At 27.7% G+C, this 57,671-nt stretch carries 53 protein-coding genes, 3 pseudogenes and 1 other annotated feature (1 of these 57 running past the window's edge); of the genes and pseudogenes, 3 read left to right on the top strand and 53 right to left on the bottom strand.

The genetic code is table 11. The annotated features are described in order from the left end of the window. From KYD98_RS16200 to KYD98_RS16125, 16 genes are all read right to left on the bottom strand, one after another. A protein-coding gene (locus KYD98_RS16200) for an FprA family A-type flavoprotein (RefSeq protein ID WP_219781088.1) crosses the window boundary here: on the bottom strand, positions 1–251 show its 5' portion. Its footprint begins 949 nt before the window's first position; only the first 251 of its 1,200 coding nucleotides appear in the window; it begins with the start codon at positions 249–251; its stop codon lies off the left edge, out of view. A 236-nt stretch (positions 252–487) separates the two neighbouring features. Further along, positions 488–868: an SMU1112c/YaeR family gloxylase I-like metalloprotein gene (gene gloA2 / locus KYD98_RS16195; protein ID WP_219781087.1), complete on the bottom strand. Its 381-nt coding sequence runs from the start codon at positions 866–868 to the stop codon at positions 488–490. A gap of 39 nt (positions 869–907) precedes the next feature. Continuing rightward, the gene (locus KYD98_RS16190; RefSeq protein WP_219781086.1) at positions 908–1,405 is read right to left on the bottom strand and encodes a cupin domain-containing protein; all 498 of its coding nucleotides are present in this window, start codon (positions 1,403–1,405) and stop codon (positions 908–910) included. A gap of 211 nt (positions 1,406–1,616) precedes the next feature. Beyond that, entirely contained in the window at positions 1,617–2,579 is a 963-nt protein-coding gene (locus tag KYD98_RS16185; protein WP_219781085.1) for a phage replisome organizer N-terminal domain-containing protein, read from the bottom strand. A 162-nt stretch (positions 2,580–2,741) separates the two neighbouring features. Continuing rightward, the gene (gene mutT / locus KYD98_RS16180) at positions 2,742–3,125 is read right to left on the bottom strand and encodes an 8-oxo-dGTP diphosphatase MutT (protein ID WP_219781084.1); all 384 of its coding nucleotides are present in this window, start codon (positions 3,123–3,125) and stop codon (positions 2,742–2,744) included. Positions 3,126–3,352: 227 nt separating this feature from the next. Continuing rightward, a complete protein-coding gene (aspD, locus tag KYD98_RS16175) occupies positions 3,353–4,999 on the bottom strand; it encodes an aspartate 4-decarboxylase (RefSeq protein ID WP_219781083.1) in 1,647 nt (548 codons plus the stop codon). Between the two features lie 110 nt (positions 5,000–5,109). Then, entirely contained in the window at positions 5,110–5,553 is a 444-nt protein-coding gene (locus tag KYD98_RS16170; protein WP_219781082.1) for an Lrp/AsnC family transcriptional regulator, read from the bottom strand. A 291-nt stretch (positions 5,554–5,844) separates the two neighbouring features. Beyond that, positions 5,845–7,200 carry a hypothetical protein gene (locus KYD98_RS16165; RefSeq protein WP_258049886.1) on the bottom strand — a complete coding sequence of 452 codons (1,356 nt, stop codon included), beginning with the start codon at positions 7,198–7,200 and terminating at the stop codon, positions 5,845–5,847. A gap of 86 nt (positions 7,201–7,286) precedes the next feature. Then, a complete protein-coding gene (locus KYD98_RS16160) occupies positions 7,287–7,535 on the bottom strand; it encodes a CPF_0552 family protein (protein WP_219781081.1) in 249 nt (82 codons plus the stop codon). Between the two features lie 371 nt (positions 7,536–7,906). Continuing rightward, positions 7,907–8,230 (bottom strand): GNAT family N-acetyltransferase, encoded by a 324-nt coding sequence (locus KYD98_RS16155; RefSeq protein ID WP_219781080.1) that lies wholly within the window; start codon positions 8,228–8,230, stop codon positions 7,907–7,909. Between the two features lie 488 nt (positions 8,231–8,718). After that, the gene (locus KYD98_RS16150) at positions 8,719–9,024 is read right to left on the bottom strand and encodes a LiaF transmembrane domain-containing protein (protein WP_219781079.1); all 306 of its coding nucleotides are present in this window, start codon (positions 9,022–9,024) and stop codon (positions 8,719–8,721) included. After that, the gene (locus KYD98_RS16145; protein WP_219781078.1) at positions 9,017–9,541 is read right to left on the bottom strand and encodes a hypothetical protein; all 525 of its coding nucleotides are present in this window, start codon (positions 9,539–9,541) and stop codon (positions 9,017–9,019) included. The genes KYD98_RS16150 and KYD98_RS16145 overlap by 8 nt, the downstream gene beginning before the upstream one ends. Continuing rightward, complete coding sequence (locus KYD98_RS16140; protein ID WP_219781077.1) at positions 9,522–9,980, bottom strand: hypothetical protein; 459 nt, start codon at positions 9,978–9,980, stop codon at positions 9,522–9,524. Before KYD98_RS16140 ends, KYD98_RS16145 begins: the two co-directional genes overlap by 20 nt. After that, positions 9,977–10,489: an RNA polymerase sigma factor gene (locus KYD98_RS16135; protein WP_219781100.1), complete on the bottom strand. Its 513-nt coding sequence runs from the start codon at positions 10,487–10,489 to the stop codon at positions 9,977–9,979. Before KYD98_RS16135 ends, KYD98_RS16140 begins: the two co-directional genes overlap by 4 nt. Positions 10,490–10,873: 384 nt before the next feature. Then, complete coding sequence (locus KYD98_RS16130) at positions 10,874–12,532, bottom strand: hypothetical protein (protein WP_219781076.1); 1,659 nt, start codon at positions 12,530–12,532, stop codon at positions 10,874–10,876. Between the two features lie 2 nt (positions 12,533–12,534). Further along, entirely contained in the window at positions 12,535–13,320 is a 786-nt protein-coding gene (locus KYD98_RS16125) for an ABC transporter ATP-binding protein (protein ID WP_219781075.1), read from the bottom strand. A 260-nt stretch (positions 13,321–13,580) separates the two neighbouring features. Then, positions 13,581–13,852, top strand: a binding site (T-box leader). A gap of 47 nt (positions 13,853–13,899) precedes the next feature. Here KYD98_RS16125 and asnB point away from each other — a divergent pair. Beyond that, entirely contained in the window at positions 13,900–15,489 is a 1,590-nt protein-coding gene (asnB, locus tag KYD98_RS16120; protein ID WP_219781074.1) for an asparagine synthase B, read from the top strand. Between the two features lie 179 nt (positions 15,490–15,668). Here asnB and KYD98_RS16115 read toward each other — a convergent pair whose 3' ends face one another. From KYD98_RS16115 to licT, 3 genes are all read right to left on the bottom strand, one after another. Then, a complete protein-coding gene (locus tag KYD98_RS16115) occupies positions 15,669–17,105 on the bottom strand; it encodes a 6-phospho-beta-glucosidase (protein WP_219781073.1) in 1,437 nt (478 codons plus the stop codon). Between the two features lie 15 nt (positions 17,106–17,120). Further along, the gene (locus KYD98_RS16110) at positions 17,121–19,037 is read right to left on the bottom strand and encodes a beta-glucoside-specific PTS transporter subunit IIABC (protein WP_219781072.1); all 1,917 of its coding nucleotides are present in this window, start codon (positions 19,035–19,037) and stop codon (positions 17,121–17,123) included. Positions 19,038–19,164: 127 nt separating this feature from the next. Then, complete coding sequence (gene licT, locus KYD98_RS16105; protein WP_219781071.1) at positions 19,165–20,007, bottom strand: BglG family transcription antiterminator LicT; 843 nt, start codon at positions 20,005–20,007, stop codon at positions 19,165–19,167. 150 nt (positions 20,008–20,157) lie between these two features. On the opposite strand from licT, the gene KYD98_RS18525 reads away from it, so the two are divergent. Next, positions 20,158–20,394, top strand: coding sequence for an asparagine synthase-related protein (locus KYD98_RS18525; RefSeq protein WP_219781099.1), 237 nt, complete (start codon positions 20,158–20,160; stop codon positions 20,392–20,394). Here KYD98_RS18525 and KYD98_RS16095 read toward each other — a convergent pair. From KYD98_RS16095 to KYD98_RS16045, 11 genes and pseudogenes are all read right to left on the bottom strand, one after another. After that, the gene (locus KYD98_RS16095) at positions 20,313–21,818 is read right to left on the bottom strand and encodes a leucine-rich repeat protein (RefSeq protein ID WP_219781070.1); all 1,506 of its coding nucleotides are present in this window, start codon (positions 21,816–21,818) and stop codon (positions 20,313–20,315) included. The genes KYD98_RS18525 and KYD98_RS16095 overlap by 82 nt on opposite strands. Positions 21,819–21,884: 66 nt before the next feature. Then, positions 21,885–22,637 (bottom strand): EFR1 family ferrodoxin, encoded by a 753-nt coding sequence (locus KYD98_RS16090; RefSeq protein ID WP_219781069.1) that lies wholly within the window; start codon positions 22,635–22,637, stop codon positions 21,885–21,887. Between the two features lie 96 nt (positions 22,638–22,733). Continuing rightward, positions 22,734–23,687, bottom strand: a complete 954-nt coding sequence (locus KYD98_RS16085; protein ID WP_219781068.1) for an L-lactate dehydrogenase — start codon at positions 23,685–23,687, stop codon at positions 22,734–22,736. Positions 23,688–23,963: 276 nt separating this feature from the next. After that, complete coding sequence (locus tag KYD98_RS16080) at positions 23,964–25,145, bottom strand: NupC/NupG family nucleoside CNT transporter (RefSeq protein ID WP_219781067.1); 1,182 nt, start codon at positions 25,143–25,145, stop codon at positions 23,964–23,966. Positions 25,146–25,555: 410 nt separating this feature from the next. Continuing rightward, a complete protein-coding gene (gene deoR, locus KYD98_RS16075) occupies positions 25,556–26,491 on the bottom strand; it encodes a DNA-binding transcriptional repressor DeoR (RefSeq protein WP_219781066.1) in 936 nt (311 codons plus the stop codon). A 112-nt stretch (positions 26,492–26,603) separates the two neighbouring features. Continuing rightward, positions 26,604–26,864, bottom strand: a complete 261-nt coding sequence (locus KYD98_RS16070; RefSeq protein WP_219781065.1) for a hypothetical protein — start codon at positions 26,862–26,864, stop codon at positions 26,604–26,606. A 221-nt stretch (positions 26,865–27,085) separates the two neighbouring features. Further along, positions 27,086–27,934, bottom strand: a pseudogene (locus tag KYD98_RS16065) (AlbA family DNA-binding domain-containing protein); the annotation flags it as partial. 241 nt (positions 27,935–28,175) lie between these two features. Beyond that, positions 28,176–29,738 carry a group II intron reverse transcriptase/maturase gene (gene ltrA, locus KYD98_RS16060; RefSeq protein WP_308462467.1) on the bottom strand — a complete coding sequence of 521 codons (1,563 nt, stop codon included), beginning with the start codon at positions 29,736–29,738 and terminating at the stop codon, positions 28,176–28,178. A gap of 852 nt (positions 29,739–30,590) precedes the next feature. Beyond that, positions 30,591–30,890, bottom strand: a pseudogene (locus KYD98_RS16055) (AlbA family DNA-binding domain-containing protein); the annotation flags it as partial. A gap of 50 nt (positions 30,891–30,940) precedes the next feature. Then, complete coding sequence (locus tag KYD98_RS16050; protein ID WP_219781064.1) at positions 30,941–31,336, bottom strand: HI0074 family nucleotidyltransferase substrate-binding subunit; 396 nt, start codon at positions 31,334–31,336, stop codon at positions 30,941–30,943. Beyond that, positions 31,317–31,622 carry a nucleotidyltransferase domain-containing protein gene (locus tag KYD98_RS16045; RefSeq protein ID WP_308462468.1) on the bottom strand — a complete coding sequence of 102 codons (306 nt, stop codon included), beginning with the start codon at positions 31,620–31,622 and terminating at the stop codon, positions 31,317–31,319. The genes KYD98_RS16050 and KYD98_RS16045 overlap by 20 nt, the downstream gene beginning before the upstream one ends. Before the next feature lie 544 nt (positions 31,623–32,166). Between KYD98_RS16045 and KYD98_RS16040 the strand changes: the two genes are divergently transcribed. Next, positions 32,167–35,052: a transglutaminase domain-containing protein gene (locus tag KYD98_RS16040; RefSeq protein ID WP_219781062.1), complete on the top strand. Its 2,886-nt coding sequence runs from the start codon at positions 32,167–32,169 to the stop codon at positions 35,050–35,052. A 315-nt stretch (positions 35,053–35,367) separates the two neighbouring features. Here the strand turns inward: KYD98_RS16040 and KYD98_RS16035 are convergent, their stop codons facing one another. The 23 genes and pseudogenes from KYD98_RS16035 to KYD98_RS15925 all read right to left on the bottom strand — a co-directional run. Further along, positions 35,368–36,594 (bottom strand): sensor histidine kinase, encoded by a 1,227-nt coding sequence (locus tag KYD98_RS16035; RefSeq protein WP_258049880.1) that lies wholly within the window; start codon positions 36,592–36,594, stop codon positions 35,368–35,370. A 21-nt stretch (positions 36,595–36,615) separates the two neighbouring features. After that, positions 36,616–37,305: a response regulator transcription factor gene (locus KYD98_RS16030; protein WP_219781061.1), complete on the bottom strand. Its 690-nt coding sequence runs from the start codon at positions 37,303–37,305 to the stop codon at positions 36,616–36,618. Between the two features lie 22 nt (positions 37,306–37,327). Continuing rightward, a complete protein-coding gene (locus KYD98_RS16025) occupies positions 37,328–39,769 on the bottom strand; it encodes an ABC transporter permease (RefSeq protein ID WP_219781060.1) in 2,442 nt (813 codons plus the stop codon). Between the two features lie 14 nt (positions 39,770–39,783). After that, positions 39,784–40,476 carry an ABC transporter ATP-binding protein gene (locus tag KYD98_RS16020; protein ID WP_219781059.1) on the bottom strand — a complete coding sequence of 231 codons (693 nt, stop codon included), beginning with the start codon at positions 40,474–40,476 and terminating at the stop codon, positions 39,784–39,786. A 12-nt stretch (positions 40,477–40,488) separates the two neighbouring features. Then, the gene (locus KYD98_RS16015; RefSeq protein WP_219781058.1) at positions 40,489–41,187 is read right to left on the bottom strand and encodes a lipoprotein BA_5634 family protein; all 699 of its coding nucleotides are present in this window, start codon (positions 41,185–41,187) and stop codon (positions 40,489–40,491) included. A 350-nt stretch (positions 41,188–41,537) separates the two neighbouring features. Further along, on the bottom strand, positions 41,538–42,602 hold the full coding sequence (locus KYD98_RS16010; protein WP_219781057.1) for a hypothetical protein: 1,065 nt from the start codon (positions 42,600–42,602) through the stop codon (positions 41,538–41,540). A gap of 318 nt (positions 42,603–42,920) precedes the next feature. Then, on the bottom strand, positions 42,921–43,574 hold the full coding sequence (locus tag KYD98_RS16005) for a 3-oxoacid CoA-transferase subunit B (protein WP_219781056.1): 654 nt from the start codon (positions 43,572–43,574) through the stop codon (positions 42,921–42,923). Between the two features lie 12 nt (positions 43,575–43,586). Further along, a complete protein-coding gene (locus KYD98_RS16000) occupies positions 43,587–44,303 on the bottom strand; it encodes a CoA transferase subunit A (protein WP_219781055.1) in 717 nt (238 codons plus the stop codon). A 493-nt stretch (positions 44,304–44,796) separates the two neighbouring features. Further along, a complete protein-coding gene (locus KYD98_RS15995; protein WP_219781054.1) occupies positions 44,797–45,258 on the bottom strand; it encodes a hypothetical protein in 462 nt (153 codons plus the stop codon). Further along, the gene (locus KYD98_RS15990; protein ID WP_219781053.1) at positions 45,234–45,995 is read right to left on the bottom strand and encodes a HipA family kinase; all 762 of its coding nucleotides are present in this window, start codon (positions 45,993–45,995) and stop codon (positions 45,234–45,236) included. Before KYD98_RS15990 ends, KYD98_RS15995 begins: the two co-directional genes overlap by 25 nt. 202 nt (positions 45,996–46,197) lie before the next feature. Next, positions 46,198–46,314 (bottom strand): annotated as a pseudogene (locus tag KYD98_RS18520) (HRDC domain-containing protein); the annotation flags it as partial. A 49-nt stretch (positions 46,315–46,363) separates the two neighbouring features. Next, the gene (locus KYD98_RS15980) at positions 46,364–47,074 is read right to left on the bottom strand and encodes an MIP/aquaporin family protein (RefSeq protein WP_219781052.1); all 711 of its coding nucleotides are present in this window, start codon (positions 47,072–47,074) and stop codon (positions 46,364–46,366) included. A 133-nt stretch (positions 47,075–47,207) separates the two neighbouring features. Further along, entirely contained in the window at positions 47,208–48,365 is a 1,158-nt protein-coding gene (locus KYD98_RS15975; protein WP_219781051.1) for an iron-containing alcohol dehydrogenase, read from the bottom strand. 131 nt (positions 48,366–48,496) lie between these two features. Beyond that, positions 48,497–48,922 (bottom strand): GlcG/HbpS family heme-binding protein, encoded by a 426-nt coding sequence (locus KYD98_RS15970; RefSeq protein WP_219781050.1) that lies wholly within the window; start codon positions 48,920–48,922, stop codon positions 48,497–48,499. Positions 48,923–48,939: 17 nt separating this feature from the next. Beyond that, positions 48,940–49,452, bottom strand: a complete 513-nt coding sequence (locus KYD98_RS15965) for a cob(I)yrinic acid a,c-diamide adenosyltransferase (RefSeq protein WP_219781049.1) — start codon at positions 49,450–49,452, stop codon at positions 48,940–48,942. A 21-nt stretch (positions 49,453–49,473) separates the two neighbouring features. After that, a complete protein-coding gene (locus KYD98_RS15960) occupies positions 49,474–49,833 on the bottom strand; it encodes a glycerol dehydratase reactivase beta/small subunit family protein (RefSeq protein WP_219781048.1) in 360 nt (119 codons plus the stop codon). Then, positions 49,833–51,671, bottom strand: coding sequence for a diol dehydratase reactivase subunit alpha (locus KYD98_RS15955; protein ID WP_219781047.1), 1,839 nt, complete (start codon positions 51,669–51,671; stop codon positions 49,833–49,835). Before KYD98_RS15955 ends, KYD98_RS15960 begins: the two co-directional genes overlap by 1 nt. 30 nt (positions 51,672–51,701) lie before the next feature. Next, a complete protein-coding gene (locus tag KYD98_RS15950) occupies positions 51,702–52,124 on the bottom strand; it encodes a diol dehydratase small subunit (protein ID WP_219781046.1) in 423 nt (140 codons plus the stop codon). A gap of 21 nt (positions 52,125–52,145) precedes the next feature. After that, positions 52,146–52,721: a propanediol/glycerol family dehydratase medium subunit gene (locus tag KYD98_RS15945; protein ID WP_219781045.1), complete on the bottom strand. Its 576-nt coding sequence runs from the start codon at positions 52,719–52,721 to the stop codon at positions 52,146–52,148. 17 nt (positions 52,722–52,738) lie between these two features. Next, positions 52,739–54,403: a propanediol/glycerol family dehydratase large subunit gene (locus tag KYD98_RS15940; RefSeq protein ID WP_219781044.1), complete on the bottom strand. Its 1,665-nt coding sequence runs from the start codon at positions 54,401–54,403 to the stop codon at positions 52,739–52,741. Between the two features lie 325 nt (positions 54,404–54,728). After that, a complete protein-coding gene (locus tag KYD98_RS15935; protein ID WP_219781043.1) occupies positions 54,729–55,466 on the bottom strand; it encodes a response regulator transcription factor in 738 nt (245 codons plus the stop codon). Between the two features lie 15 nt (positions 55,467–55,481). Next, positions 55,482–56,723 (bottom strand): sensor histidine kinase, encoded by a 1,242-nt coding sequence (locus tag KYD98_RS15930; RefSeq protein WP_219781042.1) that lies wholly within the window; start codon positions 56,721–56,723, stop codon positions 55,482–55,484. A gap of 369 nt (positions 56,724–57,092) precedes the next feature. Beyond that, positions 57,093–57,671, bottom strand: a 579-nt coding sequence (locus KYD98_RS15925) for a PD-(D/E)XK nuclease domain-containing protein (protein ID WP_219781041.1), incomplete at its 5' end; no start/stop codon positions are given.

Here is a 57,671-nt window from a genome sequence, read left to right as displayed (position 1 = left end):
TCTGGCTCAACATGATTTACTATCATATAGTCTAATTCTTTATCTTTTAAAACCTCTTCAATATTTTGAATAAACTGAGAGGCAATTGACCAATCAACAGTATCTAAAAGTATATTTTTTTCATCTAAAAGTATATAAGAATTATAAGAAATTCCCCTTGGAACAGGATGAATATTTTCAAAAAGAGTTATATGACGATCATTTCCACCAACCCAATAAAGATCATCCTTTACTTTTCTAACACAATACATAAATAATCCTCCTTTTAGTAAATACATATTATTATGTTTTCCTAATTAAAGTTATATAAACATTTTTTTATATTGTTCTTAAATAAAAACTTCTACACTGGTAGTGACTTTAACTTGATTTAAGTTTAAAGAATTTTCTCTTAATAAATCAGTACACTTATTAAAGCATAAGAAAAACATCAATACTCTAATTTAAGTATTGATGCTTTATTTATTAAACTTCTATTATCCAATTTTTATTCATGTAACTCTAATGGCAAATCATCAGGATCAAAGAAAAATGTCATTTTCTTATTACTAAATTCATCTATTCTTATAGGTTCAGTTTTTATACCTTTTTCATTTAATTCACTAATAATATCTTCTATACATTCAACTTTAAATGCCAAATGTCTTAATCCACATGCTTCTGGTCTTGATACTCTTTTAGGACTGTTTTTTATTCCGAATATCTCCAATTCACAATCGCCTAATTTTAAATCTAATTTATAATCACCTCTAGATTCTCTATAATTTTCTCTAATTATATTAAAACCTAATTTGTTTACATAAAAATCTTTAGATTTCTCATAATCTGATACTATTATTGCTACATGATGAATTATCTCCAACTTCATATATTAGCCCTTTCGTATTTTAAAACACTTCAATGATATCTATCTTGTTAACTTAAGAATAACTTCTTTATGATTTGGATACTTATCTAATAAATAGTTTCTTTCAAACAATTCAAAATCTTTAAATTCAAATCCTGGCGATACCATACAACCAACTAAAGCATATCCTTCATTGTTCATTGCAGAACCAAATATGTATCCCTTAGGAACCAGTATTTGAGGCTTTTCTCCCTTTTCAATATTAAGTCCAAGTTCTTCTGTTATAAGTTTCCCTTCAGGGGTAATCATATAAATAGTTAATGAAGAACCTGAATGATAATACCACATTTCATCTGATTTTAATCTATGAAAATTTGAAACTTCACCATCTTTAAGTAAAAAATATATGCTAGTCCAAAGGTTTTTTGATTCTTCACTTTCAACATTTAACCCTCTAGCTAAGATATTATCCTCTGAAATAAAACTTTGTTTATAAAATCCACCTTCCGGATGAGATATCATATTTAGTTTTTCTATAAAATAATCTGACGTATACATTTAATTACTCCTCTCAAATTGTTCTTAATGTATATTTTCTAATTGATTTAATATATTTATAATTTTTTATTTCATTTTCATTACAATAATCAATTATATTACCTCTATTATATCCAAAAATATCTTATTAATAAACCAACACTACTATAAGGAGCAATAATATCTTTATAAATATTTTGATTTATAGTTAATAAACAAACTTTATTTGAACTTATATACTATTTGAAAGCTTAAATATCTTAACTATATCACCCTCAATATTATTACCATCATTCCATTCACAACCCTCCCCCATGTCTTCTTCCATACATATATCATCAATATTATTTTTATTTCCATCTTCTCTAAACTCAAAATCAATATCAGTATTTATTTTATTGCAATGTTTTTTCTTTTTATATAACATCTTATTATTTTTTTCTTTTTTCTTAGAATCCTCATTTTTAAATTCTAATACATTTACACTCTCAATTTTATTTTCTTTACATTTATTCTTAACTTTATTGTCACTTGAATTATTCGATTTTCCATTTAATAAAGTCATATTACTGTTTTGATGTTCTTTTGTAAATCCTTCTAGAGTTTCTTTACTTAAACCTTTCTTATTTTTACTACTATTTTTAGTTTCTTGTATATTAAAATTTTTGAATTCTTTTTCTATATAATCTTGATTTTTAAACTTCTCATTTAGTGATTTTTTTTCATTCTCAATCTTATCTGTTTTATCTATATTTTCATTAATGTCTTTTCTTTCTTTTATAAACTCTTTATCTTTTGATTTTTTATGTGATAAATCTTCTTTTTCTTTATATTTTGCATTTTCATCTTTATGTTCTATTGATTCCTTAACTTTAATATTTTGATGCTTTGCAAAATTTCTTACTTTATAAACATTATCATCAGTTAATTCAACCATCTCTAAATCTTTAAATACATTTAATGCTAATGTAACTTTTTCAATACTTCTATTAAATTCTATTGATAATGTTTCTACTGTATAAGGAATATTTTTTGACATATATAACTTTCCTTCTAAATTAACCTTTCCTGCTAAAGCTAATAATCTAGTCCAAATATAATGAATTACATCTCTTTCTTCCATTCTATCTATTATCTTAAACTTAGTATCCTCATACATATCTACTCTTAATTTAACAAACTTCCTTTCTCTCATATAAAAAAACCTCCCCTAAAATTCATATATACTTATTAAAAATTATGTATTTTTAATATTCTTATTAATATATATGCATTTTAAGGAAAGTTTGTATAAAAATTTATAAATTTTTTTAATTTTTTTAATATATAACTCTTAAAATTTTATATGTCTAATTTATTATTTGCTTTTAAGTTTATCAACCACTAAAATATCTGCTGGAACCCACTTTTGATTATCTAACTCATCTAAAGTAATCCACTTAGCATCATTATGAACATTTAAATTTAATTTACCACCTGCTATTTGGCAAATAAAGCAATGCATTGTCAAATGAAAATTTGGATAATCATAATCTATTGTAGTTAAATATTCTAATTCATTTATATCTAACTCTAATTCCTCTTTAATCTCACGCTTAAGTGCTTCTTCTCTTGATTCTCCAGCTTCAATTTTGCCACCTGGGAATTCCCACATATCGATAAATTCGCCATACCCCCTACGTGTAATAAATATTTTATCTTCTTTCTTAATTATTGCTGCAACTACTTCTATAGTTTTCATATGTATCTCCTCACTTTTTAAAATCATATATAAGTTCCAATAAAGTTTGTTCATTAATATAAAACTTACAATATTTATAAATCATATACATCAACTATTATGGTAAAGAACTTATATACTTCCACATTTTATCATTATAACCTTAAGTAAATATATTTTAAAGTTTAACTAAATACATCATATATTTTTTAAGCCTAAAGCATACTTATAATGCTTTAGGCTATTTTTTACTGTAATACCTTTTTCCCTCTATATCCTTTCCATTCTTTTACATATTCTCCTAATACTTTACGAAGAACTTGGCCAACTTTAGAATATGATTCATTATTAAGATTTGCAAGTGATATTCTAATAGACCACTCTGGACCATCAAACCCACTACCACCTAATAATACTATAGAAGATTGTTCTGCTAAACGTATAAGAATATCTACTGGTTTATAATTTTCTTGTAAGTATTCTACAAACTCCTCATTATAATTTTGATTTGCCCACTCTAGTAAATCAAATTGTGCATAATACGCAGCATCGAAAGGATCTTTCTGTAACGATAATCCTAATCCATCAAACAAAAGTTTTTTACGTTGACGGCAAATACTCTTTGTTAATTCTTTATACCTATTTTCTTTATCAATTATAGCGAATAAAGAAAAAAATGCCATTTGTACTTGCTGTGGTGTTGATAATCCCGCTGTGTGATTAAGAGCTACTTGACGACTGTCAGCTACTATTCTATCAATAAAAGTAATGTTATCCGGATCAGTAGAAATTCCACTATAACGTCTTCTAGCTCTTTCCTTTTTATCATCATCTTGTTCTCTTAATAATTTATCAAATACATTATCTTCATAAATTGCAATAGTTCCAAGACGCCATCCTGTTACTCCAAAATACTTTGAAAATGAATAAACTCCTATTGTATTGTATGGTAAATCGGCCATTAACGAACGAAAATCATCTACAAAAGTACTATACACATCATCTGAAATAATCATTAAATTTGGATTATTATTTTCAACAATATTTTTTAACTGTTTAACAGTTTCTGGCTTCATCGCAACAGATGCTGGATTACTTGGATTAACTATAAATAATGCCTTTATAGATGGATCACTTATTTTCTCAATTTCTTTAAAAGAATATTGCCATGTATGTCTACCATCTTCAGTTGTTTCATCCGCCATAATCTTTATGACTTCAAAATTATAACGTGGCAAATGAGGTATCTCAAGATAAGGAGTAAAAATAGGCGCCATAAGTGCTATCTTATCTCCTTTTGATAATATATTATTTGCAATTAACGAATCAAAAATATAGCACATTGCTGCAGTAGCTCCTTCAACAGCAAAAGTTTTAAACTTTCCTTCAAGAGGCTCATTATAACATAACTCTTGAATAAGATAGTCATTAACTACATTTTCAACATGACGTAGCATTCTATCTGGATGAGGATAGTTGTCACCAATAATTCCATCCACCAACTCATAAATCCATTTATCTGGATCAAATCTCTTCACTGTCACACCATAATTAATCATCTTACTAAGAAGTTCAATTCCTGGAGCATCTTTATGTTTTTTCGTGAAATCTATAAAACGCTTTGCAATCCCTTCTTTATTTGGCATTCCAGCTAAATCACAATCATTCCATACCCTGCGACTTTCTGAAACAGCAAATTGACCAAAAGTAAAAAAAGCTTCTCTTGGTGTCGCTGCAATCCAATTAGGATTTCCTCTTCCTGCATCTAATAATGAGTGTGTGCCTCTTTTCTTTGATTCCTCAGCGAGATTAATTAATTTATCTTTAAGTTCAAATGGACTTATTTTACCATAAACCTCTTCTATTTCTTTACGTTGAATACTAAAATTATCCATATTATTTCCTCCTTAGTAATAACCAACTTATTATTGTAATAATTTTTATCTTTTAATATATAATTCTATTAATTAAACTATTATTATATAATTTAAATATTCTAGTTTAATTAAATATTTTTTTCTTTATTTAATATATCTTCTTTTTCTAGAGAAGACAGTATTATAAATGTTTCAGTATTTCCAAACATTTGTATCTTTCCAATAAGTCTCTCTAAGCTTGGAATATCCTCGAGTCTAGCTTTTAAAATCTTACAATATGGTCCAGTAACATGATGACATTCAATTATAGATTCCTCACTCTTAATAAATTCCATAAACTTTTCTGATCTTTGACCACTTATATCTATATTTATAAGTACATTGATTTTTTTCCCAAGTTTATTATAGTTTATTTTTGCTTTATAACCTGTTATGATATTTTCTTCCTCAAGTCTCTTTACTCTCTCTGCCACTGCGGGTGCACTAAGTGATACTCTTTTAGCAAGTTCCTTCATAGGTATCCTTCCATCTTCTAAAAGTATCTCAATAATTTTGTAATCAGTAAAATCCATAAATATATCTCCTATAAAAATGCTTACTTTATTCTTAAAGATAATATCTAAATAACCTAATACATATTTACTTAAAAATATATATTAATTATCTAAATCAGCTTTATTTTACCATAATAAATTTATAGTTTGAATGCATTAAATAAAGTAATTTAACTTATTAGCCTTATTTAATTATCTATTTTTTATAAATTCCTAATTTTAGAATATATTAATCAATTTATGCTTTAATAAATATATTTAAATAAAATAAAACCATATCAGATTTCTCCAATACGGTTTTATTAATTACTAGTTAGTTATATTGCCAGTTGTTTCTGTTGATGGTGTATTTGTATTTGTATTTTTAGTTTCATCTGTTGACGATTTTGAGGGTATATTTTTAGCTTGATTATCTGTTTGTGGTTTTGTATCTACATTTTTAGTAGTTTCATTTGATGATTTCCCATCTGTACTTCCAGTTGCACTTCCATTTGTTTTATTAGTTGATGCTTTTATATCTGCATTTTCAGTTGGCTTACTTAATTCTGGCTTTGTATTTTGAGTTTCTTTATCTGTTTGTGGTTTTTCATCTGAATTTTTGTTTGTCACATCTGGTGCTATTTCTGTATTCTTATTTTCTTCATTTATTGAAGTCTTTGAATTTGAATTTTTAGTTGTATCATGTGTTGATGCTTTTTTATCTTTATTTTTATATTCCACCTCTGCTGGTTTTGTTACATCAGTTGATTGTTCCTTAACATCAACCTTTGTATCAAAATTCGGAGTATGGGCAGACACCTTTTGAAAATAAAATCTTCCTAAAATTCCAATGCTTATAATTAAAGCAATAGATATAACACCTAAAACAATCTTTTTATTTTTATTCTTATTTCTATTTAAGATTTTTCTTTGAGATTTATCTATAATTTTTGTGTAATCTGATGAAGTATTTATAACATTTGTAAAACCTTCTTTTTTATTATCCATTATTCTCTTTTTCTCGTTTTTATCATTTGAAAATAAATTAGTTATATTTTTAGGAATATTCATTAATAAGGCTAAAGCTCCAGTTACTTCTGAAGAATCTACCTCTTTAAAATTTTCAGGTGATCTAATTATAACAGTAGGTTTATTATACTCTCCATCTTCATAATCTACATATAATGTAACTTTAAATTCATCATCTTTACTTAAAAAAGGTATGTACACATCTAAAATATTATCTTTTATAGATGAATCAAATTTTAAACCTTTTGTTATTTCAGCATCTACAAAATTTAAATCTTTTTGAGAATCATGGATATTTAATGTTATATCATGAATAGTTTTATTAGATAAATTTCTAACAGTAAGAATATATGCATAAACATTCTTATTCTTTATTAGTAAAGGTATGCTTTTTCCTATATCACACAATATCTTAGGTGCTAAATTCTTATAATATTCTAATAGTAATCCAGATATAAATGATATTATTATAGTTATAATTGCAGTTTTAATAATGCTTATCATGTCAATTTCGCTTCCTTGTGTTTTCAAATTTGTAATTAAATTATAAGGTAGAAGGATATTGATGTCAAACTTAACATTTATTATAACAAAATTAAGTTTAAATATAATAAAAAAATCGCTAAGCGACTGTGGAGCGTCGATTTTTTTAGCCATGCACCCTTTCCAAACGTAGTGCAGGAATACTGGTGCTTCATATAAATTCCTAAACAATAAAAAGCCACATTAAATGTGACTTTCAATTATAGAGTCATATATTTTACTTTAACACCATCAATATCAAGTAACTCATTTTCAAATATTTTTACTTTATCTATGCTAGAATTAATATGCAAAATTATTAATCCTTGTTCAGAACAAGAATCTTGACTAACTTCATGAAGACCAATTCTAGTTTTTATAATACATCCATGTTTAGTTAAAGTAGTTTGAACCTCTTTAGCATGAACACTTCTAGGATCAATAGTTACTGCCATAATTATAGTTTCCATAAATTACATCTCCTTATTTTTATGTTTTAAATTATTATTTCCAAATAAATCAAATTAATACTTCCATTTTTATAATTATTTTTAAAATACTATGCTTAAATTAATCTGCATATAATTAATTATTCATAATAATATTAACTTCACTTTATATTTAAAACTTCTACTAAACCTGACGTAATGGTCATTGATAAATACCTTAATTCAGTTGATTACTCTAAGTTTCACGACTATGTAAATAGCATAAAAAAAACTTACTTCTGATCAACTGTTTAAGATAAAAAATAAAAAAGAGCTATCGCAGAATTAATGATATAAATTTATTCTGAACAGCTCCTACTAATTTTATAAAAAATATTTTCCAGTATCTATATTTAATGCTTTCCATTTATTTTACAAGCAACAACTTGATTTGCTATATCCTTTGAAATCACATCTGAGTACAAATCTCCATGATTTTTAAACCATGTGCCAGCATATGAACATGTCGCTGTTGCTTTAAGACCTTCCTTCCGTAAATAATCTACAACAACCAACATTGCCTCCCCAGCCACACCCTTTCCTCGTAAAATTGAATTAACATAAACATGATCTATATTTATCTCACTATTATTGTTATGAGTAAAAGTAACTTCTGCCATCAATTCACCTTTTTCATCTATACTGTATATACGCTCATTTTCATATTTCCAATTCATATTTTTCTTCCTTTCTTTATCTATTATATTAAGCTTAATTATTAATTAGTTTAACATTATATATAACAATTTATCCTCTTAATTAAAACTATATTCTTCTAATCCATTTAATACATTTTAGTCTAAAAAAATCCTCACAAACTCAATTATCATGGATTTCATGGTAGAGACAAATTTCAACGCTCATAACCTCCACTATTATTTTAATTTAAATATATAAGTTCTATTAAAGATACTTCATATATTTCTTGAGTCCTTCTGAGTTTAGAAATATACTAACTAGATAAAATCTATATTATCATAAATAATTATCATCTAAAATCTCATCATTAGAAAGTAATTCTAGATATTCATAGTACCATTAATAGAAAAAGGAATACTCAAAGCTATTCTTGCTCTAGGTATTCCATTAATTAAATTAGATAAATATTTGTGTCAAACTCAGAATTTATTATAATAAACTAAAATAACATATACCATTTCTTTAATTAAATTATTACTTTAAACTCTTCTAAATGAGTAATTATAAATTCTGTTATCCCCATACCCATAGCAAAGAAGGCTAAAATAATAATTAATATTATTGCACCAAAATCATATTTCATCTTTTCTTCTTTATTTGTTATGTAGGATAGAATAATTTCTATTCCTAAAAGTATCAAGATAATAGGCCAAAGAGATGCTATTAACGAAATATTAATAGTAGTATTAACTAATCTAAGTAAAAACATTACTCCAAACGTAATTAAAACAATTCCTGCAGTTAATGTCCCTACTCTACGTCCCTTAAGCATCAATTTCACGCTCCTTTTTCTTACCCATAATAAGTTTCACCCCAAGAGTAACTATTGCTACTCCTATAATTATTTGAGGTGCTTTTCTCATAAAGTTACGAATAACAGAACCAAATTCTGTTGAAATATATGGATGTAAAATATTCAATATATTATCTGATACTAAATAAATACCTAAAAATAATAATACTATACCTATAACAAGTCTACGTTTTTCAAATATATTTTTATCTAATGTTACTAATTTATCAATAGAAAATAGATACTTATCCTCTAAAAGCAAAAGTTCATTATCATTTAAACTTGCTTTATTTGCACAATCAAAAACTGAATAGAACCAAATAAGTGGTAATATAAATAATAATTCTCCTATACCAATCCAAGAAGAAAGAAATATTAAAAAGAAAAACATGGACATAAAAGATAGACCTATCTTCATAAATCCCATATACATATGCCCTGCACCAGGCAACATTGAAAAAATAAAAGTTAAAAATTTACCTTTTTTCTTTACCATTATTAAAAACCTCCAAATTAATTATTTTTTCTGAAAAGCTACTAAGTGTTGAATTAACTGAATTTAAAATACTTAAATCCAGTGGCTTAATAGAAGTTGATTTTTCAAATGAACTAGCCATAATATTTAATCCATTTGAGAAAAGTATCATTAATGCTATGCTAGCAGCAACTACAACTTTAGTACAATAAAAACCAAACTGAACACCACTTTGTTTTTTAGCTTTTATTTTTATCTCTACTTTCTCTTGAAAACCTAAAGGAGCTTCTGCAAGTTCATCATCTTTAAAATTGTCTGCAAAGCTACCCGCACACTTTTGACAATCACTAATATGATCTAATACAGAGACCATTTCTTCATCCATTAAAGTGCCAAATTTAAGTTCATTCAATATTTCTTCAGTTAAATGTCCTTCTTTATTAAATAATACACTCTTCACATAAACTCCTCCTTCCATAAATCCTTTAATAATTTTTTTGACCTATAAAGTTGTGTTTCTAAGGTTTTTATGTTTTTACCAGTTTTCTTTGCTAAATGTGAAAGTTTAATATCTTTACAAAAATAGCTTATAGCTACAGTCCTGTAAGGTTCTTTCAGCTTATTACATACACTCTGAATTCTTTCCATAGTGTTCTTTTTTACTACCGTTTCTTCTGGTGAATCTCCCTTATCTACCAAACCTTCGTATTCTTCTTCTGATAAACTAATTGTTGTTCTTGCTTTACTCTTAATATAATCTTTGCACTTATTTGCAGCAATTGTAGTAAGCCAAGCCTTAAGATTACTACCATCAAAGTTTTCATAATTTTGATATGCAGATAAAAAAGTTTGCTGTGCCAAATCTTCAGCATCAAAATAATTTTTAGTAAAAGATAGACAAATAGTGATAATTAAACGTTCATATTGTTTTATACAATTTGTAAAATCTTCTTTTTCAATAAATATCACCACCTTATTTTATCCTTACATTTAATATAACGATTGAAAAATTAAAAACACTTCAATATTTTTTATAATTATAATAAAAATTTTAAAATTACTAGAAAATAAAGTTATTAGTAGTTAGATTATCAATCTATTTAATTTAAAATTAAACTATAGATATCCATATCTTTTTTTAATTTATTGCATCCAGAAATAAGACATTTCAATTAACATTCTTCATGATTAATATAAAACTTTATCATAGAAAAAAGCCACATTAAATGTGACTTTCTTAAATATCATATTAATCTATTAAATAATATATATTTAATAAATCAAACAACTACATACTCTTTGGTTGAAAATTTAAATTTGCAACATATATATTATAGTTAGCTATATTTACTCTTACATTTCTACATCTTTCCAAGTTATCTTAAAGCTTATTTTCCAAAGAATTATATTAACTATAAAAAGCACCAACGCAAATATTCCAACAAATAAAATATTATTTCTAATTACTACATGTATTAAAGCAAACATCCCAATAAGCATAAACGTCAACACCCCTGGAGCTATAAGCTTGCCACTATCAACTGTAGCAAATTTCACACTAAAAGGCATTCTCTTATTTGATAGTTTAAAATACTCTAAGGCTGATACTAAAAGAACTAAAAACATTACAATTAAGTCCATAATTATTGATGGTCCTTTTAATATTAAAAATACTGCCGCCACTAATAAATAAATTGGAATAACTAATTTAAATAAAGTTCCTTTTATTGCACCTTTCATTATTACACCTGGATCTTTTATTGGTAATACCTTATATATAAATGCACCTTTATAACTATCACTATTGTTTATATAAGCAGTACATAAACATAACATTAATACAGTTATATACATTAATAAATGTACTTTCCCATCATAGCTTGTTTGAATAGTTTCAATAAATGATTTTCTTCTATCACTAAAAACAAATATAACTGGCATAAATACAGCCATTGCAAGTGATGGATATACCTTAAGCTTAAAATTTCTCTCTGTTGCTATCATATTTTTAGTAAATATAAACATGCTCTTTTCAATTTTATCTCTGCAAATCAATCCTGCTATAAACTCTGTTCTTTTTTCATTTCTACGACTTACAACTCCACCATTATCATTTAACTTTTGAAGATTCTTTTCAAAATAAGGTACTACTTTTGTAGTATAAAAGATAATCAATATAACTGGACCTAATATAGCCATTATAGATAAAAATATTAGAAAAGAATTTTTGTCTCCATCTATTAATATTCCAAATGGTGCTGCAAACCACATAGATGGAAGTAACCCATGCCAAAATTTAGGTATATAGCAAGTTTTAATACTTTCAATAGTAAAAATTTTATTAAATAACTGATAACCAAAAGTAAATACAAATGCTAAAAATATTTGAAAATAATTTATTATATCCTTTAATTTCTCTCCATCAAAAAACTTTAAAACTAAAGTATATAGAAATGCCGTTATTACTATAACTATTAACGCTAATAATATATTTTCTATAATAAAAATCGGAGGAAATATCACTCCATATTTTACTGTTCCAATAATTAACGGAATTAAATTTAAAGATAAAGAGATCCCTATTATATAAATACATATATGAGTAAGCTTTGCTGCATTGAAAGTTTTGTTATCTATAGGCTTTGGTAATAATATATTTTTTTCCTTTACATCTAATAAAACTGATGAAAAATCTGATATCATAAGTGATACCATCATAAATAGATTTACCCCTACAATAATATTTATATTTTGCAACGCTGATCTATCATTTATCATTATTACTCCAAGAAAAAAACTTAAAATTCCATTAAACATAAGCAAACGTACATAATTATTCTTATCCTCATCTTCAACAGATTTTTTATTATTTGTGAAAACGGTACTTACTCTACGTTTATCCATAGTTAATTTTATTTGTAAAATCATTCTCATAATCTCATAATTAATACCAAACTTCTTATATAATATTTGAAATTTATCTAATAATTTTAATATTTTAAATTCTTTCATAGCTATACCTCTTCAACTAAAGAAACAAATTTCTTAGCAATATGTCCATGTTCATTAAACCCTGTTAACTGATTAAATATTTCTTCTAAAGAAGTTTCTTTTTTGCTATTTTTAAGTTCCTCAAAACTTCCATCTGCTGCTATTTCTCCATTATTAATCAGTACAATTCTGTCACTTATTTTTTCAACAACATCCATTATATGTGAAGAATAAAATATGGTTTTTCCTTCCGTAGCAAGATTACTCATGATTTCCTTAAATATCATTACACTATTAGCATCTAGTCCACTTAAAGGCTCATCAAAAAATAGTATATCTGGATTATGAATTAAACTACATATTATAAGAAATTTTTGCTTCATTCCTTTGGAATATGAAGATATCCTAGAATACATAGCTTCTTGAATTTCAAATAATTTCATAAGTTTCTCTGCTCTTTCAATAAATTTTTCTTGATTTAACTCATATATTCCACCCAAAAAGTTTATATACTCAAAAGCAGTTAAATTTTCATATATATCTGCAAGTTCTGGAACATACCCTATTTTTTTCTTATATTCCACATTTCCATCGCTTATATCTTGTCCTAATATTTCTATAGTTCCTTCATAATCTTCTATTATGCCAAGCATTATCTTTATAGTTGTACTTTTACCAGCACCATTAGTTCCTATATATCCTATTATTTGTCCTCTTGGAATCTCTAAATTTATCCCATTAAGTACACGCTTGTCTCCATAGCTCTTTCTCAGATTCTTAATTGATATTATACTTTCTAAATTATCCATAACGTCTGTCCCCTTAAAAGCACAAAATGTGCTCACTTAATATGTTTTATTTATAAAATAAAGCTTAGTATTAAGATACCAAATAAATCTTTTAATGTAAATAAATAGTTTTATGAAAACGTTGATATTAAAATCTAATTTTTAAATTTTCAGATAAATTTTTACATATTATGACTTAATACTCTAAATTTCCTTATATTTAAAACTAAAAAAGTGTTGACAAAGATATATGCACAGTTTAAAATTAAACTCATCAAAAAGAAAAAGCTATGATGGAGAGAAGTAAAAAAAATATTCACCAACAGTGAGCTGGGGATAGTGTAAACCTAGCGGCAGAGTTTTTTTGAATAACACTCCGGAGTTGCAAACTGAAATATTTATAGACTGTACTTTAAACTTAAGTTTGACGCAGAAAAAATAGATTAGGTGCGCCGTATTCCATACGTTATTTGGATACCAGTATTAGCTGGAAAAAAGAGACCTATATGGTAATTTAGGTGGCACCGCGGATAAGCGTCAATTCGTCCTATGATTAAGATGAATTGACGCTATTTTTATATCTAAGGGGGTTATACCAATATGTGTACAATTATGTGTTATACAGGAACAGACATGAAACATGAAAAATTTGCAGAAGCATTACAAAGAACTGAGTCAAGAGGACCAGATATGACTGAGATTCTTACTCTACCATCTGGTATTTTAGGATTCCAAAGACTTGCTATTATGGACTTAAGTTATAGTGGAATGCAACCATTCACAAGGAAAATGGATGCGTCTATATGTAACGGTGAAATTTACGGCTTTCGTGAACTAAAAAAGGAATTAATAGAAAAAGGACATAAATTTATATCAGATAGTGATTGTGAAGTAATAATTCCTATGTATTATGAATATGGATTAGATATGTTTGCAAAATTAGATGCAGAGTTTGCAACTGTTATATATGATGGGGAAAAAGATAGTTTCATTGCAGCAAGAGATCCATTTGGAATTCGTCCTTTATTCTATGGCTATTCTGAATCAGGACAAATAATGTTTGCAAGTGAAGCAAAAAATTTAGTTGGTCTTACAGATAAAATAATGCCATTTCCACCAGGACATTATTATGCTGATGGTAAATTCACATGCTATTGTGATATAGCAGCAGTAAAAGGCGAATATTGCAAAGACGATTTAGAAGTTATTTGTAAAAATATTCATGATAAATTAGTAGCTGCTATAGAAAAACGTATGGATGCTGATGCTCCAGTAGGTTTCTTATTAAGTGGTGGATTAGATAGTTCGTTAGTATGTTCAGTTGCTCAAAAATTACATCCTGAAAAGAAAATTAAAACATTCTGCATAGGTATGACTGAAGATGCAATTGACTTAAAATATGCAAAAGAAGTTGCGGATTACATTGGTAGTGAACATACTGCTGTTTATATGACAAAAGAAGAAGTTCTTGAATCACTTGATGAAGTTATTAAACTTCTTGGAACTTTTGATATTACAACAATAAGAGCAAGTATGGGAATGTACTTACTTTGCAAGAAAATACACGAGATTTCTGATGTCAAAGTTCTTCTAACAGGTGAAATTTCAGATGAATTATTTGGCTATAAATATACTGATTTTGCTCCAAGTGCAGATGAATTCCAAAAAGAATCACAAAAAAGAGTAAGAGAACTTTATATGTATGATGTACTTCGTGCTGACCGTTGTATCAGCTCAAATTCTTTAGAAGCAAGAGTACCATTTGGAGATTTAGATTTTGTAAAATATGTTATGGCAATAGATCCTGAAAAGAAATTAAATAAATATAACATGGGTAAATACCTTTTAAGACATGCATTTGAAGGCGATTATCTTCCAAATAGTATTTTATATCGTGATAAAGCAGCATTCAGTGATGCTGTAGGACATTCTATGGTAGATCATTTAAAAGAATATGCAGAAAAATGCTATTCTGATGAAGAGTTTGAAAAACTATGTGAAAAATATGCATACCATGCTAAACCATTTACAAAAGAATCTCTATTATATAGAGAAATATTTGAAAAACACTATCCAAACCAAGCAAAAATGATACTAGATTATTGGATGCCAAACAAAGAATGGGAAGGCTGTAATGTAAATGATCCTAGTGCTAGAGTATTATCAAATTACGGTAACAGTGGTAAATAATAAGAAAATCTAATTTTAATTAAAAAGAGAGCTGTGCACTAATTATTTGTGCCACAGCTTCTTTTATATTTTTAGTTATTTATATTTATTTTTCAATTGCAAATTAAGAACATTAATGAAAATATTATATTAAAGATGCTCGTCTATTGTTTTTTGAATGTGATTAAATATATGCTTTTTTATTTTAAATTTTCCCCATTAGTTTTTATAACATCTTTATACCAATAAAAAGATTTTTTCTTATATCTTTTTAGAGTTCCATTTCCTTCATTATCTTTGTCTACATAGATAAATCCATAGCGTTTTTTCATTTCTCCAGTAGATGCACTAACTAAGTCAATACATCCCCAAGTTGTGTATCCAATAACTTCTACTCCATCTATATTAATGGCATCTCTCATAGCTTTTATGTGTTCGTCTAAATAGCTTATACGATAATCATCATTTATATTTCCATTTTCATCTATAACATCTTGCGCACCCAATCCATTTTCTGCAACAAATAATGGCTTTTGATAGCGATCATATAAATTATTTAATGTAATTCTAAAGCCTAATGGGTCTATCTGCCATCCCCATTCACTTGCTTCTAAATACGGATTTCTTAATGTAGGGAATACATTTCCTTCTGTTTGTTTACTTATTTCAGAATCTGCGCTTGTTAATTGGCTATTGTAGTAAGATAAAGATATAAAATCAACAGTATGTTTTTTAAGTAATCCTTTATCTCCCTCTTCCATCTTAGGCGTTATTCCTTTGCGTTCCATTTCCTTTAAAGCATAATTAGGATAGTAACCTCTTGCTTGTACATCTATGAAGAAGTATCCTTCTCTATCATTTTTATAAGCTTTCCAAAAATCATTTGGATTGCATGTGTTTGGATACGTAGTTCCAGCTGCTATCATACATCCAACTTTGTTATTTGGATCAATTTCATGAGCAAGCTTAGTTGCTATAGCACTAGCCACAAGTTCATGATGTATAGCTTGGTATTGAGCTTTTTCAAAGTTTTCTCCTTCATCTACTAATAAACCTGCTCCCATGAATGGTAAATGTAAAATCATATTAATTTCATTAAAGGTTATCCAATGCTTTACTAGTCCTTTATAACGAGTAAATAATACCTTACATAAATTTTCATAAAAACCTATAAGCTTTCTATTTTTCCATCCACCATATTGTTTTATTAAATGTATCGGACAATCAAAATGAGTAATAGTTACTAAAGGCTCTATACCATATTTCTTACACTCTTTAAATATATTTTCATAAAATTTTAGCCCTTCTTCATTTGCCTTATCTTCATCACCTTTTGGGAAAATACGACTCCATCCTATGCTCATACGATAAACCTTAAAACCCATTTCAGCAAATAAAGCAATATCTTCTTTAAATCTATGAAACATATCAATTCCTTCTTTAGCTGGATAATAATATTTATCATCAAAATCCAACATTCTCATTGTTCCATTCATTACAGAAAAACGGTCTTCTCCATAAGGAATTACATCAACATTTGCAAGTCCTCTACCATATTCATTATATCCACCTTCACATTGATTAGCAGCAGTAGCTCCGCCCCATAAAAAATCTTTTGGAAATTTATTATTTTTCATTTAAATCCACACCTTCTAAAATATAATTGTAAGTAAATCTTTACTATTTTTAATTAATCCACTTTCTATAACATCAAAATATTTATCATAGTTAGTAACTACTATAGGCGTAATAGTTGAATAACCTGCTTCTTCTATTGCTTTAATATCAAACTCAACCAAAGTATCACCTATCTCAACAATATCTCCTTGTTTTATTTTAGGATTAAAATATTGACCTTGTAAATTAACAGTATCCATACCAACATGAATCAAAATTTCTACTCCGCTTTCACTAGTTAATCCAATAGCATGATATGTTGGAAATAAAGTTGTAACTGTTCCTTTTACAGGTGATTTAACTATACCTTTAGATGGTATAATAGCCACCCCTTTGCCTATTATACCTTGTGCAAAAGCATCGTCTGGCACTTCACTTAATTTAACAACTGTTCCTTCAATAGGAACTATTAATACCTCTTTTTCTTTATTAAAAGTTTTTATTGCCTCTTTTTTAGTCTCAGCTACTTTTGATTCTTCTATCTTTTTATCTTTAAAGAATATTAATGTTAATATAAACGCTATTATCATGGCAATAACTGCACCAATTGCTCCAACAATAACATTATCTACATTTTTAGTTGCTGGATCTATCATTGCTGGAAACTCAAATATTCCTAATCCACCAATTATAAATTCCTTTAAATCAGCATAGCCATAGTATGCACCTGCTACACCTGAAGCAATACAACTTATAATGAACGGTTTTTTAAGTGGTAATAGTATTCCATAGATAGCTGGTTCTGTAACACCAAAAACTCCTGAAATAGCAGATGGGATACATAATCTTTTTAATTTTTTATCCTTTGTTTTAATCATTATTGCTATAACAACAGCAGTTGTTGCAAAAGTTGTTCCAAAGAACGGCATCATAACATTGTCATATCCTAAAGTTGATATATTATTTATATAAACCGGAAGGAATCCCCAATGGATACCAAAGATAACTAGTATTTGCCATGTAAGGCCTACTATAGCTCCTGCTATTAATGGTGAGAAACTACGTACAGCTATTATACCGTCAGTTATCATAGTAGACGCATAAGTAGCTACTGGACCTATAACAATAAAACCTAGTACTAATGAGAATAATAATGTTAACATTGGAACAAAGAAAAACTTAACTAATTCTGGTACAATATTATCAAATAATTTTTCAAATTTAGCTGCAACAAAACATATTAAAATTACAGGTATTACTGTTGATGTATAATTCATAGAAATAATAGGTAAAGCTAAAAACTCTAAATATACTGGTGAAGCAAAGCTTGTTCCTTCAAATAATATATATAAAGGATTAAGAGTTGTAGATAATGTACTTTCCTGAATAGCTGGATAACACAATGTTATTCCAATTAATAATCCAACAAATGGCTTTAAGCCAAATTTCTTTGCAGATGTATAACCTAAGATAACAGGTAAATACATGAAAATTCCATCACCAATGGCATTTAAAATCATATAAGTTCCGCTCTCTGCACTGACCCAGCCTAATGCACTAAATAGAGCTAAAAATCCTTTTATCATTCCTGCTGCAGTTAAAACTCCAAGGATTGGTTGAAAAATTCCTGAAATAACATCAATAACTTTATCAAATAGTTTATTACTCTTATTATCTATTTGTTTATTTGCACTTTCAGAAGAAATACCAGCGATCTCACAAACGTCTTCATATACCTTTGATACATGATTTCCAATAACAACCTGATATTGTCCAGCTGATTTTAAAACAGTAACAACACCATCCATATTTTTTATAACATCATCTTTTGCCTTTGTCTCATCTTCAAGATTAAAACGCAATCTAGTAACACAATGAGTTAAACTCTGAATATTTTCCTTTCCCCCAACATTTTTAATAATCTCTTTTGCTAATTGTTCATATTTTCCCATTATTAATACCTCCATCAAATCATTTTTAGTAAATATGAAATATGAAGGTTTGGCCAACTTAATGTCACCATCCAAAATAAATAGTTATCTTTAATATACCTCCTTCTTACATTTTTATTAGTTTATATTAATTAATTTTTTTATTAAAAATTCTAGCAATATGAATAGTTAAGTATAATTTTTCTTCATTAGAAATTATATAGTTATATTTTTTATAAATAAACTCAGTAATTTTATTTACACATTTATATGATTCTTTATATTTTTCTTTAATAATACTAAGCAAACTATCATCATTTTCATCATCAAATGTCTTTTTAGTTATAAGTCTTTGTGCAAAAAACTTTATATGAGTTATAAACCTATAAAAATAAACAGATTCTTCGTCAAAAGTAATGTTTAAACAATACTTAACTATATTTAATATCTCTTGCATTACCTTTGTTATGTCATATACATTATCAATAGTTTCATCCATTAAACTATTGACAATATGTAGAGCTATAAATCCAGCCTCATCTTCAATCAATTCCACATTCAGATTGTCTGAAATCATTTTCAAAGCTTCTAAACCAACTGCAAATTCATCTTTATAAAACCTTTTTATATCCCACAGCAAAACATTCTTCATATCTATACCTTCTAAATGTCTCTCTACTGCTGTTCGTATATGATCACTTAAGGAAAGAATTAAATTATCATTTAATCTTTTTCCTAATCGCAGCTTAGCATATTTGATAATTTCATCACTAAGTTCAACGTACTCTAAAGGAAAATCTTTTAACAATTCTTGTAACTTATTAGTCATATTTTTATCTGATAAAGAAAATACCTTATCAACTATATTTTCATCGACATTATCTCCTACACGTTTTTTGAATGCAATACCTCTTCCCATGACAACTTGTTCTTCTTCATTTTCATTTAATATTACAATAACATTGTTATTTAATATTTTGTGAATAATCATAAAACACCTCCTTAGTAAAAAAACCTACACAATAATAATTATAATATAATTTATACTTATACTATAATTGATATTGTGTAGGTTTAGCTTGCTCAAACAATAACTATCCTCTTACTATTTATATTCTTATAATACCATATGCAAAACTAAATTGCAAAGGGTTTCTTATTAAGTGGTGGATTAGATAGTTCGCTAGTATGTTCAGTTGCTCAAAAATTATACCCTAAAAAGAAATTAAATAAATATAACATGGAAAAATGCCTTTTAAGACATGCATTTCTAAAGTGCCTTTTATTTTTTATCTATTACTTAATCCATGCACCAGAAGAATTAAGATACCATCCATTTATCCATGTATCATGTGCCATTGTACCATCTTCACTATAGAAGTAATACCAAATTCCATCAATGTTTTGCCAACCTTTTTTCATCATTCCTACTATACCTTCACTTGAACTTGTATTAAAGTAATACCAAGAACCATTATTTTTTTGCCAGCCTGTTTTCATAATACCAATACTACTGCTACTACTTTCATCTAAATAATAATAAGCATCTCCACCAAGATTTATAAAACCAGTTGCCATTTGACCATTTCCATAGAAGTAATACCAACTTCCATTATTATAAAACCATCCGATTTGCATATATCCTTCTTCTTTTCCTGTCTTACCATTTAAATTAAAATAGTACCAAGATCCATCCACTTTATACCAGCCTGTAACTAGATTACCCATGTTATTTCCAACTGTAGGATCTAAATAATAAAATGAGTTATTACCTAAGTTTATAAATCCAATTGCCATTTGGCCATTTCCATAAAAATAATATCTCTTTCCATCCAAATCCATCCAACCAGTTTGTAAGTTTCCACTTGAATTTACATAATACCTATCATTTCCTCTATAATTCCATCCTGAAGTAAAATCTGAGGTATCACTAGATATTTCATTTCCATTATTTGAAGCTCCTAAAATAACTTTTGTATTTGGATTAAATGCTTTGTCTCCTATTTTTACTCCACTGTTTGGAATATAAATAGTATCGTTACTTGGTTTACAACCTCCAAATGCACTGATTCCTATTTCTTTCACTGTAGATGGAATAGTAATCTTACTTAAATTATAACATCCTAAAAAAGCACCACTCCCTATCTTTTTTACACCCTCTGGAATCACAACGCTTGTTATATTTTCATAATTACCATATCGATATCGCCTAGAACCACCTATATCAATTACAGTAAAAGCACTATCTGCTATAGTTGTTACATTAGATGGAATCACAATATCACCAACTGCATCTTTACCATCTATTAAAATACCATTTACAATTACAAGTGGATTTGAATTTCTTTTATTAGTAAGCCATGAAGTATTTTCAAAAGCACCTACATCTATTTCAGTTATACTTGATGGAATTTTAATATTTCTCAAGCTTGTACATCCAAAAAAAGCCAAATCCCCAATATGTTTTACTGAGTCTGGAATTTTTACACTAGTAATCTCTGTAGATTCTCTTAATCCATTTTCTTCTATTCCTGATACAGTATGTCCTTCAATTTCTTTCGGAATCTCTACTTCTCCACTTAAGTTATCATTTTGCCAAATAGATATTGTTCCATCAGAACATTCTTTATAGGACCATTTAATATCATTTTCATCTACACCTGTTTTTCCTGTACCATTTTTTTGTTCTGCTACTATATCTGTGGTAGAATTACTTCTAGCCCATACCACACTAGAGTCTACAAAACTCATACTAAGGGCCACAATCAATAAACTTACCAAATATTTTTTACGTTTTAACATTGTTGTTCCTCCCAAATTTTATTAGTATTATACAAAACATTATAATTCTATTAATTTTCTTATTAACTACAATTCTACATTAGGATTTAAATATTGTTTTCTTTCTTTTGTCTTGCCTTTATAGTCAATCGCCTTCTTTGGACAACTTTGAATGCATGCTACACATAATTCACAATGATGATTCCAACTTGGTTTACCATCAATCATTGTAATATTATTTACTGGACATCTTCTTGCACATAGACCACATCCAATGCAATTATCATCTACCGTATAATATTTATCTGCTTCATGAAATTCATTAATATATTTATAAAAGTAATTACAACATAAACGATCTATAATCGCATGACTTTTTTCAATTTTGTATTCTTTTTTACCATTTACATATTCAGAAATATAAATAATTTTATTTGCTTCTTTTGCAAATAGCTTTTCTTGAACTTTTTCACTTTTTGCACCATAACCCAAAATATAGTTACCAGGCATATTAATTAAGAACCCTGCTGACAATTTCAATCCATTATCTTTTAAGATATCTTGACACTGATCAAGTGCTTTACCGGGAAGTCCTCCATAATTTGCAATAGCATAAATATATGTTTCATTTGAGACATATAATTTTTTTAAAAAATCACAAATAATTAGTGGTAATCCCCAATTATACACTGGAAAAACAATTCCAAGTGTACTTCCATCTATTTTTTCTCCAGTATATTCTGAAATCTTATGAATTTTACATTCACTAATCTTTGCACTCAAATCATTAGCAATCTGTAAGCTATTACCAGTTCCTGTGAAATAATATATCTTATTCATATTATACCTCCAAATAATTCTCTATTACTTTTTACTAATCTGAATAGAATCAACGCCTGCTAATATGTAAATATCTTCGTATATGAAATTATACTTTTAAAAAGTATCAGCTTTATCTATATATTCTTTTAAAATTCCACATGTATGATTAAATTGTGATTCTTCTTTTTCAGTTAAGTTTATTTCAACAATTTCTTCTACTCCATTTTTACCTAATATAACAGGTACACTTGCAAAAACATTTTCTTGACCATATTCTCCTTCTAATAATGTAGATGCAGGAAGTATTCTCTTTTCATCATGAAATATTGCTTTAACTATTTCGCTTAAACCTACACCTATTCCAAACTCTGTACATCCCTTTCCTGCTATTATCTCATATGCTGCATTTGCAGTTCTATGTGTTAACTCATCTAAATCAAGTTTTCCATAAGTTTCTGGTTTTTCTTTCATTAAATCAAATAATGATTTTCCGCCAAAATATACATGTGACCATGGAACCATTTGTGAATCTCCATGTTCCCCCATACAATATGCTTGTATAGATTTTTGATCTATTCCTGTTTCATCTGATAGTATTCTTCTAAGTCTTGATGAATCTAGAGTTGTCCCAGTTCCAAACACTTTATTTTTAGAGAAGCCTGTTTTCTTCCATATATAATGAGTTATTACATCTACTGGATTTGATATAACTATAAATATACCATCAAATCCTGATTCTAATATTGGATCTATTATAGTATCAACTTCTTTTATTGTTCCTTCTAAATAATCTAAACGTGATTTATTATCATGTGGTGGAATTCCAAGGCTTACTACTATAATATCTGCATCTTTACAATCTTTAAAAGTTCCTTTTTTACTTTTTACATAATGAGGTAAATATGAAACTGTATCACTTAAATCAACTGCTTCTGCATTTGCCTTTTTGTCTACTTTATCAATCATTATAATTTCATCACATATACCTTGTATTGCTAATGAAAAAGCACAATGTGAACCTACATTTCCGCTCCCTACTATTACTATTTTTCTAGTTTTTATACTCATTTTTAATTCCTCCCTATAAATGTACACATATAAATCTTTAATTCTCACCATTAATATTATGTAATATATTTGTACCATTATTAGATATAATATATCATACATAATATAGATTTCCAATTTTTTATAAATTTCTAGAAATTAAAACACCCTGCAACAACACTTATATTAGTATTGTTGCAGGGTTTATGATTAAAGGCGAATTGTCACCTTTAAAATTCACTATTCATTAATGTTTTACTACTATACTCTAGTATCAAAAGATATCTTCTAATTATTTTATACAATTAATCCAACAATAGTTGCTGTTAATACACTTACTAATGTTGCACCATATAATAATTTTAGACCAAAACGTGCAACCACATTTGCTTGTTCTTCATGAAGTCCTCTTACTGCTCCTGAAAGAATTCCAATTGAAGAGAAATTAGCAAAAGAAACTAAGAATGTAGATACAATAGCCGTTGATCTTGGTGATAAATGTATAGTTCCACTTGCTAATAAATTCATTGCAACAAATTCATTAGATACTAATTTAGTTGCCATTACACTTGCAGCATGTATTGATTCATTTAATGGTACACCCATTAAAAACGCAAATGGAGAGAATACATATCCAAGTGCATCTTGGAAACTGATCCCAAAAATCATTTTAGATAATGTATTAATCATAGTAATTATTGCTACGAATCCAACTAACATAGCACCAACTATAACAGCTACTTTAAATCCATCCATAATATATTCACCAAGAAGTTCAAAAAATGCTTGTTTCTTTTCTTCTTGAACTATTAAAATATCTTCTTCTTCTGTTACAGTATATGGATTTATAACTGATGCTATAATCAATCCACCAAATAAATTTAAGACAATTGCTGTTACAACATATTTAGGTTCTAAAAGAACCATATAAGAACCAACTATAGACATAGATACTGTTGACATAGCTGATGCACAAAGAGTATATAATCTATGTTTTGGTAATAAACCAAGTTGTTTTTTTACTGAAATAAATACTTCAGATTGACCTAAAATAGCTGACGCTACTGAATTATAAGATTCTAATTTTCCCATACCACTGATTTTACTTAAAACTAATCCTATATATTTCACTATAACAGGAAGTATTTTTAAATACTGTAAAATACCAATTAAAGCTGAAATAAAAACTATTGGTAAAAGAACACTGATAAAAAATGAAAATTGATTATCATTAACTAATCCACCAAATGCAAAATTTACTCCTTCTCCAGCAAATTTAAGTAGCACTTCAAATACATGTGCTATACCACCTACTAAATAACTTCCTACTTCAGTATTTAGTAATATAAAACCAAGTATAAATTGTAAGATAAGCATTGTAATGATAGGTTTATATTTTACATTTTTCTTATCACTACTTCCAATCCACGCAAGTCCAAAAACAACAATTAATCCGATAATTCCAATAATATATTTCATTTTTACTCTCCTTTTTTAGTACAATAAGGTAACTAATTTCACAATTTTTTATTATATATTCCCATTGAACATTTGTAAAGAATTAATTGAAATTTTGTTCATATAGAATTTTAATATTAATTTTGAATATAAAAAAGCATTCTTTTGTAATTGCTTATATTAAAACAATTACAAAAGAATGCTTTTATGTTAAAACTCTATTTAAAAAAATATTTATTTTTACTTTTCTCTATGTTTTAAAATAATTTAACTAAAGTTTATTTTAGAGCTTTTAAGTGAGAGTCAAAAATTTTATATTTTGTCCCTTGAACTTACTGGACAAATATACATAAGTCAAGTTTCCTATTTCATCTATTGTCCATGAGCTTTATACTACAATATCAATATTTACTTAAAACATAGTCTTACTGTTATTCTAAAAGTTGTTTAGCAGTATATTGATCAGTGATCAAAACATTAGCAATTTTTCCTTTTAATGCTCCTTTGATTGCTTCTACTTTATGTTCACCACCTGCAACCAAAATAGACTTTTCTTTTTCTTTAAGAGTATCCAATGATATAGCTATAGTACGCTCATCAATTTCTTTATCACAAATCTCACCATTTTCATCAAAAAAGTGTGAACAAATATCTCCAACACTTTTTTGTTTTAGAATCGTTTTTTCTTTTTCATTTAAATAACCTAACTGAAAAAGTAATGATTTATCTTCAACAATTCCAACCGTAAAAATAGCTATATTGGCTTGTATACCTATTTCCAGAGTACTTTTAATGTGGCTATCTTTTTCTACCATTTGTTTTATATTAGAATTATCAAAAATCACTGGTAATGGTAAATATCTTGGAACTGTTTGAAAATTTTTAGCAAGAATAGAAACTGTTTCAGTTGTGTATATACTTGCTTCTGAATGAATAATAGATCCTTGCAATTGAACTACTTCTATCCCTTTAACATTTTGAGGAGTAACTTTCTTTGCAACTTCATGAATTGTTCTTCCTGCACTTATTCCAATAACATCTCCACTTTTCACAGTTTCTTCTAAATATTTTGCTGCTTGTTGACTAACATATTCTATTATAGAAGCGTAATCATTCTTTGGTGAAAAAACAACTCTCACATCATTTAATTCATATTTTTCTTTTAATCTATATGCTAGCTTATCTAAATCAGCAAACGGATCAACTATGTTAATAGTAACATAACCTTTTTCTTTAGCATATTTAAGAAGCCTTGATATAGTTGATCTTGATATTCCAAGCTGTGATGCAATCTGCTGTTGGCTATAATCTGATTGATAATAAAGTCTTGCCACTTCTACACTCAATTCTTGTTTTGTATTATCCATAAAACTTTCACTTTCTCTCCTTATTACCATATATAAATACTATCTATAATTTAAAATACTTTTTAAATATCATTTTTAATTTTCAATAATAAATTATTACGTTCTTCTTTTTTTATTTCTTCTCTTTATAATACTGATTATATTCTGATCTAAAATTACAATGAGGACATTTAGCTGTAACGTTTAAATTAAATTGTTTTTCTTCTTTATTATAATAACCAATTACAGATATCGATTTCACAACCGCTAAAGAATTTACTCCATCAGTCCACCTAAATCCCTTATTACAAATATCACATACAACTTCATTTGTTAAATTTCCATCATTATCTTTTGCAGCAAATAATTCTTTAGTTATTTCTTTATTCTTCATATACAAACCCCTCTCATATAAATTCCCCTAAAAACTGTAAATCATATAGCTTTAAGAGCAAAGCATAACTTTTAAACTCCACCCCTATCAACATTATAATAAATATAGTTAATATATAAAAATCTTATTAGCATTTAAAACCTTGATTTGATATTTTAAATTTTTCTGCTAATTTAATAATATTAATTATATTATTAAACTTAATTGTATTCAATACAATTTTAATTCTCCTTAGCTCCAGGAAGAATTACTTTAAAGCTATGCTCACTTATTGAATTTATAAACTCAACTTTTCTTCTATTTTTAAACGCATTTACTATTCGTTTAAATCCTTGTCCATTATTTAAAAATCTTTTTTTATCATCTAAAGTTGTAAGCTTTTCATACAGCCATATATTTCTTTTATTATAATGAGTTCTTTCACTATTAATATTTTCATCTATAAGTTCTCCTGGGCTTGAAACTATAATATTGTCCTCTTCTATAAAAACTTCAATAATTCTATTTAAATCAAAATATTCTCTATAAAGAACAGCATTCTTTATAGCTTCTGTTATAGCTGTACATGGATAATCATTTTTAATTATTTCTGATATTTTCTTTTCTGCCTTATCTACCATATTTAAAAGATTACCTTGAATAATATAAACATCACCATAAACATTATTCAAGTTGTCTACAATTTTTATCATATTATTAGGAATGCAAAGATAATTATGATCTGAAAAAACAAGAAGTCCTCCATATGTGCATCTAAGTTCGCTTCCATCTCTTTCTTGTGATGCGATTCCTGATGAAATAAGTAAAAATTCTTTATTTTCATCATTAAGCTCAATTCCTTTATGACTAAAATATTTTTTTACAAGATTCATATTAAGCATTTCTATTCTACTATTAATAAGAGGACAGGTTTCAATTGTCAAACTCAAATTTTGTTCTAAAAGTGTTATAATTTCTTGTTTTCTCATAACATCAGTTGTTGAACCTCTTCTTATATAAAAAGCCCCATTTTCTCTAATCTGATAAGGCTTCTGTCCAACATCATAAATTGTTATTACTCCAATTCTTTTATATAGGAATAGGTAAGGCTTTGAAGTTATCTCTACCTTTTCCCCTCCTTCACACCGTACGTGAGAGTTTCCAACTCATACGGCGTTCCAACAATTTGAACTTTTCGTTTAATTAAATAACTGAATTTCCTACTAACTTTCTTAAAGAATTAACTTTTTTCAAACCTTTATTATCCAAATTTAAAACATTTAGATACTTAGCTATTGTATCCAAGTTTGCACTGTGTATGAGTTTGTGAATTTATGTTGTTAACCACACAAGATTCTTATATTTATCAGTACCACCTAGACTTTTGGGGATTTTGTGATGACACTCCATATTTCCAATTTGTAAGGCTTCGCCTGTAACGGCACATCTACCTCTTTGACCAGCTATTAATGAAATTTTATTATCATTAAATTCAACTGATTTTGCATCATATTGACTGTTCAACAGATATTGAATAACGTGAGTGTAGCCAAACAAATTATTATGAATAAATCTTCTACCTTTTCTTGTATAGTTGCATATATCTTGGCTAAAGCATAAAGCTACTTTAGTTTTGCAACCATAGATAGGAAACATTGTTATATCCCTAATAGTTATTTGTTTTCCATTATACCGTCCATAAAGTCTTTTATGTGTTTCGGATAACCGCGGTTTGCTACTAATTAAACTCCTTAATCTAATTTCCAAGGTTTTTCTTACTAAGAAATCTATCTCCGAAAACTCTATACTCACATGAGTGGCATATTTATAGTAATTATGAACACCTAATATCATTGAGTTGAGTTTTGATACTTCTTTAATCTTTTGTTTTCTCTGTATTATCTTAACTTGCTCTTTTAGTTTTGCAATAATATTTTGTTTTGCTTTTTTAGTAATTTTACTATTGCAAACATATTTCTTTCCTTTTAATTTTACCTTTAATCTGAATCCTAAAAATTCTGTGTAATTTCTCCTTAAATTTGTTATTTTAGATTTTTCATTACTAATATCTAAGCCTAAACGTTCCTTTAACCACTGTTTTACTGCATTGAATATCTTTATTGCTGATTTATAATCTCTACAAAATATTTTAAAGTCATCTGCATACCTTACAAGACACATTTCCTTTAGATTTGTAGTTTTTTGTGCTCTGTATCTATTATGCTCCTTATTATACATATATTTAGTTTCAAAGGTTTCCCATTGTGAACTAATCCACCAGTCAAGTTCATTTAAAACTACATTTGATAACAATGGACTTATTCTTCCGCCTTGAGGTGTTCCCTTTTCAGGTACACCGATTCCATCTATCTCCGATTTAAGTATTTTCTTTAATATGCTTAACAGATTCTTATCTCTAATTCCAATTTCCCATAGTTGTTTTTTTAGTTTACTATGATTTACATTATCAAAAAATCCTTTTATGTCAATGTCTACAACATAGTGAAGTTTTGCTCTATTCATCAAAAACATACATCGTGCAATTGCGTGAGATGTATTTCTATTTGGTCTAAAGCCATAACTATGTTTGTGGAATGTCGCTTCGCATATCGGTTCTAACACTTGCTTAATACATTGTTGTATTATTCTATCATCAATACAAGGAATTCCTAAAGGTCTTAATCTACCATCTTGCTTAGGTATTTCTTCTCTTCTAACACTTTTAGGTGTATAGTTAGAAAATTTATTTTGTATTAATTCTATAAATTCATCTTTTCTTAGACTTTTAAGATGTTCAATGTTTTTATTATCAGTTCCTACAGTTTTTGAGCCTTTATTATTTTTAATATTTCTATAAGCTAATAAAATATTACTTTCACTAGTTATATAATCCATTAAATTAACAAATTTATAATTATCACATGATTTTTGATATATTCAATCAAAGGTTTCTTGCATATCATAATACTCATTATTTCTTAGTAATTGTCTTTTCTCTAAGGTTAAGCTTTCCTCCAAGTCTACTAAATCCTCCTAGTACTAAGTACCTTCGGTTTCGTATCTCTTAGTCTTACTCGAACCTTGGATTATTCAGTATTTAATTATCAATGAACAAATTGTCTAGTGGCTATTGCTAGAACATCATTACAATATTCATCATAGCTTCATGCCACCACTCTCACTTGGATTAAGATAAGTTATACTTAAAAGTTTTCCTTATCACTACGTCTCCGACGGTAAAGTCTCAGTATTCCAAGCTTTCCTTGTTCCGATATTACTATCTATACATATACCCTTAGGTCGTTGGTATGAGCCTGTAAGCTTGATAGTGCCTGTAACACTATATGGATTTTCATATAGACAAATCTTACTAATCCACACTTACTACACTTATTTGTGTTATATTCATTTCTAAATATTTTATATTTAGACCCGTACATTCCCAACTTCGTCAGTTATTTTTAACATCCTAACCGTAGATATTTTAAGACTCTAGACCTATCACCACTCGACTGCCTCCAGTTCGCATTTCCTCAGCATTAACTGTTAGGATGGCTCTCAGTCGTTTTAACGAGCTTCTAACCTCTCAGTATTTACCTACCGAGACGCTAGTCGTACCTTTGAGAAGGCATTTCAAGGCGTTACCCTATCATTCTACCTTTCGTAATATCAGTTCTAATAACTTTGTAGGTTATTAGGCTAGTTTTGTAGTAAACCCTCGCTTACCTTTGTCTAGCAACAAGTCGCACTATCTATATAAACAAAATCAACCTTTAAAGGTATAGGTGGCTCACATCTTGAAGTTATAATCTGCTGAATCTGTTCTTCTTTAAACAAATCATCCTTTTTAATACCTATTATCTTCTTTGTCTTATCCTGTATTCCAACTATAATATATCCACGCCCATATCCAGTATTAGCAATTGCACATATATCCTTTGATAATTCTTTCTTTCCACTGTCAGTAACAAAATCAAGTTTTAATTTATAATCTAATTTTATTCCTTCTTCTTTCTTTAACAATGACATAAGTTTTCTTTTATCCATAAAATCCTCCACATAAATATTAGAATCCTAATAAGGCACCTTTATCAAAGTTATATCATTTTTCCTAAATTGCTTACTAATTCACCAATAGCTTCAACATATCTACTAACTATTCTATTCGCTATATCACTTACTAATTCTTCATTATAAATATGAGATGTTTTATTTCTATCTTCTAATAAATTAATCCATACTTGATCATCTGAAATTAAATTATTAACATATGCTTTTTTATAAATAGTTCTTGGAAATGAATTTTCTAATGTAACTCCTGAATATATTAAAAATTCTTTTAATGCTTTATGTGTTAACTCATAAGTAAATTCAAATCTTTGTATTAAACTGTCCCTTATGATTTCATTTTCACCATCATATAATTTACATACTTCTATTAATCTATCATAAGCTTTTTTTAAATTCATATATTTAAAATCTATGTTTCTCATATATAATCACACCATCCTTATTAATCTGTTCTTTGAAAAATTCATCCTTTATATTTTTCATATCAGAAAAATCAAATTCTAATAAAGTTCTAGTATTTAATTCAATATCCTCTATATACTCTCCTAAATCATTATCTGAATATATAGCTAAATCTATATCACTTTTTAATTTATTATCTCCTCTAGCTCTTGAGCCAAAAAGAACTACCTTTTCTATATAATCATATTTTTTACTTATATTTATTATTTCTTCTAATATATTTTTATCTAAATTCAAATTAATCACCTTTAATTTTAGTCTATGTTTTAAAACAGTGTTGATATTTTTAGTATAAACAAACTTTCTTAGTTTCAATGAAACTTGCTTTCAACTAATGGTTAGAAATTATTATCCAGGAGCGTGCTGCTATTATGAAATTACAGATACTAACTCTAGGATAAAACTTATTAAGTTAAAACATAGCGTAATTTTTTTACTATAATTATAACATAAGTAAATTATAAATCTATCTATGTATAAGTTTAAATAAATAAACCTATTCTTAATTCTATAAATATCAAAAATAATAAATCTAGACCTATTATTGTTCCCCTACATAAAAATACATTCTATTTTACTTTCACATGTATTATCATAATCAAAATTCACAGTTTTTTTATTCTCAACATTATAAATCTCTTTGTCAGAGGAATTTGCTTCAATAATGGCTTTTTATACTACATAATATAGATTTATTTATAAAGAATTACTTAACTTTTCCGATAAATATATTGAAAACCAAAAATGTATTATTATAGAAAAACTCAAATATAAAGGGGAAATATATTAAATGAAGAAAAGAAATCAACTTATTTCAAGCTTAATAGCAATAACAATTACTACAAGCATTACTACTACATGTGCTTATGCTAAAGATGAAAAAACTAATAATACAATTAATAATAATAATTGTATTGATTCGTCAAAGGAAAATTCTCTAGAATTAAATCAAGTTAAAGTTACCACTGGTGCGGCAGTTTTTATTGACGAAACAGAGAATAATAAAATAGATGAAACAGATGAAAAAAATGAAGAAGACGTTATAACAATTAAACATAGTGAACGAACTTTAGATGAATATTTAAAATCTAAAATACCTCAAAATAGCAGACGTGTAAAGAGATATTCTAGCTTTAGTCTTTTTGAAACTAATAAAGAAGAAATTAAAGAAAGAATTAAAAATGGACTTGAAAATTATGAAACGAATATTGACATAAAAACGCTTGTTGATCTAGATGATATACAAAACAATTCAAATAAAATTTTGGATTTATACTTTGATGTAATGTATGAAAATCCACAATTTTTCTATTCTAGTCCAACCTTTGTAAAGTTTGATAACTGTACATATAATCCATCTTCTAGAAAATTAAATTCATGTGATATAAAAATCACTTATGAATATAGTAATGATGTTATAGATCAAATGAGAGATCAACTAAATAATAGAATAAATACTATTAAACAAAAATATTTAAATAGTTGCTCAACAGACTTAGAAATAGAATACGCTATTCATGACTATATTACACAAAATTGTACTTATGATAAAGATAATTATGATAGAGGAACAATCCCAAATATTTCACATACATCATATGGAGCACTTGTTAATCAAGTGGCTGTTTGTGATGGATATTCAAAAGCTAATATGCTTTTATTAAATGAGTATGGTATTGAAGCAGGAATAGTCACAAATGATAGTCATGCTTGGAATTATGTAAATATAGATGGAAATTACTATCAAACTGATTTAACATGGGATGATCCTACTCCAGAAACTAATAAAATTATGTATAAAAATTTTAATTGTTCCGATAGTGTAATGCATAAAATACATCCATGGACATCTATAATCCCTGGAAATTGCACTGATACAATCTTCGATAATTTATTTAGAACAGTAAATGGAAGTAGCGTTAGTGAAAAAAGTTCTGTAAGAATTAAAGATAAATTATACTATTTATCTGGAACTGACTTATGGAAATGTGATTTAAATGGTGATCATAAAACTTTAGTTAAACAGAATATAACTGAAAATACTAATATGTTAAATTTAAATGCTCACAATAAAGATATATATTATTTATCTGGACTTGAGATTAAAAAAATTAATATAAATAATGGTCAAATAGAAACTTTTAAAAATTTACGTGATGAGTTTAATTTTACAAGCGGATCATATTCAGTACAATTTTACATAAAAGATAATAAACTAAATCTTACATTTGGCCAAAGCCAATCTGGTTATAATCTTAGATATTCAACTAAAAAGTATGAATTAAGTAGCATTGAAGAGGATGATATAGATCTAGAAACAAATAATTCAGATGAAAAACCTGAAGATACAATAAAACTTAATAAATCTAATTTACAAACACTATATAATAACAATAAATATAAGTTAAAAGGCAATTATACTGATGAAACTTGGTATGTATTTATAAATTCATTAAATCAAGCTAAAAACATATTAAATAGAGATAATATAACTCAAGATGAGGTTGATAATACACTAGCTAATTTACAAACATCCATAAATAATTTAAAAGAAAAGACTCATAATCTAATAAAAGCTAATAAATCTAACTTACAAGCACTATATAGCAATAATAAATATAAGTTAAAAGGCACTTATACTGATGAAACTTGGCGTTTATTCTTAAATTCGTTAAATCAAGCTAAATACATATTAAATAGAGATGATATAACTCAATCTGATGTTGATAATGCACTAGCTAATTTACAAACAGCCTTAAGTAATTTAAAAGAAAAAACTCCAGAGATAATAAATCCTATAAAACCAAATACTAATACTTCATCAGGTGGAAGTTCAAGCGGTGGTTCTAGTAGTAGCGACTCATCTGAAAACAAACTAGATATAAAAACTCAAAATAATATTTATAATACCACTAAAATTAATATTAATGATTCATCAAATTTAAATATAGTAAATGCAGTAAAAAATGTAGCAAAAACATTAATCGAAATCAATAATATTAGTAATACCAATAAAGAAGTCTCTTTAGATGAAATTTATCAAGTTAATAGCGAAGGTTTAAAAGGAACTATAGCAAATTTAAAATCAGATAACAACAAATTTATTTATATTACTTGTGAAGATACTATTAATGCTGCTCCACTTAATATAGATACAAGCAAACTAAATAGTAAAGATAAGTATCTTTATAAATTAGATACTATAACAAATAAATTAGTTCTAATAAACAATACTCAAGAAAATTCAATTGAAGTACAACTTAAAAACCAAGACAAATACATATTATCAAATACAGAAATGCAATCTTTAACAAATAACAATTGGAATAACATAAATAATAATTGGCTATATATTGAAAATGGACATGCAGTAACAGGCTGGATTAAAACATCAGATAATAAATGGTATCATATGAATAATAAAGGTATAATGCAAAAAGGTTGGATACAAGATAATAATAAATGGTATCACCTATCAAATAATGGTAATATGGATACTGGATGGTTTAACGATGCTAATGGTAAGTGGTATTATTTAAATTCAGATGGTTCAATGAAAACTGGATGGCTTAAGGATTATAATGGAAATTGGTACTACTTAAATCCAAATGGTTCACTAGCAGTAAATACTAGGATAAATGGATATTATATAGATCAAAATGGTTTATGGAATTAATAATTACATAATAAGTTATATATATTAAAATAGGTTATGCTTTAATTAAACTAGCAAAATAATGTGATAGTAGATAATTTTATCTACTATCACGAAACATCACCAAGCATTATAAATCCTCTATTTCCTTTTTCTATATTAACAATCTTGCTAAAAATCACATTTGCATCATATACTATTAAAGTTGGTGCAAAAAACTACTCTATTCTTTATTTATAAATCTCTTATTTTTATTAGTTTAAATATATTTTCATACATAACTTCACCTTAGTCCTCTATATTTTTAAGGATGTAACTTGAGATTTTACTTATAAACTAATATTTCATAAATGTTATATTGAAACTTGTGCCTATCCCTTTTTCACTTTTTACATCAATATAACCATTATGACCTTCAATAATACTCTTGGAAATTGCTAATCCTATTCCAACAGAATCACTTTTGTTAGAATGCTTTATCTTATGAAAACGTTTAAAAATATTCACAATTTCTTCTTGTTCAATACCTTCTCCAGTATCTTTAATAATAATCCTATAATAAGCAGGATTATTAATTAAACTTATATCTATAATTCCTTTAGGCTTAGTATGATCAATAGCATTTTTAACTATATTTGTGATAGCTTCCTGAATCCAAAGCTTATCATGAAGAAAATCTATAGAATCATTATTTATTAAATTTATCTCAAGCTCTTTTTCAGCAGCAAAAGATTTTAATGTGAAAACAACTTCTTCTATTGTTTTATTTAAGTTATGTTCCTTTTTATAAAATTCAATAGCACTTGCATCTAACTTAGCTAATTTCAATATACTATGTATTATCTCATTCATCTTACTAAGTTGTTTTCCATTGTCCTCAATAAAATTTTGTCTTTGTTCTTCCGTTAACTTCCTATTTAATAATATATCGTTATAAAGTAACATTGTTGAAAGTCTAGTTTTTAATTGATGTGAAATATTTTGAAGAACTTCTACCAGATATATTTTTTCCTTTTCAATAGTATTAATATTATTTCTTATAATACTACGTACCTTATTAAAAGCTATGGATAGTTTTGCAAAATCTCCTTCAGTATCTTCATTAATTAAAATGCTATATTCTTTATCCAATATTTTATTTGCTGCCAAAGTTAACTTTCTTATCTTATTAAAAAAATAACTAAATTGCAAATAATTAAAAACTAATAAGATTATTGCAAAAAAAACACTACTAAATATTATTCCAAAATTCTGAGTATAATTAGGGAATAAATCTCTGTTTAATTTACTGGTTATTCCATATTTTCTTAATAATTCAGCTCCCTTTAATTTTTCTTCTACTGTAATCTTCTTACTAACTAATGGAATCAAATCTTTTTCCATATTAGGTTCTAGTTCTACAGCTTTAGCAATAACACTGCCAACAACATCAATATATATCTGTTTTGTATTATTTGTGTAACTAAAATATATCACTCCTTGAATAGCTATAAATATAGTAAGCATTATAGTTAAAACAAGAGTGCTTTTTTTTATTTCTGAATTAATAAAAACTGATCTCATTATAATCCACTCCTAATCCTATCATTGAGTTTTTACTTCAATATTCCATCTATAACCAAGACCACGCTGAGTTAAAATATATCTAGGATTTTTAGGATCATCCTCAATTTTTTCTCTTAGACGTTTTATATATACAGATAAAGTATTTTCATCAAAAAAAGCTTCTTGTTCTTTAGATATACTTACTAAAATATCATCTCGTTTCATTGTTTTTAATGGGTTATTCATAAATAATATTAGTAATTTATATTCTAATGCAGTTAAATTTAAAATTTCATTATTCTTAAAAGCTTGAGTTTTTACTATGTTAACAACAATATCTTCACTTATAACTTTTTCATTAGCTCGTTCTTCTTGCATTGAACGCAGTTGAACCTTTATTCTTGCTTGCAATTCCCTAAAGCCAAAGGGCTTAGTTAAATAGTCGTTTCCTCCTATTTCTAAACCCATGACAATATTTACTTCATCATCTAGTGCAGTAAGAAATATTATCGGCACTTTAGATTTTAGCCTTACAAATTTACAAAAATCATATCCACTTCCATCTGGTAGGTTCACATCTAATAAAATTAAGTTGAAACTATTATTAAAAACTTCTTCAGCCTCATTCTGTGAAGTAACCTTTACTACTTCATAACCTTCATCCAACAATGAAAATTCTAACGCATATCCTAACGCTGAATCATCTTCTACCAATAGTATTTTTATCATATTAGAACCCCACCTTTATTTATTATTCTTCTTTAATTGCTTCAATTACATTATATTTTTCAATTTTTCTCATAGGAATTAATGTAGATAAATAACTTATTGCCATAGCTACTAAAATAGTTATTATGCTTAAACCTAAAGGCATCTTCCACTGCATTGAAACAACATCTGATAAAACATTAAATATACTATAGGATAAAGCACACCCAATAACTGATCCTATGACTCCACCAAAAATCCCATAAAACATTCCTTCATATCTAATCATTGTTTTTAAATCTTTTTGTGACATGCCTATTGATTTTAACATTGCAATTTCTTTTCGTCTTAAAGTTATATTCATTGTAATTGTATTAATAATATTTATACTACTTATTAATGCAATTACAGATATAAATCCATATACAAGTACTTGAATCATAATCATAGAGTTTTTTTGAGTATCATTAATATCCACATAATTAATTACACTGTAAGAAGAATTATTATTTAAAATATTATTTATTTCTGTAGTTGTTTTTAAATTTAAAGACTTATCCTTTAAGGAAACACTTAAATTTTGAACCTCTGGTGATTCAGCTAAAATATTTTCAGCTATCTGTTTTGATGTAATAAGTTCTAAAACATTTGGAGAATCATCTCGTTCAAAAATATCATCTTTAATAATACCCAGTATTTTAAATTTAAATTCTTTATTATCTTTAAAAATAACAATTTCATCATTAACCTTATAGTTAGTAAGCTTTCCAATGTAGAGTTTATTCGTATTATAATCTCTTGCTTTACCATTGTCTACAAGAATTATTCCATTTTCAGAATTTAATCTACTAATATCTATCTCTCCACTTAATATATATTGGTTAATTTTTTGCAATGCTTCTTCATCATATGACTTAACCTTTGTATCTAAAACCTTCTTATATTCATCTCCAACTTTTTGTTTTTGAAAAATATTTCCCGCTTCCTTAATTCTTTTCTCTAAAGGTATATCTATATAAGTATTTACATCCTTATACTTAATATAGGTTTTCTCTACATTGCTTAAACGTTGGATTTCTTTTGACAAATTATCAAATGTCAGTTCATTACTATTTAATTGTATATCCCTATCATCTGATGATTTTACAACATCTAAATCAAGAATTTTATAACTTTCACTTGGACTTTTAATTGTAAATACCTGATTCATAAGTGAAGTAAAAGTAATAAATAAAACAGAACTTACAACAATTGATAAAATCATTGTTTGACACCTAGATGGATTACGCCTTATATTTTTTATTGCCATTAACATCTTATAATTAAATATTCTCTTAAGTAATGGATATTTTCGTCTTTTAATGACTTCTTTTTTTATAATTACACGACTGCTTACAGCCACTAAAGGAGAAATATTACCCACAAAATGGGCAGGTATTAAACTTGATATATAAACTGCAAGAATTGTAATTATACTACTTATTATTAATACTCCCATATCAATAGTTACTAATGAAATTGGGCTACTTTCTTTTAAAAGTAATTTAAAGATAAAGTTTATGCTATATATAGCACCAATACTTATAACAAGACCTATTGGTATTGCAATAAAAAGGAGAACTGTAGCTTCTCTAAAAACAATGTTCTTGATTTGTTTTTTGGTAGCCCCTATACTTCTAAGAAGTCCAAATTGTTTTACCCTTTCTGCAACATTAATTTGAAAAGAATTATATATAACAATTATTGTTGCGCAAAGTACAATAGTAATTGCAATACCTGCTGCTACAATCAAATTCTTATTTGAGCCTAATTTATTTATTCTAATAAGAGGCTCATTACTTATTAAATTTTCCTTATTTGTTAAATTAGAAAGATTTTTTAAAGTTCCTTCAAAATCAGCCTTAGGGCTTATCTCTACCATTAATTGTCCATTTTTTGGTGAAGCACTAAAGGTTATTAATCTACAAATTTTTTCACGTTGATAGTACTCATCATTTTTCAGAAAGCCTACTATTTTATATTGATTTCCTTTAACATCTAAAGTATCTCCAATTTTCAACCCCTCTTTAATGTGATCCTTTCCCCATTCATCTATACAAATTTCACTATTATTTTGTGGCATACTCCCCTCTTTAATACTATATTTAAAGAATTCAGTAGCACCTTTATTCATAAAATATTCTTCTATTAAAATACTATTATACGGCACACGCTCACCTAAACTCATTATACCAAAACGTTCAACATTAGGGTTATTATCTATCTTTGATAAAATCTCATCTGTATATGTTTTATATGATAAATGAAATGAATATCCCATCTCATATTTAACATTCTCAACTTGAGATATTTCACCACTTTTAACAAATAGTCCAATAGTAGCAATAAGAGACAGTGATAAAATAATACCTATAAGAGTTAAAATAGTACGTTTCTTATTCTGCTTTAGATATCGTGTACTCATAATTTTATAATTATCTATCAAAACACCTCTCCCCCTTATCCTTTATTGCTACTTAAACTTCTATCTTCTATTATTGTTCCATCTTCTATTGTAATTACACGGTCAGCCATAGAGGCTATATTAGTATCATGAGTAATTAATATAAGAGTTTGATTAAACTTACGAGCAGTAAATTTAAGTAACTCAATAACCTCTCTTGTATTTTTTGAATCAAGATTTCCTGTAGGTTCATCTGCTAATATAATGCTTGGCTTATTAATAAGTGCACGACCTATCGATACTCTCTGTTGCTGCCCTCCTGATAATTCTGATGGTAGATGAGTTCTTCTATCTTGCAAATTAAGTATTTTTATAATCTCATCTAGATAGTCCTTATCAACTTTTTCATTATCTAAAATAACAGGTAACTCAATATTTTCCTCCACATCAAGAATAGGAATTAAATTGAAAAACTGAAAAATAAATCCCACTTTTCTTCTTCTAAATATAGATAGCTCCTCATCCTTATAATCAAAAATACTTTTTTCATCAATTATCACTTTTCCTGATGTTGGTCTATCTAAACCACCTAGCAAATGAAGCAAAGTGCTTTTTCCGGATCCTGATGCTCCTATGATAGCAACAAACTCTCCCTTATTTATAGAAAGATTTATATTTTTTAAAGCTTCAACCTTATTATCACCTTCACCATAAATTTTTGTTAAATTATCTACTCTTAAAATTTCCATATCTGCACCTTCTTAATCCTTTATTAAGGCATAATTTACATCTATATTATCTGAAACATCTGATAATTCATTTTTAATTTTTAATTGATCTTTCATATTTCTTAAATCTAAATTACTCTTTTTAAATCTTATAAGACTCATATCAACTTCTTTTCCTTCTATAGACTTATAAGTTTTATCATCCACTATTATACGCTCTGCCTCTTGTGGAAGATATCCAAACCAAGAATAACAACCATATTCAACTGGTATCTCTACCCCACTTACATCTATCTTATTTATTGATTTATAATAATCACTTCCCAAAATAATACTCTTATCTGAATCGATATTTGGCATCTCAGTAAGTAACTCAGTATGTATACCAGAATCTTCTGCATTTCTAATACGGAATAATTGATCTTTTATCATTTCTTTAACTGTACTTTTAGTTAGCAATATCTTTTTATTGGTCATGGTAATTTCTTCACCATTATCTGCAACTTCCTTTTTTTCCTCAACAATCTGCTTGAATTTATAATCCTTGGTATATTTAGTATTTCCCTTATAAAATTCCTTTGCTTGATTAACATCTTTACTATTTCCACTTACTAAAATTGCATTAATAGGCATTTTAGGTCCCTTTAAATAATACTGTAGCCCTTGTGAAGCTGATACAAAAATTGTACTTAAAACAATTCCTCCTATAATCCATTTACTTATTTTCTTCATAAACATCATCTCCTAAATTTTTTATTTTATCTATAATAATTTTTTTGTATTTAATATGTCTTAATTAAGCTTTTATTTCAAAATTACTTTCATCCCAACCAGCAAATACAACTAAAACAACTACCACCATTACATCTAATACTTTCTTCATAACATTTCCCCCTCCTTGTCTTATTGTTTACTATGTTACTTATTTTATTATTATTATCACTTTAAAACCATAACGCTAATCTTACAGTATTAAATCTAATCTTACTAATTAGTAAGATTAGATTTAATACTAAAAAATAGAGGGATAATCTATTACGATTTTCCCTCTATTTTTTAGTATTATTAATAATTTTTTGAATTTATCTATAAATATCTATAACATTTTTTGAATTTCCAAACTTTTTTCTAACTTCAGCGGCTGATAAAAAAACTCTTTTATAACTTTCATCAAATAAAGATTTGAATCTTTTAATATTATAATTAGTTGTATCTGTTAAAGATTGATTTCTTCCAATATTTTTAATACCAGCTGATTCTAATACAGGTTTTATAAGAGTTCTATATTCATTTATGGCTTTTTCAAAACTTTCTGTATTTGAATAATCTACATTTGCAAAAGTATTCATAATTTTTCGTGCATATTCTATATTAGTAGCACCTTGTATATTCTTCATAGAATAAAACTCATTATTATTATCTATAACTATAGATTTTTTAAATGTTTCATCTACTTTTTCTGGCACTGAATTTATAATATTTTCTATTCTTGCTGACATAGTATCATTAAGTAATTTTTGCTGATATACATTTAAATTTTTTTCTGCATAAGTACTTATCTTACCTTTAGCTATTCCCATTTCTGCATAATTTTCATAATCCAAACCACTTCCTACATTAACTAGAATAGAATTAGAATATTCCATAACTTTTGAAGAATTCATCAATTCTTTAAAGGTAAAATCTACTCCATTTACATTGAACTTAGTATTTAAATTTTCTATATCATTAGAAATACCCTTTGATGTATTTTCCTTCATCTCAGTAATAAGATTCTCTATTCCCTTTTTTAATGATTCTTTATCATTTTTTAAACTAGTGCTATCACTAAAATTTTTAGTTATTTTAGCCACAAAATTATTTACATAATAATCATAGCACTTTACATCTTTTTCTTGAGCTTTATAAGAAAACACATCAATATAATCTTTATCTAAATTTTCTCCATCAACCTTATAATAGCTAACCACATCAAAACTCTTACCATCTTTCCCTACACATTTTTCATTATCTATATCTTCACCAGGTATAAATATTATTCGATGTGGTTTAACGTTTTCTTCTTTAATATTGTTATTCTCAATATATAAAGCTTGACTTGTATCAAATTTAATTTGCATTAAATTTGTTGTACTATTAATTTGCATACTCCTAACCCCCTGTATAATAACTTAATTAGAACATATTATTTTTATACCTATTTATATGTCGTCTAATATTGTATTAACTTGAATTATATTCATTACATTCCATATAATACATATTGTATCATTAAGATAAAACATTTAGCATATACTGTTTACCATAATAATTATAAACATTAAATTGTCACTTATTAAATATTAAGATTTTTTTATCTGATTTCAATACTCTTATATATAATGAAAAAAAGCCACATCAAATGTGACTTAAGATATTTATTATAATTTCTTATTTAACTTAAACATACTCTTCTTTATATTATATTATATTTTCATTTCATTAACATCATCAGCTATTATTAAATCAGCATCAGTTATCTTTACTACTTCATCAACAGTTACACCTGGTGCCACTTCCATTAATACTAATCCTTTATCTGTAACCTTCATAACCGCTTTATCAGTAATTATAAGATCAACACACTTTTTAGCTGATAAAGGTAATGTGCATTTCTTTAGCACTTTTGAATTACCTTTTTTATCATTATGAGTTAAAGCAGCTATTACATATTTTGCTCCTACTAAAAGATCCATTGCACCTCCCATACCTGGTGCAAAAACTCCTGGTATCTTCCAATTTGCAATATTTCCTTCTTGATCAACCTCTAAAGCACCTAATGCAGTTATATCAACATGTCCACCTCTTATTATTGCAAAAGATAGATCCATTTCAAATGTTGATGCTCCTTTTAATAAAGTAATTGGGGCTCCACCAGAATTAGCTAAGTCTGGATCAGATTCACCTCTGCTTGGGGTTGCACCAAATTTCAATGCACCATTTTCACATTGAAGTATTATTTCCATTCCTTTTGGTAAATAGTTTGCAGCCATATTAGGTATACCAAATCCTAAATTAGCAACCATTCCTTCTTTAAACTCTTTTGCAATTCTTCTTGCAATTATCTCTTTACTATTCATGATTTATCACCCCTATTTCATTTTGTTAGTTCTTGTCCATAAATTTTCAAAATATTTTCTTCTATCTTCAAAAGAGTCTCCTTGAACTATTATATCTACCAATATTCCTGGAGTTCCAACAGTATCAGGTTTAATTTCACCAACTTCTACAATTTCATCTACTTCAGCTATAACTAAATCAGCTGCAAGTGCCATATTGGTATTTGTTCCTTTAGTTGTTCCTCTATATACGATATTACCAAGTTTATCAGCTTTATATCCTTTAATTAGTGCAACATCTGCCTTTATTGCTGGAAATACTAAATATTCCTTTCCCTCTATAGTAATTTTATCCCTTCCCTTTTCAATTTCAGTTCCAAGACCAGTTGGCGTTACAACTGCACCAAGTCCAGCTCCACCAGCTCTTATACATTCCACTATAGTTCCCATAGGTATAAATTCTACTTCTAATGTACCTGCATTGTATTGTTCTTGTATTTCAGGACAAGTTCCAATATGTGAACCTACAAACTTTTTAATTTGTTTATTTGCTACAAGCTTGCCAACATCATGAGTTTCTCCTGAATGAGCTGATACAGCTTGAATAAGTGTAAGATCCTTAACATTTGCCTCTGATAATGCATCTATCATATTTAATGGAGCACCTATTCCTAAAAAACCTGCTGTCATAATTTTCATTCCATCTTTAATATTTTCTACAGCTTCTTGTATTGTCTTAATCTTTGTCATTTCTCTATACACCTCCAAAATTTTATAAGCTAAGATTGATTATTTATTTTAAAATTCCTCTTCATATCTTAGAGATTTAACCCTTAAATTATTATTATTCTTATATAATAATTTTTATTCTAATTTCATCCAATAATCTCAAATAATTTATTATCTATCTCATATTTATGATTAATCTTAAATTTCTATTAGTTAATATAACTAATCCTTTCATTAGTAAAAACCTAATAAAAAATGCTGGATAAAATAGCTACTTTTATTCAGCCATCTTATCCAGCATATTTTAACACCAATTATGTTTAAGTTTATAATTTAGTATTTTATATATTTCACAAATTCTATTCCTTAACTTTTACTACACAATCTTTTCTATAAAATGAAATTTCGTATTTAATTATATTTTCATATCCTTACAATAATCAATTATATTACCTCTATTATATCCTAAAATATCTTATTATTAAACCAAAATCTAAGGTGGCAAAACACCACCTTAGAAATTTTTTATATTAGCAAATTTCTTATTAATAAAATACTCTTCTGTAAGTAAATCATCTCTAACAGAGTTAGTAAATCTAATATGATTTTTATAACTTTCACTTTTATCTTTTCTTATCCAAAAGGTATCTAAAAAACACATTCCCTTTGCTGCTAAAAACACTTCCCATTCATCCCAATATTCTAAATTATAGTATTCTAAATAACAATCTAAATTCATTCTATTATATGGTATTATTCTATCAACAATAAATTCTCTTATTACTTCACTTGGAACTTTTCTAATTTTTCTAGTAAATAGTCCATAAAATTCAGCAGGATACAAGCTAAGATCCTCAATCTCTTCATTTTTCTTAAAACTATATTCATCACATACTAAATCATAAGATAGATCTCCTAAATAATATTCTTCATTCATTAATTCTACAGTCTCTAATTTTGATTTTGGAATAAGCATCTCTTCGCCTCCTCAATTCTATGTTTAAGTAATTCTAATATAAATTCAACTCTTTTTTCACTAAGGTAATGTGCATATTTTATTATTACTCTCTCATAATCAATCTCTAAATTTAACGTATAATTTTTAACCAAGTCTAATTGTTTTCTATTACTTGTCTCAAAACATTTTGCATAGTCAGAATCCAGTATCAAATCTTCAAGATCCTCATTTTCTATTTCTTCATCATCTAAATGTGATCCTAATGCTAAACCATTATCATAAATTGGAGCAAATTTTACATTATCTCCATTAACTAAAAATCCAAAATTTTTCAAATGTCTATCTGTATTATTTACTATATAATCATATAAAATCATATTATTTAAATCTATTTCTACATTTTTAATATTACTTATAAGTTTATTATATAGATCATCTCTTGTTATTCCTAATATTCTCATTAATTTATTGGCACTATAAAATTTTTCTTTAGATTCATCATAAAACCATTTTGAGATTGATACTAATTCATCATCAACTTCTTCTAACGTATACTCAGCACAATTAATTCCCATTAAATTAGCTAACTCATAGCATATACATTCAGTTATAGGTTCTAATATAGAAGATTTGCTTTTTCCATCACCTCTACCTGACTTAACTAAATATTTCTGACCATCTACAATTTTTATATATTTTGTATATACCCCAAGAGAGGAACTATTTATAAAATTTCTTATATTGCTCTCTTCCATATCATAACTCCTTAAAATTTTATTTAATCCATCAATTATATTACCTCTATTATATCCAAAAATATCTTATTATTAAACCTAAAACCATAGAATGTGCTATATTACAATATTAAAAATCAAATACCTTAACTATCTCTTCTTTAAAACTGCACTAAAAATGCTAATAAAACTTAAACTTAATTAAGCTCTATTAGCATTTTTCTTAATTTATAATTATTAGTTCATCTTGGTTTTTAGGACACTTTTCAACTATTTGATTTAATACATCGTTAGTAAATACCATATATGCTTGTATTTCTTCTGCCTTTGACTTATTATATCTATATTCTTTAACTCATTCATATACAAACACTCTAATAAAACAAATCCTAGAATATATTTACGTAAACTAAAGCTCCTGCTATTGCTCCTAATATTGGTGCCACTACTGGTATCAAAGCATAACCCCAATCTGAAGTACCTTTATTTGGTACTGGTAATAAAAAGTGAGCAAGTCTTGGTGCTAAATCTCTAGCTGGGTTTATCGCATATCCTGTTGGACCACCTAAACATAATCCCATTGCTAATATTATTACTCCTATAGCTACTGGCTGAGTTCCATTTACAAATGGTTGAGCTGTTGCTCCCATTATTGCAAAAATTAATATAAATGTTCCTACAAACTCAGTTATAAAGTTAAATACAGGTTTTCTTATTTCTGGCGCTGTACAAAACACTCCTAATTTTGTAGCTTGATCTTCAGTTGCTTCAAAATGATTATAGTAAGAAATAAGAACTAGAGCTGCTCCTATAAATGCTCCTATAAGTTGTGCGGCTATATACATTGGAACATCTGCCCATACAAATTTTCCAACAGTCGCTAGTGCTATTGTAACTGCTGGATTAAAATGTGCTCCACTAATATTTCCAAACATATATACTGGAATTGCAACCGCTACAGCCCATCCACTTGATATAACCATCCATCCTGAGTTATAACCTTTTGTTTTCTTAAGTATTACGTTAGCTACAACTGCATCTCCTAATAATACTAATATTAAAGTTCCAAACATTTCTGCAAAAAATGTTGTCATGTTCATTATATTAGTCCTCCTACAATCTTATGTTTTTTATTAATTTATCTTATGAATTTATATAATTTCATTTAAAAAACCCCTTTAAAAGTAAAGGGGTTTTAATAATAGTTATGTATTAATCTACTTTTTTATTATCTTAAAATGCAGCTTTGAATATTTCAACTATATCTTTTTCATTTCCTTTTCTTGGGTTACTGAATGCATTTCCATCTTTTAATGCCATTTCAGCCATGTATTCGAAATCTTCTTCTTTTATTCCCATTTCTTTTAAGCTTGTAGGAATTCCGATATCAGTTGAAAGTCTGAACATAGCATCGATAGCTTTTTCTGCTGCTTCCATAACTGATAATCCTTGTATATTTTCTCCCATGAATTCTGCTATATCAGCAAATTTTTGTGGGTTTGATATTAAGTTGTATTTTTCAACGTGTGGAAGAAGCATAGCATTAGCTACTCCATGTGGCATATCATATAATCCACCTAATTGGTGAGCCATAGCATGAACATATCCTAAGTTAGCATTGTTGAATGCCATACCAGCTAATAATGAACCGTATGCCATGTTTTCTCTTGCTACTAAGTTTTCACCTAAAGCAACTGCTTGTCTTAAGTTGTTTGATATTAATTTTATTGCTTGTATAGCAGCAGCATCAGTTACAGGGTTTGCATCTTTTGATACATAAGCTTCGATAGCATGAGTTAATGCATCCATTCCTGTAGCAGCTGTTAAACCAGCAGGTTTTTTAACCATTAATTCTGGATCGTTGAATGAAGCTAATGGTAAGTTTCTCCAGCTAACTATAACATATTTAACTTTAGTTTTAGTGTTAGTTATAACACAGTGTCTTGTAACTTCACTTGCTGTTCCAGCTGTAGTGTTAACTGCAACTATTGGTGGAAGAGCATTTGTTAAAGTTTCTATTCCAGCATATTCATAAAGATCTCCTTCATGAGTAGCAACTATACCAATACCTTTACCACAGTCATGAGCACTTCCGCCTCCAACTGTAACTATCATATCACAGTTTTCATCTTTGAATATTTTTAATCCATCAGCAACGTTTGTATCTTTTGGATTTGGTTCAACTGCATCATAGTATGCAACTTCTATTCCAGCTTCTTGTAATGATTTAACAGTTAATTCTACTGCTCCACCTTCCATGTTTCTTAAGAATTTATCTGTTACTATTAGGGCTTTTTTTCCGCCTAATATTTGACATCTTTCTCCTACTAATTTTACACATCCAGCGCCCATAAAGTTAACGCTTGGTACTAAATAATCGTACATTCTCATTGTAAATTCCTCCTAATTAGTTAATTATATATTTAATCTTTTATATATTAATTTAAAATATATTTGCATTATTAATACTATAGATATTTAACTTTAAAATATCTTATATAAAACTATATTTTAGATGTCTTTTACTTATTAAAAGCATCTACTGCAGCTTGAGCTATAGCCATATCTTCTTCTACAGTTCCACCACTTACTCCAACAGCTCCTACAACTTTTCCATCAACTATTATTGGTAGTCCACCACCAAATGGAACGATTCTGCAATTGTTTGTAAGTTGAAGTCCATAAAGACTTTGACCAGGTTGTACACATTCAGCAATTCCATGGCTTCCTTGTTTTAAACATGCTGCTGTATAAGCTTTATTTATTGCTATATCAATGCTTGTTATGAAAGCATCTTCCATTCTGTGCATTAACATTAAGTTTGCTCCAGCATCTACTGCTGCAAAAATTACTGGTACATTTATGCTAGCTGCTTTTTCCTCAGCTGCTTTAGCCATTTCCTTAACTATTTCTAAGCTTAATTGTTTAATTTCATTTAACTTTTTCATATCTTCATCCTCCTAAACTATTTTTCTTCTTCATATCTAGCAAATGCAAATAAAACATCTGATAATCTATTTACATACATTTTAACCTGCTCACGCACATCTTCTTCTTTACAAAGTGTAGCAATTCTTCTTTCAGCTCTTCTAGCTACAGTTCTTGCTACATGTAAAGCTGCTGACATTTTATTTTTTCCTGGAGTTACAAATCCTTTAAAAGGTCCTGCAAGATTCATATATTTATCTATTAAAACTTCTAGTTTTTCTATATCTTCATCTGTTATTACTTCTTTTAAATATGTAAATCCCTGTTCATCGCTAGCAAGTTCTGCACCTAATACAAATAATTTTCTTTGTATTTCTTCAAGTGCATCTCTCTCTTCTTTATCTTCACTCTCAGCATAAGCCAATCCAATAAATGAAATAACTTCATCAATAGTTCCATATGCTTCAACTCTTAAACTATCCTTATCAACTCTGCTGCCACCATATAAAGCGGTAGTTCCTTTATCACCTGTTTTAGTATAAATCTTCATAATACAACTACTCCTTATACTTTACTTAAAAGCAATCCCCTTAACTAATCTTCCTGCATTAGCACCTAAAGCTCTTAATGCTTTATCGTCATCATCAAGACTAATAGTAAACAACGGTTTATCTTTTTTTAGTTTATTTAAAGTCAATGTTACTTTTCCACTGTTATCAATTCCTATACCTACTGCTAATTTTGAATCTTGTGAAGCCATATAACTTAAATCTTCTGAATTTAAAGAGTCTTCTTTGCTTAATACCTTACAAGGTATTCCTTCTTCTTCTAATCCCCATAAAATTTCATTGAATTTAGTTAAATCTTCTAAATTTGAAGAATGATAAAGACATATGGTTGGCTTGTCATATTCAAAATGTCTCATCACCATTACTTACCTTCTCCATTTCCATCATAAGCTAATACAAGTCCTGTAGCTACAGCATTTCTTGGTCCTTCTGAACCTCTTATATTTCCTCTTCCAGCTACTACTCCATATTGTGATAAAGCATTTGTTACCAATTGAGGAACTTCAAAATCTAACGAAGATCCACCTACTAATACAACAAATTCAATGTCTCTTATACTTCCTGTAGGTGATACTATTCTTAATGCTCTTAGGCAGTTAGTTACAAATACCTTTTCTTTAGCACATTTTCTTATATTTTTAATCTTTTCTAAAGAATTTTGTCCATCTATTGGAACAAGCATTCCATCTTTTAAGATTACAACCTTAGCAAAAACTTCTGGATCTAATGGCTGTTCAAAAAACTCTACTGTCCCATCTTCATGTCTTATATGAAATAAACTTTCCACCTTTGCTAATGGATACTTTTTAATATCTTCTGCTAAACTGAAAGCCTCTAATCCAAGTTCTGACTTTATAAGCATAGTTACCATGTTACCTGCTCCAGCTAAATGGATTGAACAAATTTCTCCTTGCTTATTTATTATTGATGCATCAGTAGATCCCGCTCCCATATCTAAGATTGCAAGTGGTGTACTACTTCCTGGAGTTGTTAATGCTCCTCTTATAGCCATATCAGCTTCTACTCCACCAACTTCAACAGGAACATTTAATTGTTCTTGTAATTTATCTGCAATCATCTGCATTTGAAGTTTATCAGCTTTAACCATAGCTGCTATTCCTACTGCATTTTCCATTGAGAATTCTGCTGCAAGTCCACCTTTTACCATTTGAGGTATAAATGTATCAACTGCTAATAAATCTTGAATTGTGATATCTGATATTTTTTGCTTTGTAAGATTTGCCATTACTTGTCTTACTCTTTCTAGCATTCCGCCAGCATTTGTACCAGATTCACCCTTAACATCTTGAATTGGAACACATAAATTAACTGCATCCATTATCTTTTCTGCACCATGTTCTACATCTACAACTTCTTTTCTTTTTAATCCATTTATATGGATTTTACCTGCAGGTATACTTTTTTCTTGAACATCACCTTTAGGTGTTTTAATTACTACTGCAGACCTATTTCCTATTAAAGCTCTAGATATTGGTACTATCATTTTTGTTTCTTCTGATGTTAAGTTAAAAACTGTAGCAATACCATATGGATTAGATAAAGTTTCAACAACATCACCTTGTGCAGCTACTTCTACTGCTGCTTTCATTCCTACTGGAACTTTTTCTAGAAGTGTTACTTCATCCACTATAGGGATTTTCTTTTCTAATCTATTATTAATTAGAACTCCATCATCTCTTTGAACTATCGCTGAAGTTATATTTATTCCTCTTTGAGTTGCAGCATTAATTCTAGCTGCAGCCTCTAAGAAGTTAACTCTACTTAAAATTAACGGAATAAATTGATTTTCTTCAATCTTATCTATGTCTAAGTTGTCTAAGTCTTCAATATATATAGTTTTTCCTATTCCAGTACCTACACCACCTGGAGTAGATGGATTATGTCCAATCATTGTTGATTCCGTTATTATAGTCTCAGTTATAGTTTCCATAGCAACATCACCTATAACTGGTGCTGCTTCATTTATTCTAACCAAGTTCAAATCTTTAAGTTCTAAATTTACTTTTTTTAAAGCTCCTTTTAAAGAGGAAAATACTCCATCTATGTTTTCTTCAGTGCCTTTTATTCCCGTTGTTGGAACTATACCACTTGAAAGAAACTTTATTTTTCCATTTTCAACTTTTGATAATGCTACTTCCGTTGTAGCATTACCAATGTCTACACCTGCAATTATTTTCATTAACTTTCCTCCTTAATTCAAAGCTAATAATTACTCTTGTCTTAACTTTTGTCTTTTTTCATAAACTTCAATAGCTTCTCTTACAAAATCTGCATTAACTTTTGCGCCATAAACTGTTTCAAGTTCTTCAGCAATTGCTAAAAGTTCTTCTTTTGTTGAACGATATGGTCTTAATGCATTGTATATTTCAAGAATTCTATCATCTGGAACCTTTATAAGTTCTGCCGCTCTTCTAAAATTTCTAGCTATAGCATCTCTTTTCATACCTTCAGCAATTTGAGCTTGCATTTCTAAAGTTTCTGGTGATATTCTAACATCTTCTGGTTTAATATCTCCCTTTAATACATTCTCTAAAGTTATATCTTGTAGATTTTTTCCTGTTGGTGTCTTTATACTTTCAGGTCTTTTTGTAGCCAAAGGATAATCTTGTGGATTCATTTTTCTTTGTTCCATAAAAGTTATTCTCCCTTCAAATTAAAATTTAACTTCAATTTCTATTGGTTTTGCTCCAATTTCTACATGCTTAGTTTCTTTTATGTGGAATAGTGCTGCTATTGCCATAAACTTAGGTCTAACCATTTGATCGTTCTTTGTTGGAACTGGTGTTGGTGATTCTCCCTTAGCATATTTTGCTGCATTCTTTCCTATTAATCTATAAGTCTCTAATGTTAATAGTGGTGCTTGTGGGAATAATTCTAAATTATTTAAAGGAAGTAAGTCTTTTTGATGAATAACTGTTGTTCCTTTTGATTGTATTCCTATTCCTATTCCTGATCCGCTTAACTTAGCTGCATCATTTGATATAAATGAAACGTCAGATGTTCTTACTACTCTAACAACACGAGCCTTTAATCCTTCTTCTTCTATTCCTGCTATAATTTCTGTTAATATATCGCTGTGTGATATGTTAACTAATGTTTTACTTTGAAACTTAAGGAAAGCTGGTGCTAATCCTATAACAACTTCATCTACCTTAGTTCCAACTTTTGCTTCTCCTACTTCAGTAAGCTGAAGCTTTGGTATAACATATTGATTTGTTGTATTTTCCATATTGCTCACCTCTACCCTTACTCTATATCTTCTGGTTTTATTACATTAGGGATGTTCTTTATTTCTTCCCATCTCTCTTCACTAATTCTATAACCAGTTCCAGGACCCATATAATCATTTTTATCATTAACTGCACTTATAACATCAAAATCATTATCTAATATAGCTGATGTTTGTAAGTAGTCTCCAGTTACTCTTTGCTTAAGCATGTTTAATATGTTGCTTGCAACATCATCAAATCCACCAGTGCTTAATGCTTTAACTATATCTAATCCATTTACTCTCTTCTTAAGCATTTCTTCTGCTGCTTTTAAGTCTTCAACTATGTTTCTTTCAGGCATATCCTTACTTCCATGAGCATAAGTTGCTGCTTCAACTTCTTCATCAGTTATCGCTGGGAAACCTAATTCTCTAAATACTACTTGTATTGCTTTTGCTGCTTTATTTCTAATTGCAATTGTTTCTTCTTCTGATACTGGTCTTAATCCACCATCTACCATTAAATCTCTTTGAAGAACATTGTAATCATCAAAATCTTCAGCATCAAAGTTTGAACCTGCAAACATGTTATCGTAGTTTGGAACTGCACTATATCCTGAGAATATGAAATCTGTTCCTGGTAGCATTTGCATTAATGTTCTTGCTGTTCTTCTTATATCTGAATGTGAGAAAGTTTGATCATTTGCTGATGCAACTTCTATATCAAGCATTGCTGCTATTAAGTTTTCAGCTAATACCGCTCTTATTCCTGATGGAACTGCTCCTGTCATACCTATACAACTAACTGCACCATTTTGAAGTCCTTGAACTCCAGCCCCTTTAGTTATATATATACATCTTGACTCTAGGTAAAGCATTGATTTTCCTTCTGAATATCCCATTAATGCTTCTGAACCTGTACCTGATGTATATCTCATTTTTAGACCTCTTGAAGCATAAGCTGATGCTAAAAACGCCTTTGACCATGGAGTATCATCTCCATCTGTAAATACTGCTTCAGTTCCGTATACTGAAACTGTTTCTGCATAACTTGTAAGTCCTCTCATACCAAGATCAAGTTCTGTAGCTTCTTCAACTGAACATTGAGTTAAAACTCCTCCACGCCCTACTTGAGAACCTATTAGTATTGCTAATGCATTAAATGGAGCATATCTAACTATACCAACTGTAGTTTCTTGTTCTGAAAAACCTCTTATTCCTGCTTCTGCTGCATCTGCTGCAATTTGAACTGGATTATCTTTTAAATTTGTAACGTGACATTGATTTGAAGGTGTTTTTCTTGCTCTCATTTTTTGAAGAGCCATCATCATTTCAACAACATTCATGTGTGACATAACTTCTACTACCTTAGCTGGTGTTATAGATGTTGTTATATCAACTATCTCATCTCTACTAACATTTATATCTACAAGTTTTCTTGCTATTTCTACTGAATCTAAACTCATAGCGTTTTCTGCATTTTCTAAATTGATTGCATAGTCAGCTATAAATCTATCTATCATATCAAAGTCTTCTCTTTTTTTGTTATCTAACTCTACTACTTTTCCATTTTCAATTTTTATTGAAGATTTTGGATCATTAGCGCTGTTCATCGCTATTAACCCCTCTTCTGGCCATTCTCCAATAAGACCATCTTGATTTACAGGACGTTTTGCTAAAACCTGGAATCTTTTTGATTTCACTTATATTTCCTCCCTTTAACATAACTTTGTAAAAATTATATTTAAACTTTGTTATTTTTTTATCGATGTGATGTTTAGATTATAATATACATCCACCTAAATTCCATCACAAATTCTTGCTTTGTTCTTGAACTTTATTGTTTGATTTTCATGAGTACTAATTGGACTTTTTTGTCTATCTTGTTAAAAATAATCCTATAGAATAAAATTTAAAGTTTATTCCAACAAAAAAAACATCTTTTTAAACTTTAAAAAGATGTTTTTGTGCAAAAATATAATAAAATCACCTACTTTACATAATTTGATAAAGTGGCCTTATATAAAATTATTGGACTTTATGTACTTCTCTATACTTTTTAGGTGTAAGCCCTTGTGATTTTTTAAATACTCTTATAAAATACCCGCAATCATCAAATCCTAAATCTAAAGCTACATTAAGCACTGGTATATCTGTATTTTCAAGCAATTCTTTCGCCCTATTTATTTTTGTCTCATTAACATATGAAATAAAAGTAACTCCAAGAGATTTCTTAAATACTCTACTAAAATAGCAAGGACTTAAGTTGCACATAGATGCCATTTTTTCTAAACTCACATTTTCTCCAATGTTATCCTGTATATACTCTATAGCTGCTTTAATAGGCAATTCCTTGCTCTCACTTACTGATTTTTCTATACAATCATCTTTGTTAATTTTTAAATTAACAAAGATATTATTTATAACACCTATTAATTCACTTGGTTTTATTGGTTTTAAAATATAATCATCTACTCCTAGCACTAATGCTTTACGTACTAATTCAAAATCATCATAAGCTGTTATCATTATAATAATCTTATTTTTGTTTTGTTCTTTTATAATTTGTGATGCTTTTATTCCATCTATTCCAGGCATTTTAACATCCATTATTATAACATCGGGATTAAATTTCCTATCTAATTCTATAGCTTCTCTTCCATTACAAGCTTCCGCTATAACTCTTCCGCAATCTGAGTTATTTATAATCATTCCTAAAGCTTGTCTTTCTAAAATTTCATCATCAACAATCATTATTTTAAGCATTTATTCAACTCCTAGCTAAACTTCTTTCTTAATAGTTATTTTTACTAAAGTTCCTATTCTTATTTTGCTAGTTATTTCTATTTTATATTCGTCTCCATAATAATAAGCCATTCTTTTATTTGCATTATTTATTCCTATTTTATCTAAATTATTATCATCTCTTATTTGTAGTTCTTCTTGCATTAAATTAAGTTGCTCTTTAGGTATACCTGTACCATTATCTTCAATATGTACTATTACATAATCCTCTGCATCTTCTACAAAAATTTTTATATAACCACTTTCTTCTTTTGTCTCAAGTCCATGTACAACAGAATTTTCTACAAAAGTTTGAATAACCATAAAAGGTACTCTTATATATTTAAATTGTTTGTCAATATTAATTTCATAATTTAATCTATCTGAAAATCTTACCTTTTGAAGATTTAAATATGAATTTATATAGTCAAACTCTTCTTCTAAACTAACAATTTTATTTACCTTTTTCAATGTATATCTTAGCATATTAGATAAATTATATATAACCTCTTGAGTTTTAGGTGCATTTTCAACTATAGCTAAAGATGATATGCTATTTAATACATTAAATAAAAAATGTGGATTTATCTGAGATTGAAGTGCTTTTAATTGAGATGCCTTATATTCTTTTTCTAACTCTGCTTGCACTTTTTTAGTTTCTGCAAATTTGACTTTTTTTTCATCTAGTTCTCTTTGAACTATTTTTGATATAGCTTCTTCTACGATATAGTTACTTATGTGAAACATCATTTGTGCCACTGCCTGTATTCTTTTAAAACTAACTACAGGCAAATTATTATAAGCTTTTAACAGTTTTTCTTTTTCCTCTTTCTTTAAATCATCAAAATCATTTTCTACATTTACTATTTTCTCTAATTCAACATTTGAATGCTCTTCCATTAACACTTGACCTGCCATTACTGAGCCTAAGTACTGACCATTAACTATTATAGGAGTAGCAAAATCTATTAATCCCTTATGACATATATATATATATGGCTTTTCTAATCTAGCCGCTTCTAAACCACCACGTGAATCACAACGTTCACACAACTGAGAATATGATTCACTTTCCCTCATAAGCTTACAGAATTCACTACATCTACTATGCTTAGTTGCTAACTTTCCCATATAATCAACAGTTATTATAGACATTTCTGTAGCATCTGATATATCATCTTGTATTTTCTGAAAAGCATTTATATCAATAGCATCTTTTAAATGTAATGTTTTTTTCATATTTTCATCTTCTTTCTTTTATATCTCATGTGCATTATTGCAATAATTTTTTAATGATTTTATTTAATTTTATTATATTATTTTTCATATGTAAATTGTAAATTTTAATTATCAATCTATAATTCGAGTATTTTTGTCTTAAATCTACACATTTTATCCTTTGCAAATCCTTAATTAAATTCATATGAATTTCTTTATTTTTCTTAAAACTATATCCATCTCATACCAAATAATAAGATGAATTTCCTAAATAATATAAACCCCAAAAATAAATTAAAAATGCTAATAAAACTTAAAACTAATTAAGCTCTATTAGCATTTTTTTAATCTATTCACTATTTTACAAGTTCTTTACTTTAAATATAACTTTTATTCCTTAACTTTTATTACACAATCTTTTCTATAAAATGAAATTCCGTATTTAATTATATTTTCATATCCTTCTTCTTTAAGTTCTTCCTCATAATTTTTCTCATCAATTTGTGCTAATGCTTCATCACATTTCTTAAAAATATCTTTAGGTTTATCACATACCTTAAGTTCTAAAATTACACATGGTTCAAATATTGAAAGTGATTTTATAAAAATATCACTCCTGCCATCTCCAGCTTCTCTGTTAGACTTTACTAAAAAGTCATGCATGTTAGCCAATACTCCTAAAGTAAATCCATGATAAAAATTTTCATAAGCATCATTAAAACTTATAGTTTGTCTAAGCATTAAATTTAATTCTTTTTGAAAAGTTTCAACATCTTTATTAAATATAGCCTTATACATTTTAGATAAATCCTTTACCTTAACCTTATCATGAAACCATTTTAGAATCTTATTCTTAAAAATATATTTAACTTCTTTATTAGGTATTTTTAAACTTATATAATGATTGTCTTCTTCATCCATTCTTTCACCAACTTTTTTAAAGTACCCAGTAAAGAACATGAAATTCCA

The organism is Clostridium weizhouense, from assembly GCF_019431045.1.
GTDB classification, from domain to species: domain Bacteria; phylum Bacillota; class Clostridia; order Clostridiales; family Clostridiaceae; genus Clostridium; species Clostridium weizhouense.
The sequence above is the reverse complement of the archived record's forward strand: the minus strand, read 5'-3'. Positions and strand labels throughout refer to the sequence as shown.

What these genes read in the sequence shown, in the direction of transcription:
- KYD98_RS16020 (WP_219781059.1), bottom strand. Translation starts at nt 40,476, where the DNA reads ATGGAAATTTTAAGAGTAGATAATTTAACAAAAATTTATGGTGAAGGT.
- KYD98_RS16010 (WP_219781057.1), bottom strand. Translation starts at nt 42,602, where the DNA reads ATGCAAATTAATAGTACAACAAATTTAATGCAAATTAAATTTGATACA.
- KYD98_RS16000 (WP_219781055.1), bottom strand. Translation starts at nt 44,303, where the DNA reads ATGACAAAGATTAAGACAATACAAGAAGCTGTAGAAAATATTAAAGAT.
- licT (WP_219781071.1), bottom strand. Translation starts at nt 20,007, where the DNA reads ATGATTATTCACAAAATATTAAATAACAATGTTATTGTAATATTAAAT.
- deoR (WP_219781066.1), bottom strand. Translation starts at nt 26,491, where the DNA reads ATGGATAATACAAAACAAGAATTGAGTGTAGAAGTGGCAAGACTTTAT.
- KYD98_RS16125 (WP_219781075.1), bottom strand. Translation starts at nt 13,320, where the DNA reads ATGGATAATTTAGAAAGTATAATATCAATTAAGAATCTGAGAAAGAGC.
- KYD98_RS15955 (WP_219781047.1), bottom strand. Translation starts at nt 51,671, where the DNA reads ATGAAAATAATTGCAGGTGTAGACATTGGTAATGCTACAACGGAAGTA.
- mutT (WP_219781084.1), bottom strand. Translation starts at nt 3,125, where the DNA reads ATGAAAACTATAGAAGTAGTTGCAGCAATAATTAAGAAAGAAGATAAA.
- KYD98_RS16095 (WP_219781070.1), bottom strand. Translation starts at nt 21,818, where the DNA reads ATGTTAAAACGTAAAAAATATTTGGTAAGTTTATTGATTGTGGCCCTT.
- KYD98_RS16115 (WP_219781073.1), bottom strand. Translation starts at nt 17,105, where the DNA reads ATGAAAAATAATAAATTTCCAAAAGATTTTTTATGGGGCGGAGCTACT.
- KYD98_RS16035 (WP_258049880.1), bottom strand. Translation starts at nt 36,594, where the DNA reads ATGAGATCAGTTTTTATTAATTCAGAAATAAAAAAAAGCACTCTTGTT.
- KYD98_RS16080 (WP_219781067.1), bottom strand. Translation starts at nt 25,145, where the DNA reads ATGAAATATATTATTGGAATTATCGGATTAATTGTTGTTTTTGGACTT.
- KYD98_RS16050 (WP_219781064.1), bottom strand. Translation starts at nt 31,336, where the DNA reads ATGAGAAACATAGATTTTAAATATATGAATTTAAAAAAAGCTTATGAT.
- KYD98_RS15965 (WP_219781049.1), bottom strand. Translation starts at nt 49,452, where the DNA reads ATGAAGATTTATACTAAAACAGGTGATAAAGGAACTACCGCTTTATAT.
- KYD98_RS15930 (WP_219781042.1), bottom strand. Translation starts at nt 56,723, where the DNA reads ATGAAAAAAACATTACATTTAAAAGATGCTATTGATATAAATGCTTTT.
- KYD98_RS16150 (WP_219781079.1), bottom strand. Translation starts at nt 9,024, where the DNA reads ATGCTTAAGGGACGTAGAGTAGGGACATTAACTGCAGGAATTGTTTTA.
- KYD98_RS15935 (WP_219781043.1), bottom strand. Translation starts at nt 55,466, where the DNA reads ATGCTTAAAATAATGATTGTTGATGATGAAATTTTAGAAAGACAAGCT.
- KYD98_RS16130 (WP_219781076.1), bottom strand. Translation starts at nt 12,532, where the DNA reads ATGAAAGAATTTAAAATATTAAAATTATTAGATAAATTTCAAATATTA.
- KYD98_RS16005 (WP_219781056.1), bottom strand. Translation starts at nt 43,574, where the DNA reads ATGAATAGTAAAGAGATAATTGCAAGAAGAATTGCAAAAGAGTTTAAA.
- KYD98_RS16110 (WP_219781072.1), bottom strand. Translation starts at nt 19,037, where the DNA reads ATGGGAAAATATGAACAATTAGCAAAAGAGATTATTAAAAATGTTGGG.
- KYD98_RS15990 (WP_219781053.1), bottom strand. Translation starts at nt 45,995, where the DNA reads ATGGAAGAGAGCAATATAAGAAATTTTATAAATAGTTCCTCTCTTGGG.
- KYD98_RS15970 (WP_219781050.1), bottom strand. Translation starts at nt 48,922, where the DNA reads ATGAAAAAGTTAAATGAAATTAAACAATTAAGCTTAGAAATAGTTAAG.
- KYD98_RS16040 (WP_219781062.1), top strand. Translation starts at nt 32,167, where the DNA reads ATGAAGAAAAGAAATCAACTTATTTCAAGCTTAATAGCAATAACAATT.
- KYD98_RS15945 (WP_219781045.1), bottom strand. Translation starts at nt 52,721, where the DNA reads ATGGAAAATACAACAAATCAATATGTTATACCAAAGCTTCAGCTTACT.
- KYD98_RS16090 (WP_219781069.1), bottom strand. Translation starts at nt 22,637, where the DNA reads ATGAATAAGATATATTATTTCACAGGAACTGGTAATAGCTTACAGATT.
- KYD98_RS15995 (WP_219781054.1), bottom strand. Translation starts at nt 45,258, where the DNA reads ATGCTTATTCCAAAATCAAAATTAGAGACTGTAGAATTAATGAATGAA.
- ltrA (WP_308462467.1), bottom strand. Translation starts at nt 29,738, where the DNA reads ATGGATTATATAACTAGTGAAAGTAATATTTTATTAGCTTATAGAAAT.
- KYD98_RS16170 (WP_219781082.1), bottom strand. Translation starts at nt 5,553, where the DNA reads ATGGATTTTACTGATTACAAAATTATTGAGATACTTTTAGAAGATGGA.
- KYD98_RS16190 (WP_219781086.1), bottom strand. Translation starts at nt 1,405, where the DNA reads ATGTATACGTCAGATTATTTTATAGAAAAACTAAATATGATATCTCAT.
- KYD98_RS15950 (WP_219781046.1), bottom strand. Translation starts at nt 52,124, where the DNA reads ATGGAACAAAGAAAAATGAATCCACAAGATTATCCTTTGGCTACAAAA.
- KYD98_RS16155 (WP_219781080.1), bottom strand. Translation starts at nt 8,230, where the DNA reads ATGAATTGGAAATATGAAAATGAGCGTATATACAGTATAGATGAAAAA.
- KYD98_RS15980 (WP_219781052.1), bottom strand. Translation starts at nt 47,074, where the DNA reads ATGAACATGACAACATTTTTTGCAGAAATGTTTGGAACTTTAATATTA.
- aspD (WP_219781083.1), bottom strand. Translation starts at nt 4,999, where the DNA reads ATGGATAATTTTAGTATTCAACGTAAAGAAATAGAAGAGGTTTATGGT.
- KYD98_RS16030 (WP_219781061.1), bottom strand. Translation starts at nt 37,305, where the DNA reads ATGATAAAAATACTATTGGTAGAAGATGATTCAGCGTTAGGATATGCG.
- asnB (WP_219781074.1), top strand. Translation starts at nt 13,900, where the DNA reads ATGTGTACAATTATGTGTTATACAGGAACAGACATGAAACATGAAAAA.
- KYD98_RS16085 (WP_219781068.1), bottom strand. Translation starts at nt 23,687, where the DNA reads ATGAGTATAAAAACTAGAAAAATAGTAATAGTAGGGAGCGGAAATGTA.
- KYD98_RS15975 (WP_219781051.1), bottom strand. Translation starts at nt 48,365, where the DNA reads ATGAGAATGTACGATTATTTAGTACCAAGCGTTAACTTTATGGGCGCT.
- KYD98_RS16165 (WP_258049886.1), bottom strand. Translation starts at nt 7,200, where the DNA reads ATGGCTAAAAAAATCGACGCTCCACAGTCGCTTAGCGATTTTTTTATT.
- KYD98_RS16070 (WP_219781065.1), bottom strand. Translation starts at nt 26,864, where the DNA reads ATGAAGAATAAAGAAATAACTAAAGAATTATTTGCTGCAAAAGATAAT.
- KYD98_RS16015 (WP_219781058.1), bottom strand. Translation starts at nt 41,187, where the DNA reads ATGAAGAAAATAAGTAAATGGATTATAGGAGGAATTGTTTTAAGTACA.
- KYD98_RS16185 (WP_219781085.1), bottom strand. Translation starts at nt 2,579, where the DNA reads ATGAGAGAAAGGAAGTTTGTTAAATTAAGAGTAGATATGTATGAGGAT.
- KYD98_RS16145 (WP_219781078.1), bottom strand. Translation starts at nt 9,541, where the DNA reads ATGGTAAAGAAAAAAGGTAAATTTTTAACTTTTATTTTTTCAATGTTG.
- KYD98_RS16160 (WP_219781081.1), bottom strand. Translation starts at nt 7,535, where the DNA reads ATGGAAACTATAATTATGGCAGTAACTATTGATCCTAGAAGTGTTCAT.
- gloA2 (WP_219781087.1), bottom strand. Translation starts at nt 868, where the DNA reads ATGAAGTTGGAGATAATTCATCATGTAGCAATAATAGTATCAGATTAT.
- KYD98_RS15960 (WP_219781048.1), bottom strand. Translation starts at nt 49,833, where the DNA reads ATGGTGATGAGACATTTTGAATATGACAAGCCAACCATATGTCTTTAT.